The following is a 56,482-nucleotide window of genomic DNA, read 5'->3' as shown; positions in this document are numbered from 1 at the left end:
GACGAGCCGGGCGAAGATCATCGGCAGCATCACGAGCGTGGCCAGCAGGCTGAGACCGAACATCGCGAAGCAGGCGAGCAGCAGGGTCTCGCGGGCCTGACCGGCCGGGAGATGCGGTACGAGTAGGGGGCCGAGCGCCGCGGAGACCATCGGCGCGACGAGGGGGAGCAGCCACACGGGGGTGGCCTGGGACGGGTCCACCCGGTGGCGCACGACCATCAGATACGGGACGGCCACCGCCGCCGCCAGGCCGATCAGGGTGCCCGTGGAGAAGAGCACCACGTCCAGGGCGACCGCCGCTTGTACGCCGATCCAGTCCTGCCCCACCACCAGGGCGCCGCCGCCCACGGCCAGCAGGGCCATGGAGAGGCAGCCGTAGAAGGGGGCCATCGACGGGTCCAGGAGGTGGGCGCGGGCCTGGTCCCTGTGGTGCGTCCAGTGGGCCGCCCGGGCGGCCAGCAGGGCGATGAGCATGGCCAGGGACAGCGCCCAGACCGTCGTGCAGAACGTGCGCAGGCCCGGGAGGCCGAAGGGGAGACCCGCGCCCGCGGTGGCCACGATCGCCGTGCCCATCACCGGGGCGTACCAGTTCGGGCCGAGGTGGCGGAAGGGGGATGACTTTGCCTGTGCCGCCGCGTTTGCCCTTGTGAGGCGGCCGGGGTTGGCATGGCTGGTGTTGTCCGTGGTGGCGGTGAGCGGGTGGGCTGTGGCCATGAGTTCACCGTGCCTCCGTGGGGCACGGCTCACCAGGGAGTACCGGTCTATGAGGGCATAAGGTGGGCTTATGAGTCGGGATGACGGGACGGGTGACCAGGGGGTTCGCGAGACGGCGCCCATACCGGGAGGCGGGCTGTCGCATCGGGTCCCCGATCTGGGTGCGCTGGAGCTGCTGCTCGCCGTGGCGCGGCTCGGGAGCCTTGGGCGGGCCGCCCGCGAGACCGGGATCACGCAGCCGGCCGCCAGCAGCCGGATCCGGTCCATGGAACGGCAGTTGGGGGTCGCCCTGGTGGACCGCTCACCCACAGGGTCGCGGCTCACCGACGCCGGAGCGCTGGTGACGGACTGGGCCCGGCGGGTGGTGGAGGCCGCGGAGGCCTTCGACGCGGGGGCGCAGGCGTTGCGGGACCGGCGGGACTCCCGGCTGCGGGTCGCGGCGAGCATGACGATCGCCGAGTATCTGCTGCCCGGGTGGCTGCTCGCGCTGCGCGCGCAGCGGCCGGACACCGCGGTGTCCCTGATCGCCGGGAACTCGACGGTCGTGGCCGAGCGGGTGCTCTCCGGTGAGGCGGACCTCGGGTTCGTGGAGGGCGTGTCCGTGGCGAGCGGGCTGGACTCCGTGGTGATCGCCCACGACCGGCTGATCGTGGTGACCGCGCCCGGACACGCGTGGGCGCGGAGGCGGCGGGCGCTCGACGCGGGGGAGTTGGCGGGGACGCCGTTGATTCTGCGGGAGGAGGGGTCGGGCACGCGGCAGGTGCTGGACGCGGCGCTCGGCGGGCTGGCCCGCCCTCTGATCGAGCTCTCGTCCACGACGGCGGTGAAGGCGTCCGCGGCTTCGGGGGCGGGGCCGGCGGTTCTCAGCGAGCTGGCGCTCGGGGAGGAGCTGTCCGCGCGTCGGCTCGTCGAGATTCCCGTGGACGGCGTTCGGCTGAGCCGGGATCTGCGGGCCGTGTGGCCTGTGGGGCATCGGCCTACGGGACCGGCGCGCGACTTGTTGACGTTGACACGGTCGTAGGGGCGGGGCGGGGGGCATGTGCGGCCCCGCAGGGTGGGCGCGACCAGCGCCCGCCGCACCCGCGGTGGGAAAAGTGGTGGCGACGGGGCGTGCCGCCGACGGACGATGCGGGGCATGACGATGAGCGCGCCGCCGGCGACAGGCATCCGCACCCCGTGGGGAGCGGTCCCCGAGCCGGTGAGGCAAGCCGTCGCGGACCTGCTCGGCGCCCCCGTCGTGGAAGCGGTCACTCAGACGGGCGGATTCTCGCCGGGACCGGCCGCGCGGGTGAGGACCGCGGACGGCCGACGGGCATTCGTCAAGGCCGTCAGCGCCGAGGCGAACCCGGACAGCCCGGACATGCACCGACGCGAAGCGAGGAACGCCGCCGCCCTGCCGGCCGAGACGCCCGCACCGAGGTTTCTCGGAATGCACGACGACGGGAACTGGGTGGCGCTCGTCTTCGAGGACATCGACGGGCGTCAGCCCCATGTGCCTTGGTACGAGAGGGAGTTGGCGCGTGTTCTCGACGCGGTGGGGGAGCTCAGTCGCACGCTGACGCCGTCCCCCGTGGACGTCCCGCCGGTCGGAGAGGCCCTCGCGAACGCCTTCCGAGGCTGGCAGAGGATGCTGGACGCGGGGCACGGGGCCGGAGCCGGGAGCGAGGGCCTCGACCCCTGGACCGTACGGAACCTTCCCGCGCTCGCCGAACTCGCCGCGCCCTGGGCCGAGTTCGCCTCGGGCGACACCCTCGCCCATGGCGACCTCCGCGCCGACAACATCCTCCTCACGGCCCCGGAGAACGCGCCGGGGCGGGTGCTCTTCGTCGACTGGCCTCACGCCCAGCTGGCCGCCCCCTGGTTCGACCTCCTGGTGATGCTGCCGTGTGTCCGGGCGCAGGGCGGCCCCGATCCCGAAGTGCTGTTCACCGGGCACCCGTTGGGGAGGGCGGCGGATCCGGCCGGAGTGACGGCCACCCTGGCGGCGCTGGCGGGATACTTCGTCGGACAGTCGCGGCGGCCCTCGCCGCCCGGTCTGCCGACACTCCGCGAGTTCCAGCGGGCCCAGGGCGACGCCGCCCTCGAATGGCTCAGGAAGCGGCTCGGACCAGGCCTGCCATGACGCGCGGGTCCTCGCCCATCTCGGGGTGCCACTGCACGCCCAACACCCAGCCGGGGCCGGAGAGTTCGATCGCCTCGACCGTGCCGTCCGCCGCGTGGGCGGAGGGGGCGAGGCCCGTGCCCAGGCGGTCCACCGCCTGGTGGTGGTAGGTCGGTACGGATGTTTCCTCGGGGACCAGGGCGGCGTAGAGGGAGCCCGGGACCGGCTTCACCGTGTGGTGGCCGAAGACTCCTACGGATTCGACGTGGTCGTCGATGTGCTGGACGAGCGTGCCGCCGAGCGCCACGTTCAGGAGCTGCATTCCGCGGCAGATTCCGAGGAGGGGTGTGCCGGAGGCCAACGCGGCCTCGATCAGGGCGAGTTCCCAGGTGTCGCGAGTGCGGGCCTCGGGACCGCATCGTGGGTCGCGGGCGGCGCCGTAGCGCGACGGGTCCACGTCGGGGCCGCCCGCGATCACCAGTCCGTCGAGCCGGGCCACGGTCTCGGCGGCGTGGGCGGGTTCGTCCGGCGGCAGCATCGCTGCCAGGCCGCCCGCCGACCGGACCAGGCGCGGGTAGCCGGCCGGCAGCAGTGCCGCCTCCAGCTCCCAGACACCCCAGCGCGCGGTGTCCAGGTATGTGCTGACTCCGATGAGCGGTCTGCCTGTCATCCCCACGCTCCCTGTTTCTCGTACGCCCCTCGGGAGGAGGCTAATAGACCGACCCCATACCTTTACAGGGGTGACTTGACTGGATCTTGTGGGCGGGCGCCTCGCACACGTCCTTATGCCAGGAAGCCGCGCAGGAGTGCCGCCGTGCCCCCGCAGTGTTCGCGCATCATTTCCCGGGCTCCGTCCGCGTCCCCGTCCAGCACCGCCTCGACCAGCGCCTCGTGCTGGCGCTGCGAGTGCTCCAGGTTCCGGACCAGGAGGGGGATGCAGTCGAGCAGGTCGTTCACGGTGGCGCGTACCGCCGCGTACTGGGCGGTGAGGGTCGGTGAACCGCACAGCTCGGCGAGGGTGAGGTGCAGGAGGGTGTCCAGGCGGCGGTAGTCGCTCAGGGGCGCGTCCTGCGTGCGGGCCAGCGCCTCGCGCAGGCGGGCCGACTGGGCGGGGGACAGGCCGTGGGCGGCGCAGAGGCCCGCCGCGCCCACCTCCAGGACCTCACGGAAGCGCAGGACGTCCTCTATGTCGACCTCGTCGATCCGACGGCGCAGCTCCGCCTCGCCGGGGGCGTCGGTTCGGGGAAGGACGAACGTGCCGCCGTAGCGGCCACGTCTCGACTCGACCAGGCCCTGGTCCTGGAGGACCTTCAGGACCTCGCGCAGCGTCACCCGGCTGATCCCGAGCCGGTCCGCCAACTCCCGTTCGGCGGGCAGCCGTTCGCCCCCGGGGACCAGACCGAGACGGACGACCTGGAGGATCTGCTCCAGGGCCTCCTCGAAGCCGTTGCCCGCGCGCACCGGGCGCAGCACCGGCGTCAGCCGGTCGTTCGGTTCGTGTGGATCCGGTTGCGACATCTGGCCGTGCCCCCTTCCCAAGCAATGGTTCTCGGCAATACCTTATGGCTCTCGGCTGACCGAAGGAGGCATTTTCCGTGGCAGACCGCACACCACCGCTCAGTGTCGAGGAGCTGCACGCCCTCGTCGCGAGCGGGGAGATCGACACGGTCGTCCTGGCCTTCCCGGACATGCAGGGGCGGCTCCAGGGCAAGCGGTTCGCCGCGCGCTTCTTCCTCGACGAGGTCCTGCACCACGGTACGGAGGGCTGCAACTACCTCCTGGCCGTCGACACCGACATGAACACCGTCGACGGGTACGAGATGTCGTCCTGGGAGCGTGGCTACGGGGACTTCGCCATGCATCCGGACCTGAGTACGTTGCGTCGCGTTCCGTGGAACGCGGGTACGGCGATGCTCGTCGCCGACCTCGCCTGGGACAACGGCTCGCCCGTCGTGGCCGCGCCCCGCCAGATCCTCCGGCGCCAGCTGGAGCGGCTCGCCGAGCACGGATTCACCGCGCAGGTGGGGACCGAGCTGGAGTTCATCGTCTTCAAGGACACCTACGAGCAGGCCTGGGACGCGAACTACCGGGGGCTCACGCCCGCCAATCAGTACAACATCGACTACTCGGTGCTCGGGACCGGGCGGATCGAGCCACTCCTGCGGCGTATTCGCAACGAGATGGGCGCCGCCGGGCTGACCGTCGAGTCCGCCAAGGGCGAGTGCAACCCCGGGCAGCACGAGATCGCGTTCAAGTACGACGAGGCCCTGGTCACCTGCGACCAGCACGCCATCTACAAGACCGGGGCCAAGGAGATCGCCTCCCAGGAAGGCGTCTCGCTCACCTTCATGGCCAAGTACAACGAGCGCGAGGGCAACTCCTGCCACATCCACCTCTCGCTCGCCGACGCCGACGGCACCAACGTCATGGCGGGCGACGGGGCGGGCGGGATGTCGCAGGTCATGCGGTACTTCCTCGCCGGACAGCTCGCCGCGCTCCGGGACTTCTCGCTGCTGTACGCGCCCAACATCAACTCGTACAAGCGGTTCCAGCCGGGGTCGTTCGCGCCGACGGCCGTGGCCTGGGGGTACGACAACCGGACCTGCGCACTGCGGGTCGTCGGGCACGGGCGCTCGATGCGGTTCGAGAACCGGCTCCCGGGCGGGGACGTCAATCCGCACCTCGCCGTCGCGGGGCTCGTCGCGGCCGGGCTGTACGGCATCGAGCAGAAGCTGGAGCTGCCGGAGGCGTGCACCGGGAACGCGTACACCTCGGGATACGAGCACGTGCCCACCACACTGCGCGAGGCCGCCGAGATCTGGGAGAACAGCGCCATCGCCAAGGCTGCCTTCGGTGACGAGGTGGTCGCGCACTACCGCAACATGGCGCGCGTCGAACTGGACGCCTTCGACGCCGTGGTGACCGACTGGGAGCTCCGCCGCTCCTTCGAACGTCTGTGAGGCCGAAGGTGTCGCACCTGCACGAACTGGTAGTTCTCAACCCGGCGACGGAGGAGGTCATCTCCACCGTCCCGGGTGCCACCCCCGAGGACGTCGACGCCGCGGTCGTACGGGCGGGAAGAGCGCAGGTCCGATGGGCCGCCCTCGCGCCCGGTGAGCGGGCCCGGCTGTTGCGCCGGTTCGCCGTCGTCGTCGACGAGCATCTGGAAGAGCTCGCCCAGTTGGAGGTTCGCGAGGCCGGGCACGTCGTCGGCAACGCCCGCTGGGAGGCGGGCAACGTACGAGATCTGCTCGACTACGCGGCCGGGGGAGTGGAGCGGCTCACCGGGCACCAGATCCCGGTGCCGGGTGGTCTCGACATCACGATCCTCGAACCGCTGGGTGTGGTCGGGGTCATCGCGCCCTGGAACTTCCCGATGCCCATCGCGGCGTGGGGAGTGGCTCCGGCACTCGCGGCGGGCAACGCGGTCGTTCTCAAGCCCGCCGAGACGACCCCGCTGACGGCTCTGCGGCTGGCCGAACTCGCCCTGGAGGCGGGGCTGCCGGAGCATCTCTTCCAGGTACTCCCGGGAGCGGGCCCGGTCACCGGCAACGCGCTGGTCGAACACCCCGGGGTCGCGAAGATCGTCTTCACGGGGTCAACGGCCGTGGGCAAACAGGTGTTGGCAAAGGGTTCGGCACATCTCAAACGCGTCACCCTCGAACTCGGTGGCAAGAGCCCCAACATCGTCTTCGCCGACGCCGACATCGAGGCCGCCGCGGCGGCCACCCCCATGTCCTTCCTCGACAACTCCGGCCAGGACTGCTGCGCCCGCACCCGCATCCTCGTCCAGCGGTCCGCGTACGACCGCTTCCTCGAACTCCTCGCCCCGGCGATCGAGTCCGTCACCGTCGGCGACCCGGCCGACGAGAAGACGGCCATGGGCCCGCTGATCTCCAGGTCCCAGCTGGCGCGCGTACGGTCGTACGTCACCGAGGCCGCCGACAGCGCGGTCGGCATCCGGGGCACCGCCCCCGAAGGCCCCGGCTTCTGGTTCCCGCCCACCGTCCTGACCGGAATCGAGTCCCACGCGCGCGTGGCCGTCGAAGAGGTCTTCGGACCGGTCGCCGTCGTCCTCCCCTTCGAGGACGAGGCCGACGCGATCCGCCTCGCCAACGCCACCGAGTACGGCCTCGCCGGCTCCATCTGGACCCGGGACGTCGGCCGCGCCCTGCGCGTGTCGAGCGCCGTCCGCGCCGGGAACCTGTCCGTCAACTCCCATTCCAGCGTCCGCTACTGGACCCCCTTCGGCGGCTTCAAGCAGTCGGGCATCGGCCGCGAACTCGGCCCGGACGCCCTGGCCGCCTTCACCGAAACCAAGAACGTCTTCATCAGCACGGAGGGCCCCGCACAGTGAGCGCATCGACCGACGACATCATCTGCCGCCGCCTGGTCGGCCGCACCGCCGTCATCACCGGGGCCGGCAGCGGCATCGGCCTCGCCACCGCCCGCCGGCTCGCCTCCGAGGGCGCCCACGTCGTCTGCGGCGACATCGACGAGACCCGCGGCAAGGCGGCCGCCGAGGAGACCGGCGGCATCTTCGTGAAGGTCGACGTCACCGACCCCGAGCAGGTCGAGGCGCTCTTCAGGACCGCGTTCGACACGTACGGGTCCGTCGACATCGCCTTCAACAACGCGGGCATCTCGCCGCCCGACGACGACTCGATCCTGGAGACGGGCCTGGAGGCCTGGAAGCGCGTCCAGGAGGTCAACCTCACCTCGGTCTACCTGTGCTGCAAGGCCGCGATCCCCTACATGCGGCAGCAGGGCAGGGGGTCGATCATCAACACCGCGTCGTTCGTGGCCCGGATGGGCGCGGCGACCTCGCAGATCTCGTACACGGCCTCCAAGGGCGGAGTTCTCGCCATGTCCCGTGAACTGGGCGTGCAGTTCGCCCGCGAGGGCATCCGCGTGAACGCCCTTTGCCCCGGGCCGGTCAACACACCCCTCCTCCAGGAACTGTTCGCCAAGGACCCGGAGCGGGCCGCGCGCCGCCTCGTACACATCCCGGTCGGGCGGTTCGCGCAGGCCGAGGAGATCGCTGCGGCGGTCGCCTTCCTCGCCAGCGACGACTCCTCGTTCGTGAACGCCACGGACTTCCTGGTGGACGGCGGGATCTCCGGCGCATACGTGACCCCGCTCTAGGCCCCTGCCGGAGGTGGCCGTGTGCCCGTGGCGGGTGGCGCCTAGAGTGCCTGGATGAGCATGACGCCTCCGCCCGGGTGGTACCGGGACCCCTCGGGCCCGCACGTGGAGCGCTGGTGGGACGGGACCACCTGGACCGAACACCGGCGCTCGCCCGAGGCGACGAGTCCCCAACAGCCGTACACGCAGCCGCAGTTCGCGCCCTCCACGCCGACGGTGCCGCTCGGGACCGGCGTCTCCGGCGGTTCCGGCGGCTCCGGCCGCGGGAAGGCGATCGCCCTCACCGCCGCGGCCGTCGTGCTGGTCGCCGCGATCGTCACGGGTGCCGTCGTCCTCAGAGGGGACGACGGCGACCCGCAGACCGCGCCGACGCCCACGTCGTCCGCTCCCACGAGCGCCCAGCCCTCGCCCTCGCCCTCGGAGTCCAGCTCCGAATCGTCCGCCGACGACCCCTCCGTCGTCGTGGACGAACTCAACGGCATCACCCTGCCGCTCCTCGACGGCTGGGCCAGACCCGAGAGCGTCACCGAGACCGACATCATGATGACCACGTCCGGGACGTACGACTGCCCGGGCGACGACGGCCTCTGCCGCCACGGCACGGTCATCTCGCGCACGGTCACCTCGAACGACGAGAAGTCCCCCGAGACCCTCGCCAAGGACGACATATCCGAGGCGGCCGACCGCGCCTACGACCGCAACAAGATCAACCAGCGCCCCTTCCACGGCATCACCTCCCACGAGGTGGCCGAGCAGGGCTCGGTGGCGGTCGCAGGCCGCACCGGGTACTTCGTGCGCTGGCGCGTCAAGACCGAGGCGGGGCCCGGAGGTTACGTCCAGTCGATGGCGTTCCCGTCCAGCGTCGGCTCGGAGTCGATGGTCATGGTGCGGTACGCCTTCGACGCGGGCGAGGAGGGACCGCCCCTCGCCGACATGGACCGGATCACCAAGGGGATCCGGCCGGTCGGCGACGAGAGCACGGGCGGCGGAGTGGGCAGCAGCATCGGCCCCACCCAGTAGTCGGCCCCGGCCTCCCGGACCAAGGCCGACCATGGGCTACCGGCCATCTGCTGTCGGTTGTCGGCTGTCGGCTACAGGAACGTGTGGCCTTCCCCGCGATACGTCGGGACCGTCGCCGTCACCGTGTCGCCCTCCACGAGCCGCAGCACGTCGAACCGCTCGCACAGCTCCCCGGCCTTCGCGTGCCGGAACCACACCTTGTCGCCGATCAGCAGATCGTCCGCGGGCGAGCCGAGCAGCGGCGTCTGCACCTCACCGGCCCCCTCCTGGGCGTCGTACCGCAGTCCCTCGGGCAGATACGGCACGGGCGACCGGTCGGCGCCCGCGGCACCCGACGCCGGGTAGCCGCCGCCGAGGACGGTCACCACCCCCACCCCCGGCCTGCGCACGACGGGCTGCGCGAAGAGCGCGGCCGGACGCCCGCTGAACGACGTGTAGTTGTCGAAGAGCCGCGGCTGGTACAGCCCGGACCCGGCCGCGATCTCGGTCACCGAGTCCTCGGCCGCGGTGTGCTGGACGCTGCCCGTGCCACCACCGTTGACGAACTCCAGGTCCGGCACCACGGCCCGGACCGCCCGCACGACGTCCGCACGGCGCTGCGCCAGCTCCTTGCGGGCCGTGGCCTGCATCAGCCGGATCGCACGCGACCGCAACGGCCGCCCCCGCAGGGAGTCGCCGACCCCCGCGATGTGCCCCTCGTACGCCATGATCCCGACGAGCCGGAAACCGGGCCGGCGAGCGACCGTACGGGCCATCTCGGCGACCTGGGCGGGGGAGTGCAGCGGTGAACGGCGGGCGCCGACGCGGACCCGGCCGCCGAGCATCTTCAGCGCGGTGTCCAACTCCAGGCAGACACGCACCTCTTCGCGCCCGCCGTCCCGGGCGTCGTCGATCAGCTTCAGCTGCGCCGGGTCGTCGACCATGACCGTCACGGCGGCCGCGAGCTTCGGATCTGCGGCGAGTTCCGCGTACGCCTTGCGGTCCGCGGACGGATACGCGAGCAGTACGTCCTCGAAACCGGAGCGCGCCAGCCACAGCGACTCGGCGAGCGTGAACGACATGATCCCGGCGAAACCGTCCCGGGCCAGCACGCGTTCGAGCAGCGCACGGCAGCGTACGGACTTGCTCGCGACGCGCACGGGCTTGCCTGCCGCCCTCCGTACGAGATCCTCCGCGTTGGCGTCGAAGGCCTCCAAGTCCACGATGGCGACGGGAGCGTCTAGGTGAGCGGTGGCCCGGTCGTAACGGGCTCGGTCTGCGGCGCGGGCAGTCATGGACGAAGCCTGCCAGACCTGATTACCGCAGGGTAGGGGGACGTTCCGGGCAGATGCCCCGGGCCTGCCGACTGGTTCCCACTCGCACAGCGTCAACCCGTAGAGTGACGCGCACGCAAGCAGGGAACGGGTCCGGAGGGGATCCTTCGGCGGGCCGGTCGCCGGGGCCGAGGAAACGGGGGGTGCATGAGCACGGAAGCGCGCCGCGCCTCCTTTCCGCCACGCCCCTCGACGCCCCCCGAGCAGCCCTCGGCGGAGAGCGGACGAGAGCAGTCCGAGGGGTCTGGAGACACGGGAGACGCGGGTACGTCGTCCGGTCGGGGCGCCGCTGAGGCGCCCGAGAGCCCGGACCACAGGCCAGGGCATGGCGCCTTCGGACCCGCGAGGCCCGGCCGCGCGTCGCACGAGCCCGGGGCCACGGGGGGTCCGCGGCGACCCGAGGGATCCGACGCCGACGACACGGACCCGCTCCCCGGGCGCGACCTCGGAGACGCCCCCCTGAGGCCCGGCATCGCGGGGACTCGGCCGGGGTCCGGTACCCCGGGCGGCACATCGCACCGGCCGCACGCGTCGGACGGGGCCGGCCCCCGAGGCACGTCCTCGGCCGCGTCGTCCCGCTTCCCGAACCTCCGTCCCGCCGGCGAACGCCGCCACGAACCGGAGGAGACGCCCCCGCCGCCGCCCGCCTCGGCACGCTTCCCGGACACACCGCCGCCCGACACGGGTGCCGTGCCACGCGTGGAACGGCCGGGGAAACCGCCCGTCCCCCCGCGTCCGGCGACCGGCCCACGCACTTCCCCGCCGAGCCCGCAGAACACGGCCCGCCCTCCACGCCCGGCCGACGCCCCCGGGACGACTCCGGGCCGCACCGAACAGACGCCTCCGGGCCGCACCGAGCACCCGGGCGTCCCGCCGCGCCCGCCGCGCGATCCCGGGGCGTCCTCAAGGACCACCGGCCAGGCGGATGCCCTACGGCGTCCGGCGACGGAGTCCGGGACGGGTGCGGGGCGTGCCGAGCGGGCGGGCGTCCCGCCGCGTCCGGCGCGTGATCCGGGGGCGGCTTCAAGGGCCACCGGCCAGGCGGATGTCCCACGGCGTCCGGCGACCGAGTCCGGGGCGACCGCGAGGCCTGCCGGGCGGGCAGGCTTTCCGCCGCGTCCGGTGGGGGAGCCGCGTGCTCCGAGGAGAAACGCCGAGAGGGCGGCCGGGGTCCCGCCGCGTCCCGCGAACGCACCGGGAGAGGCGGGAGCGGCCGGTCGGAGCACTCGGGGAACCGATGGCCCGGCGAGGCCCGCGACCGAGCCCCGGGGCCCGATCACGAACGGCGAGGGCAGGTCCGCCCCGCCCCGTCCCGGCACCGACCCGCGGACGGCCAACGGCACTTCCCGGACGGCCAACGGCACCTCCCAGGGGCGGCCCGGTTCCGGACTGCCCCTGCGTCCCTTCGCCCCGCCGAGGCCGGACACTCCGGCGCCCCGTCCCGGCGCCGCCGAACGCCGTGTCGCGCCGCCGTCCGGGCCGGGTGCCGCGGAACGCCCGGCCAGGCCGCCCGTTCCGCCGCGGCCGAGCACGTTCCACCCCTCCGCACGGCGCACCGGCGCTCCGTGGGAGACCCCGTCGGAGACGACCACCAGGCTCCGGCCCGTCCCGGCCGACCCGCCCGCGGCGGGCGGTGCCCCGCGCCGCCCTGAGATCCGCCTGTCCGGCTCGGCGGAGTCCTTCACGGACCCCACTCCGCACGTCACCGAGTCCCCGGACCCGATCCACCGCCCCTTCGTGTCCCTCGCGGCCCCCGACACGTACGACAACGACACCGTCCAGCCGCACACGGGAGGCCGCCGCCCGCGCCCCCGCCTCGCGGCCGTCGTGACCTGCGTCGTGCTGGGGCTCGGGCTCATCGGCGGCGCGGTGACGGGCAGTTGGCTGAGCGGTGACAGTGAGGGCGGGACCGGCACCCCGGACGCGTTCACGGCGGCCGGGGCCCTGTGGCACAGCATCCCCGTGGACGAACTCTTCCCGCCCACCGTCGACGGCGAGGGCGCCGGCCCGGGCGGCGCCGACCGCACGTGGACCCGTATCGCCGTGGCCCCGGACAGCGGCTGCAAGGACGCCTTCGACCCCCTCCTGCGCAAGGCCCTCACCCCCGCGGGCTGTCTGCGCCTCCTGCGCGCGACCTACACGGACGCCACCCGCAGCCACGTCACCACGGTCGGCCTGCTGTTCACGAAGGCGGACTCCGCGGCCATGAGCACCCTGCGCGCCCGGTTCAACGCACAGGGCCTCGACCGGCGGAGCGACCTCATGCCCCGCCCGTACGCGGCGCAGGGCACCCTCGCCGCCGGGTTCGGCGACGCCCAGCGCGCGTCCTGGACCGTTTCGGTCCTGACCGACGCCCCGGTCGTCGTCTACGCCGTCTCCGGCTTCGCCGACGGCCGTGCCGTCACCGAACCGCAGCCCGCCGCGGACGCGATGAAGGCCGACGCCACCACGCCCGCCGCCCAGGGCGGCCTGGGCCACGACGCCCAAGGCCTCGCCGACCGCGTCGAGCGAAGCCTCCGGAAGACCGTCAACTCGGCCACGGAGAAGCCTTCATGACTCGCAGGGCCCTGCACAGGCTGCACAGGAGGGGATTCGTGGTCGGCCTCCTGGCCGCCACCATCGCCCTCCTGCCCGCCACCGCCGCCCACGCCGACGGCATCCGCGCCAAGCAGTGGGCCCTCGACGCGATGCACGCGCAGGAGGCGTGGCAGACGACGAAGGGCAAGGGCATCACCGTCGCCGTCCTCGACACGGGCGTCGACGACGAACACCCGGACCTCGAGGGCAACGTCCTCACCGGCAAGGACATGGTCGGCTTCGGCGCCGGCCGAGGCGACCGCCCCTGGGCCCGCCACGGCACCGCGATGGCCGGCATCATCGCGGGCCACGGACACGGCGCGGGCGACGCCGACGGAGTCATGGGCATCGCCCCCCAGGCGAAGATCCTCCCCGTCCGCGTGATCCTCGAAGACGGCGACTCCGCCCGCGGCAAGGCCCGCAACACCCGCGGCAACGCCCTCGCCGAAGGCATCCGCTGGGCCGCCGACCACGACGCCGACGTCATCAACCTCTCCCTCGGCGACGACTCCAAGTCCGCCCACCCCGAGGCATCCGAGGACGCCGCCGTCCAGTACGCCCTGAAGAAGGGCGCCGTCGTCGTCGCCTCGGCCGGCAACGGCGGCGAGAAGGGCGACCACATCTCGTACCCGGCGGCCTACCCCGGCGTCATCGCCGCGACGGCCGTCGACCGCTACGGCACCCGCGCCTCCTTCTCCACCCGCCGCTGGTACGCCACGGTCAGCGCGCCCGGCGTCGACGTCGTCATCGCCGATCCGGACCGGAAGTACTACGAGGGCTGGGGCACGAGCGCCGCGTCGGCCTTCGTCTCCGGCGCGGTCGCCCTCATCAAAGCGGCCCACCCGGGCCTGTCCCCGGCCCAGATCAAACAGCTCCTGGAGGACACGGCCCGCGACGCCCCCACCGGCGGCCGCGACGACTCCCGGGGCTTCGGCTTCGTGGACCCCGCGGCGGCCATCAAGGCGGGCGCCGACCTGAAGCCCGAGGGCATGAAAGCGGCGGCCCACGACAACAAGTACTTCGGCAACGGCCCCGACGCCGCCAAGAAGGACAAGTCCACCTCGGCCTGGGTGGGCCCCCTGGCCGGCAGCACCGGCGGCGTCCTCCTGGTAGTGGCCGTCATCCTCTGGCGAGGCAGCAGAAGACCGACCGACCCGTAGGGCGCCCCTTGGGGGCGCGGGGCTGTATCGATGTGCGGCTCCGCCGCGTGGGCGCGACCAACCCACCACGGACCCGCACGTCACCCACCGCACCTCGCGGGAGCGTCAGTCCCCCTCGAAGCAAGCCACGGCCGCCTTCGCAACCGCCTCCACCACCGAAACCCCCTTCTCCTTCGACGAGTTGCCGTCGGACAGCACGGCCACCAGAAACTCGCGACCGCCCACACCCACCCGCCCCACACTGTTGATGTCCCACAGCCCGGTCGCACTCCGCGGCAACCACCCGTTCTTCAGGGCGATTTCAGAGGCCCCCACGCCAGACGCGGCCGCGGACACCCCCCAGTCCTGCCCCACGGCGACCTGCCCCATGAGCCCGGCCAGATACGACCGGGAGCCCTCACCCAACTCCGACTCGGAGACCCCGAACACCTGCCGCAACAAGGCGAGTTGATCGGCTGCCGTGGTCTGCGTCAGCCCCCACAACGCCCCGTCCCCACCCTCCGTGTCCAGCAGCCCGAACCGCTCGTTCGCCGCCCGCAACCCCTCCGCCTGCCCGATCGCCGTCCACAGGGCGGTCGCCGACGCGTTGTCACTGTTCCGGATCATCGCGGCGGCGTACGTCTTCTCCTGCGCGGTGAGCCCTCGGCCCGCGTCCTGCGCCCGCAACAGCAGCGAGGCCAGAATGTCGACCTTCACGATGCTCGCGGTGTCGAACGCCCCGTCCCCGTACACAGCGCTCTCACCGGACGACACATCCAGCACCGCCACCGACACCGCCGCCCCGTCCTCGACGGCCACGGCCTTCACCGCCCCGGCGAGCAGCGCGTCCCGGTCCACCACGGGACTGGGGCTGGGACTGGGACTGGGACGGGGGCTGGGACCGGGGCTGGGCTTGGACCTGGAACTGGCCGCGGACGTGGGCACCGCCGAAGATTCCACCGTCGCCTCCATCGCCTGCGTCTTCACGTACATCGTCCCCGAGGACGTGGCGCCCACGAGCACGACGGAGGCGACCGAGGCGTACACGAGAGACCTGCGCCGGGACGGACGGCCACTGCGCGGACGAACTCCGTGGGAGAGCATGCCGCGATCGTGGGCCCCGGCACTGTGCGCCCGGTTAAACGGATGTTAGAAGCGTGTCAGCGATCCCTGAGAAACCCGTGAACTCCGTGAACGACGGGTTTCCGAGCGGCGCAAACCGCACGATCGGCCCACCGGACGGGCCGTGGTTTCCCACCGGACGGACCGCCACCGCCCACCGGAGGGGCCACCGCTCCGCACCGATAGGGTCGGTGCCCGTGGCGAACAAGAACATCCCCGACCCCGGCTTCTCCGACGACGACGGCTCCGCCGACCCCCGGCTGAGCGCGGCGCTCACGGCCTGGGCCGAGGACCGGTCCGCGCACGGCCCCGTCCTCGCAGCGCTCCAGGGGGCCCGGCTCCTCGTCCCCGTGGTCGCCGTGCTCGGCGAGGTCGAGGAGGACGATCAGGAGGGGCGCGAAGCTCCCAAGAAGGGCGGTGGTGGGAGACGGGAGGGCGGGCTGCGCCGCGAGAAGACGAGCGACATGGCCGTCCCCACCCTCAAGGCAGGCGACCGGACCGCCCTGCCCGCCTTCACGTCCACCGAGTCACTGGCCCGCTGGGACCCCGAGGCCCGCCCCGTCGCCGTACCCCTGCACCAGGCTCTCCAGGCCGCCGCCCACGAGAAGGCCGACACCGTCGTACTCGACCTGGCGGGCCCTGTCCCGTACGAGCTCACGGGCCCGGCCCTGCTGGCGCTCGCCGAAGGACGGACGACGACGGACCCGCTGGCCGATCCGGCCGTGGTCGCCGCGGTACGCGCCGCCGTCGCCGACGAGCCCCTGGTGCTCCGCGCCCACCTCGGCCCCGGCCGGGCCGACGGCACTCTCGCCCTCGTACTGGACCCGTCCGCCGCCCCGGCCGAGACCGCCCAGGCCGTCGCCCGGCGCCTCGCCGCGGACGAGACACTGAGGGCCCGCCTGGTACGCGGCCTCGACCTGGCACTCCTGCCGGCCGAGGCGACGCCACCGGGCGAGCCCCTGTACGTACGCCAGTAAGAGACGTACGCCCGTGAAGAAGAAGGCCGGACGTACGCCGGAAGCGGGTGGTGACGGGCGGGTCAGCCGAAGACCGGGCCCGTGTACTTCTCGCCCGGGCCCTGGCCCGGCTCGTCCGGGACGAGGGACGCCTCGCGGAACGCCAGCTGCAGCGACTTCAGGCCGTCACGCAGCGGGGCCGCGTGGAAGGAGCTGATCTCGGTCGTGCTCGCGTCGAGCAGCCCGGCCAGCGCGTGCACCAGCTTGCGCGCCTCGTCGAGGTCCTTGAACTTGTCGCCCTCCTCGGTCAGACCGAGCTTCACGGCGGCGGCGCTCATCAGGTTGACGGCGACCGTCACGAGGACCTCGACCGCGGGGACCTCCGCGATGTCGCGGGTCATGGCGTCGAAGTCGGGGGTCTGGGGAGGGGTCTCACTCATGCCCACACGATAGGCCCCGGCCCGGCGGCCTCCGTCCGCGGGAGCCCCCGGCCCCGCCTCGTGGGAGGCCCGGGAAACAGTGCGTGCAGGCCGATTCGCACCACCCCGGGGGAGCTGCTAACCTTGTGTAACGACCGGCCGGTCACTCCTGTGCCCGGCCCGCAAGTGGAGGCTCCGATCTCCCACCCGACCATCCTCCGGGACGGCGGGTCACCCGGTCAGGCGGCCACCATCGTTCCGTACGGACGATGGAGTCGCTGGATATGCGCCCCGCGGGCCACCGCGGCGGTGCTCCGGTCATTCTTGGAGCCACCGCCTGTGTCCCGTCCGGGGCATTTTTCATGTGCCGCGGTGGTTGGTTCAGTGAAACAGACGTACGCGAGCTGTCTGCCAGACAGCCGTGTGGTGCTATCCGAGGAGGATCCATCAGCACCGAGCCCCGCATCAACGACCGGATTCGCGTTCCCGAGGTGCGACTTGTCGGTCCCAGCGGCGAGCAGGTCGGGATTGTTCCGCTTGCCAAGGCCCTGGAGCTTGCGCAGGAGTACGACCTCGACCTGGTCGAGGTGGCGGCGAGCGCTCGTCCGCCCGTCTGCAAGCTCATGGACTACGGGAAGTTCAAGTACGAGTCGGCCATGAAGGCCCGTGAGGCGCGCAAGAACCAGGCGCACACGGTCATCAAGGAGATGAAGCTCCGGCCGAAGATCGACCCGCACGACTATGACACCAAGAAGGGTCACGTCGTCCGGTTCCTCAAGCAGGGCGACAAGGTCAAGATCACGATCATGTTCCGTGGTCGCGAGCAGTCCCGGCCTGAGCTTGGCTACCGACTGCTGCAGCGTCTCGCTTCGGACGTCGAGGACCTCGGGTTCGTCGAGTCGAACCCGAAGCAGGACGGCCGAAACATGATCATGGTTCTCGGTCCGCACAAGAAGAAGACCGAGGCGATGGCCGAGGCCCGCGAGGCCCAGGCGGCACGCAAGGCGGAGGCGAAGGCCAACCCGGGCAAGTCGCAGAACCACACGGGCGACGACATTCCCGAGGGGGAGGTCGCCGACACCGACGCCGATGTCGAGACCGCCGAGGCCCAGGCCGAGGCTCCCGCCGAGGCCTGATCCCGGGGCGCGAGTCCCAAGGGGGTTCCCGGATGCGAGTCCGGGGACGTCAACCGATACACATGACGTTCCGTTGTGCCCGGTTTCACGACCGGGCACAGGAGCGCCACTGACGAGGAGAGAACGGCGCTATGCCGAAGAACAAGTCGCACAGCGGTGCCAGCAAGCGCTTCAAGATCACCGGCTCCGGCAAGGTGCTCCGCGAGCGTGCCGGCAAGCGCCACCTGCTCGAGCACAAGTCGTCGCGCGTGACGCGCCGCCTCACCGGCAACGCCGAGATGGCCCCGGGCGACGCCAAGAAGATCAAGAAGCTTCTCGGCAAGTGACGTCCGGGCGCCTCGGCGCCGTACGTCTGGACCGGGACCCAATCGATTTCGGGCCGTGTGACGACCACCACGGCCCCGCTACAAGGAGTTAAAAAGTGGCACGCGTCAAGCGGGCAGTCAACGCCCACAAGAAGCGCCGGGCGATCCTCGAAGCCGCCAGCGGCTACCGCGGTCAGCGTTCGCGCCTGTACCGCAAGGCCAAGGAGCAGGTCACCCACTCCCTGGTCTACAACTACAACGACCGCAAGAAGCGCAAGGGCGACTTCCGTCGGCTGTGGATCCAGCGCATCAACGCCGCTGCCCGCGCCAACGGCATCACCTACAACCGCTTCATCCAGGGTCTGAACGCGGCCAACATCGAGGTCGACCGCAAGATCCTCGCGGAGCTGGCCGTCAACGACGCGAACGCGTTCGCCGCGCTCGTCGAGGTCGCGCAGAAGGCGCTGCCGTCGGACGTCAACGCGCCGAAGGCTGCGTGACGCTCGCGCTGGCCTTGGCCGGAACCGCTGTGGACCCGCTCGCCTCTCGGCTGGCGGGTCCACTTGTGTTTTCCTCCGCCGCGCGTGGGGCCCGCCGGTTCGGCACCGCCGGAATCCACCGTCGTGGCTGAACGCCGCCGCGGCGGAAACAAGTGGCCCGCCCCGGCCCCGTGAACCCGGCGGAACGACGTGCCCCACCCGTGAACCAAAGGTGAACCCATGCCTGTCGGCCCCGAGCTGATCTCCCCCCGTTCCGCGCGCGTTTCCGCCGCTCGGCGGCTTGCCAGGCGGAACTTCCGGGGGAAGGAGCGGCTGTTCCTCGCGGAGGGGCCGCAGGCCGTGCGGGAGGCTGCCGGGCATCGGGGGGACGGCGGCGAGACACTCGTCGAGCTCTTCGTGACGCCGGACGCCGCCGAGCGGTACGCCGACATCGTGGGCGAGGCCCGGGACACCGGCGCCCGGGTGCACCTCGCCGCCGAGGACGTGATCGCGGACATCTCCACGACCGTCACCCCACAGGGACTCGTCGGGGTCTGCCGGTTCCTGGACACGCCGTTCGAGGAGATCCTCAAGGCCGCGCCCAGGCTGGTCGCCGTACTGGCGAACGTCCGGGACCCCGGGAACGCCGGCACCGTCCTGCGCTGCGCCGACGCCGCGGGCGCCGACGCCGTCGTCCTCACCGACGCGTCCGTCGACCTCTACAACCCCAAGTCCGTACGGGCGTCGGTCGGTTCGCTGTTCCATCTGCCCGTCGCGGTCGGCGTACCCGTGGAGCACGCGGTGCAGGGGCTGAAGGACGCCGGGGTGCGGATTCTCGCCGCCGACGGAGCGGGCGAGGACGACCTCGACGACGAGCTCGACAAGGGCACCATGAGCGGGCCCACCGCCTGGGTCTTCGGGAACGAGGCGTGGGGGCTCCCGGAGGAGACGCGCGCGCTGGCGGACGCCGTCGTGCGCGTGCCCATCCACGGCAAGGCCGAGAGCTTGAACCTCGCGACGGCTGCCGCCGTATGTCTCTACGCGTCGGCTCGTGCGCAGCGTGCCCGCCGTGCTGGTTCCTGAGGGGGTCCGTTCGGTCACTCCCAGCTAGTAGGGTGACGGGCTCGGGGGCCCTGCGCCAGACGAGAGGTGGGGTACGGGGATGAGTGTCGGCACGAGCGGTGCGAAGAGCGCACTGCGGGCACATGACGTGCGGAACGCGCCCGCGTCCCGGCACGGCGATCTCGCCGAACTCGGCATCGACCCCGACGAACTACCCGACGGACTCGTGATCGCCGACGAGCGCGGCCGGGTGATCTGCTTCAACGCCGCGGCCGCCCGCATCACCGCCACGCCCGCCGCCGACGCCCTCGGCCGGCATCTCGAACGGGCCCTGCCGTTGGAGGACCTCGAAGGCCGCCGCTGGTGGCAGCTGACCGACCCGTACGGCGGGCTGGCCATCCGGGTCGGACAGCCCGAGCGCAATCTGCTGCTCCCCGGGGGCCGGGAGGTCCTGGTCTCGGCACGGTACGTGCGGGTGCGGCCCACCGGCCCGGTCCGCCGCGTCGTCGTCTCCCTCCGCGACACCGAGGCCCGTCGCCGCACCGAGCGCAGTCACGCCGAGCTGATCGCCACGGTCGCCCACGAGCTGCGCTCGCCGCTCACCTCGGTGAAGGGCTTCACGGCGACGCTGCTCGCCAAGTGGGAGCGGTTCACGGACGACCAGAAGAAGCTGATGCTGGAGACGGTCGACGCGGACGCCAACCGGGTCACCCGCCTCATCGCCGAGCTCCTCGACATCTCACGCATCGACTCCGGGCGCCTCGAACTGCGCCGTCAGCCCGTCGACATAGGTGCCGCCGTCGGCCGGCACATCCAGGCGTACGTCGCCTCCGGCCAGTCGGCCGACCGCTTCCTGCTGCGCATCGGCCAGCCCCTGCCCGATCTGTGGGCCGACCCCGACAAGGTCGACCAGGTGCTCAGCAACCTGCTGGAAAATGCGGTGCGACACGGCGAGGGAACCGTCACCATCGACGTGGAGCCCGCGCCGTCCCTCCGCGAAGGAGAGGACGCCTGCACGTCGGTCACGGTGAGCGACGAAGGCCCCGGCATCCCGGAGGAGTCCATGAACCGCGTCTTCACCCGCTTCTGGCGGGGCAGCAAGCGCGGCGGCACCGGCCTCGGCCTCTACATCGTCAAGGGCATCGTCGAAGCCCACGGCGGCACCATCACGGTCGGCCGCGCCCCCGAGGGCGGCGCACAGTTCCGATTTACGTTGCCCGTGGGCACCCCGGCGTACCTGCAGTAACGCCGAAGCGGCCCCACGGGCGCATTCGCATACCTCACCCCCGTTAGACTCGGCCTTTGGCACCTTTGCGTCCCCTTTTCAGGGACAGGGCGTCTCGTTTTCAGAGACAGGGCGTCCCGCGAGTCGCGACGGGGACCGTTGGCCAACCAATCGGAAGCACGGGAAGAGATGTCGGCACCGAACAAGTCGTACGACCCTGTTGAGGTCGAGGCACTGAAACCGGAAGAGATCGAGCGCATGCGGGACGAGGCGCTCGCCGCCTTCGCCGCCGCCGGTGACCTCGACGCGCTCCAGGAGGCCAAGGTCGCCCACACCGGCGGCGCCTCGCCGCTGGCCCTCGCCAACCGCGAGATCGGCGCCCTGCCCCCGCACGCCAAGGCCGCCGCCGGCAAGCTCGTCGGCCAGGCCCGCGGCGCGGTGAACAAGGCGCTCGCCGGCCGCCAGGCCGAGCTGGAGGCCGAGCGCGACGCACGTGTGCTGGTCGAGGAGGCCGTGGACGTCACGCTGCCCCACGACCGCGTACCGTCCGGCGCCCGGCACCCGCTGACCATCATGATGGAGCGGGTCGCGGACGTCTTCGTGTCCATGGGATACGAGATCGCCGAGGGCCCCGAGGTCGAGGCGGAGTGGTTCAACTTCGACGCCCTGAACTTCGGCCCGGACCACCCGGCCCGGCAGATGCAGGACACCTTCTTCGTACAGGGCCCCAAGGGCGCCAACGGTTCCAATGGCGCCGACAGCGACGGCGAGTCCGGTGTCGTGCTGCGCACCCACACCTCGCCCGTGCAGGCCCGCGCACTGCTCGACCGGGAGCCGCCCGTCTACGTCGTGTGCCCCGGCCGCGTGTACCGCACGGACGAGCTGGACGCCACGCACACCCCGGTCTTCCACCAGATCGAGCTGCTCGCCGTCGACGAGGGCCTGACCATGGCTGACCTCAAGGGCACCCTGGACCACATGGTCCAGTCGCTCTTCGGCGCGGACATGAAGACTCGGCTGCGTCCGAACTACTTCCCCTTCACCGAGCCGTCCGCCGAGATGGACATGCTCTGCTACGTCTGCAAGGGCGAGTCCATCGGCAACCCCGACCGCCCCTGCCGCACCTGCTCCAGCGAGGGCTGGATCGAGCTCGGCGGCTGCGGCATGGTCAACCCGCGTGTGCTGACCGCGTGCGGTGTGGACCCCGAGAAGTACAGCGGATTCGCCTTCGGGTTCGGCATCGAGCGGATGCTGATGTTCCGCCACAACGTCGAAGACATGCGAGACATGGTCGAGGGTGACGTCCGGTTCACCCGGCCGTTCGGGATGGAGATCTGATGCGGGTCCCGCTTTCCTGGCTGCGGGAGTACGTCGACCTCCCCGCCACCGAGACCGGCCGCGACGTGCAGGCCAAGCTCGTCTCCGCCGGCCTTGAGGTCGAGAGGGTCGAGCAGCTCGGCGCCGACCTCAAGGGCCCCCTCGTCGTCGGCAAGGTGCTGACCATCGAGGAGCTGGAGGGCTTCAAGAAGCCCATCCGCTTCTGCACGGTCGACGTAGGTCAGGCCAACGGCACCGGTGAGCCGCAGGAGATCGTCTGCGGCGCCCGCAACTTCGCCGTCGGCGACAAGGTCGTCGTGGTCCTGCCCGGCGCCGTGCTGCCCGGCAACTTCGCGATCGCCGCGCGCAAGACGTACGGCAAGACCTCGCACGGCATGATCTGCTCCGGCGACGAGCTGGGCATGGGCGACGACGGCACCGGCGGGATCATCGTCCTGCCGCCCGAGCACGAGGTCGGTACCGACGCCGTCGAGCTGCTCGAACTCGTCGACGAGGTCCTCGACATCGCCGTCACGCCCGACCGCGGCTACGCGCTGTCGATGCGCGGCGTCGCCCGCGAGGCCGCCACCGCGTACGGCCTGCCGCTGCGCGACCCGGCGCTGCTCGACGTACCGGGCCCGAACGCGTTCGGCCACCCCGTGCAGGTCTCCGACCCGCAGGGCTGCGACCGCTTCACCGCGCGCACCGTCACCGGTCTGTCGCCCGAGGCGCGCTCCCCGATCTGGCTGCGGCGCCGCCTCCAGAAGGCGGGCATGCGCCCGATCTCGCTGGCCGTCGATATCACCAACTACGTGATGCTGGAGCTCGGTCAGCCCCTGCACGCGTACGACCGTTCCCGCGTCCAGGGCACGATCGGTGTGCGCCGGGCCGAGCCGGGCGAGAAGCTCACCACCCTCGACGGCGCCAAGCGCACGCTGGACGCCGAGGACCTGGTGATCACCGACGACCGCGGGCCGATCGGCCTGGCCGGTGTCATGGGCGGTGCCAACACCGAGATCGACGACACCGAGGGCACCACCACCGAGGTCGTCGTCGAGGCCGCGCACTTCGACCCGATCTCCATCGCGCGCACGGCCCGCCGTCACAAGCTGGCCTCCGAGGCGTCCAAGCGCTTCGAGCGGGGCGTCGACCCCCAGGCCACGTCCGCCGCCGCCCAGCGCACGGTCGACCTGCTGGTCCTCCTCGCGGGCGGCACCGCCGACGGGGGCGTCACCGAGGTCATCGCGCCCTCGGCGCCGCGCACCATCAGCATCCCGGCGAACCACCCGGACAAGGTCGCGGGCGTCGACTACGGCCGCGAGACCGTCGTACGCCGTCTTCAGCAGGTCGGCTGCGACGTCTACGGGCAGGACGAGCTGATCGTCACCGTGCCGTCCTGGCGGCCCGACCTGACGGACCCGAACGACCTGGCCGAAGAGGTCATCCGGCTTGAGGGCTACGAGAACCTGCCCTCGACGCTGCCGAAGCCCCCCGCGGGTCTCGGCCTCACCGACCGGCAGCGGCTGCACCGCCGGGTCGGCCGCGCGCTGGCCGGCGCCGGCTATGTCGAGGCGCTGAACTACCCGTTCATCGGCGAGCCCGTCTTCGACCAGCTCGGCCTGGCCGCCGACGACCCGAAGCGCCGGGTCGTCAAGCTGGTCAACCCGCTCTCCGACGAGGAGCCCGCGCTCCGTACGACGCTGCTGCCGGGCCTCCTCCAGGCCCTGCGCCGCAACGACGGGCGGGGCTCGCACGACCTGGCGCTCTTCGAGACGGGCCTGGTCTTCCACCCGCAGGACGAACTGCGCGTCGCGGTGCGGCTGCCCGTCGACCGCCGTCCCACGGACGAGGAGATCGCGTCCCTCACCGACGCGCTCCCCGTCCAGCCCCGGCACGCCGCCGTCGTCCTCGCGGGCGCCCGTGAGCAGGCCGGCTGGTGGGGCAAGGGCCGCCCGGCCGACTGGGCCGACGCCGTCGAGGCCGCGCGCGCCCTCGCCCACGAGGCGGGGACCGAACTCCTCGTGCGCCAGGGCCAGTACGGGCCGTGGCACCCGGGCCGCTGCGCCGAGCTCGCCGTCGTCGTGGACGGCGCCGAGCGGGTCATCGGGTACGCGGGCGAGCTGCACCCCCGTGTCCTCAAGGCCCTGGGGCTGCCCGCGCGAGCCTGTGCGATGGAGCTGAACCTGGACGTGCTGGAGCAGGCGAGTGCGGGACTTCCCAAGGGCCCCCACGTGTCGACCTTCCCGGTGGCCACGCAGGATGTCGCGCTGGTCGTCTCCGGGGACGTCCCGGCGGCCGACGTCGAGGCCGCGCTCCGCGAGGGCGCGGGCGAACTGCTGGAGTCCATCCGGCTGTTCGACGTCTACGAGGGAGAGCAGCTCGGCGAGGGACGGAAGTCGCTGGCGTACGCGTTGCGCTTCCGCGCGGACGATCGCACGTTGACCGTGGACGAGGCCTCCGCGGCGCGTGACGCTGCCGTTGCCCTCGCGGGCGAGCGTGCGGGGGCTGTTCTTCGGAGCTAGCTCTTCGTAGGTGGTGCCGGGGAACTGCGGGTTGATGGCTTGCTGCGGCTGCGGCTGCGTCGTGGCTTGTTGCGCAGTTCCCCGCGCCCCTTTTCAGGGGCCTGCGGCTGGTCGCGCTCTCGCGGCGGAGCCGCAAAATTCACAGCCCCGCGCCCCTTTCGGGGCGCTGTTCGTGTCACCTCACTCATTCGGGTGACAAGTGTGGGCGATCCGGGCCGATCGGGGCAGGCGGTCGACAGAATCGACCCGGCCGAACAGGCCGGTGCCTGCGCTGAACAGGGCCTTAGGGGGGCCATCGGCATGATCCATACCAAGGCTGGGGGTTTCCGTCGGGCCGGTCCCGGGGTGGGCCACCGGACACGATGGCGGAAAACCGTATCCCGGACGCTCGGTCGCACACAGGCCGACAGGCTGCACCGTGCCAGGGCCCGCCGACTGGGCCGCAGCGAGGCCCGTCGGCTCGGCCGGGACCAGCAACGACTGCGGCGGGTACTGGAGATGGGGCTGCCCGCGGTGTGGGGCGCGGCGGCGATCACGTACAAACTGGCCTGTCCGCTCGCCCAGGAGGACGGGCTCGGCGCCCGGATCGTCACCTGCGCCGTCTTCTTCGCCGTCGGCACGGGCCTGATGCTGCACGTCAGACGAGGGCTGCTGCGCGAACTCCGACAGATCCGCAAGGTCGCGGGAGCCGCCCAGGGCGCCCTCCTCCGTCCGCCGCCGCCGCGTGTCGACGGGCTGAACATCGCGGCGGCGCAGTTCTCCGCAGACCGCGGGGCCACCGTCGGGGGAGACCTGTACGAGGTGATCGGCACCGAGCACGGTGTGCGGATCGTGATGGGCGACGTCCGCGGGCACGGACTCGCCGCCCTCGGTACCGTCGCCGCCGTGCTCGGCAGCTTCCGCGAGGCCGTCCACGACGAGGCCGAACTCACGGGCGTACTACGGAGGCTGGAGCGCGCGATGGCCAGGCATCTGCGGGAGCGCGCGAAGGCCGAGCATCCCTCGTCCGGGCTCGACCCCGACAACCCGGTCGCCGAGGAGTTCGTCACCCTGCTGCTCCTGGAGATCGGCCCCGACGGCGAGATGCGCGCCCTCAACTGCGGTCACCCGTGGCCGTATCTGCTGAGCCACCACACGGGACCGGCCGGCGTACGAGGACATGTGGAGCACCTCGCCGTCGGTGGCCCCCTGCCTCCCCTCGGGCTCTTCCCGCTCCCCGCCGAGCTGCCCGTCGTCCGCTGCGGGCCCTTCCTGCCCGGCGAGGCGCTCTTCCTGCACACCGACGGTGTCGAGGACGCCCGCGACGGCGACGGCCGGTTCTTTCCCCTCGCCACCACGCTCACCGAGGCCGCCCGCACCCAACCGGTCTCACCCCAGGCGGTACTCCGCACGGTCCTCACCCAACTCCTGCGGCACGCGGGAGGATTCCCGACGGACGACGTGGCCGTACTGGTCCTGCGCAACGATCGAGCGAAAGTGCCTGCCCAACAGGGCAAACCGGAGGCTCACAACAGCGCCCTATAGGGCGCTGTTACCTCGCACAACCGAGTGGACGACCCGGCGGTGCCGTCCGCCCCGCCACGGAGTGTCGGGCAGGCGGCTGGGCGGACGGCGCGAATCGGGCCGCCGCACTGTACGAGGGGGAGCCGGCGGCCCGGCCGGCCTCTTACGAGGCAATTCAGTCAACCGGGTAGCAACTCTCCGCAACAGCGCGCGTACTGCCCGGATTCGGGCACTCCGTTCACACCCCGTGTGAAGACGGAGGCGCTACGTTAAGCAGCACCGTCTGCACCGAGCCACCGGATGGCCTTCATGCAGCCCAACACTCTGCTCGACGCGATCCTCGACGAGGCCGGGATCTCGCACGCGGGACTCGCCGCCCATGTGAACCAGGCAGGCCGGGCACGTGGCCTCGCACTCCGTTACGAACACACGGCCGTGGCGCGGTGGCTGAAGGGTCAGCGACCGCGCGGCCAGGTGCCCGACCTGATGTGCGAGGTGCTCGCCGGCCGGCTCCAACGGCCCGTCACACTCGACGACATCGGCCTCGGCATGCCCGGCGAACCGGCCACCCCGCACGGCACGACGCTCTCCGGCTTCGTGGAGCGGGCCACCGCGCTGTGGCGCTCCGACGAACAGCAGCGGCCGCACATCCTCGGCGCTCCCGCCGTCACCGGCACGCCCGCCGTGATGCCCGTGTGGGAGTGGGAGAACCCGCCCGAGGACGTGGACGTCTCGCGCGGCGGACGGCATCGCGTGAGCATGTCCGACATCGAGATGCTGCGCGCCGCCCGCGCCCACTACGAGCAGATGTACCGCAAGGCCGGCGGCGTGGCGACCCGTACCCGCATCGTCGGATTCCTCAACTCCGAGACCGCGCCGCTCCTCAGAGGCAGCTACACCGACGCCACCGGCCGCCAGTTGCACCGGGCCACCGGCGGTCTGGTGGCGATCGCGGGCATCTGCGCCTACGACTCCGACGCGCACGGCCTGGCCCAGCGGTACTTCCACCAGGCGCTCAGACTCGCGAAAGCCAGCGGGGACAGGGGACTTGGCGCCTACGTCATCGCGCTCCTCGTCAACCAGGCGCTGTTCATGCGCGAGCACCGGCAGGCGGTCGCCTTCGCGGAGGCCGCGCTGCGCGCCGCGGGCCGGCACATCACTCCGGCGCTCGCCTCCGACCTCTACGCGATGCAGGCCAAGGCGTACGCACACCTCGGCGACGGCAGCAGCGCGCTGTCCTGCATCCGGCGTGCCGAGCAGGCCGCCGAGCGCATCCGGCGCGGCTACGAACCGGACGAGACCGGCTATGTCCAACCCGGGCTGGTCAACGTACAGGTGGCGGAGGCACTGCTGAGCCTCGGCGACCTGTCCGCCGCGCGGGAGCACGCCGCGGCGGCCGTGGACAATCCGGCGCACGACCGGGGCAGGGTGCACCGGCTCGCCATGCTCAGCCAGATCGAACTGCGCCAGGGCAACGCCGACAAGGCGGTGGTCACCGCGGTCGAGATGGCGGAGCGGGCGCGGGGGATGGAGTCCCAGCGGCTGCGCGACAGACTGCGGGCGGTACGCGAACACCTGGTGGCCAACGGGTGCGCGGGCACCTCCGAAGCCGCTGAACTCATCGACGGAGCACTGCGCGTACCGCTCTAGACGTTCCGGCCACCGCGGGGAGCCCCCGAGCCTCCCCGCGGTGGGCAACTCTGTGCCTGCCGCTGCGCTGTGAAGACGCTCCTGCTGCCATATTGCCATCTACTCGGCGGAAGGTGGCAGAACCGTGCAGTGGACGAAACTGAACGAACAAACTGTGTACGCAAACCGCTGGTTCAGCGTCAATCTCGCAGATGTCGAGTTGCCGGACGGTCGGCACCTCGATCACTTCTTAATACGGCTGCGGCCCGTCGCCGTGGCCACCGTGGTGAATGAGGCGAACGAGGTGCTGCTTCTGTGGCGGCACCGCTTCATCACCGACAGCTGGGGATGGGAGCTTCCCGCGGGTGTCGTCGAGGACGGCGAGGACATCGCCGTCGCGGCGGCCCGCGAACTGGAGGAGGAGACCGGGTGGCGACCGGGACCTCTGCGCCATCTGATGAGCGTCGAGCCGTCCAACGGGCTCACCGACGCACGGCACCACATCTACTGGGCCGACGAAGGCGCGTACATCGGGCATCCCGTGGACGACTTCGAGTCGGACCGTCGGGAGTGGGTTCCCCTCAAGCTCGTCCCCGACATGGTCGCCCGCGGCGAGGTCCCGGCCGCCAACATGGCAGCCGCGCTGCTCCTCCTGCACCATCTGAGGCTCGGGCAGGACGCATTGCCCTGATCCCCCGACCGCGTCCTGGGGCCTAGCGGCCCAGAGCCTGATAGACCGCCACGGCGAGCGCGCCCACGGCCGTGACGACCGCTACCGCGCGCAGCGGCCAGCGGGTGTGTTCCAGTGTGACGATCCGTGCGCTCAGGTCGTCCACTTCCTTGGCGGTCTGTTCGGCGCGATGGCTGAGCAGAGCCAGGCCGCCCTCGACGCGGGCATGAGCCACATCGAGTCGGCGGCGTAACTCTGCGAGTTCTCCATGGACCACGGGATGCTCCGGGTCGGCGGTCACGGGTCCGCTCCTTTCCGTAGTCGTCACATCCGCTTCATGCGCACGGAAAGTCAACTCGCCTGGTGGACACGTGGGGAGAGTGTGCGAGGGGCATATGCGAGCCCGCCGCGCACACGGTGTGTGAATGCCGCGGGCCCGGCTCCCCAAAGGGAGCCGGGCCCGCGTCGGCCTGAGGTTATACGGACGGTAGCAAGCCGCAACGAACCCGCAGGCAACGGACAACCCGCGGGAGCGCTCGGCTGGTTACGCAGAAATCAGGCGTAAGTGTAGAAACCGGAGCCGGACTTGCGTCCGAGCCGCCCCGCGTCGACCATCCGCTGAAGCAGCGGCGGAGCCGCGTACAGCGGTTCCTTGTACTCCTCGTACATCGAGTACGCGACGGACGACACCGTGTCGAGACCGATCAGGTCGGACAGCTTGAGCGGCCCCATCGGATGGGCGCACCCCAGCTCCATGCCGTTGTCGATGTCCTCGCGGCTCGCCATGCCGGACTCGAACATCCGGATCGCGGAGAGCAGATACGGGATCAGCAGCGCGTTGACCACGAAGCCCGAGCGGTCCTGCGCACGGATCGCGTGCTTGCCGAGGGTCTTCTCGACCAGCAACTGGGCCCGGCTGATGGTGCCCTCGGACGTGGTGAGCGCCGGGATCAGCTCGACGAGCTTCTGCACCGGGGCCGGGTTGAAGAAGTGGATGCCGATGACCTGGTCGGGACGCGACGTGGCGACGGCGAGCTTCACCAGCGGGATCGAGGAGGTGTTGGAGGCGAGGATCGCGTCCTGCCGGGTCACCACCTGGTCCAGCACCTGGAAGATCTCGGTCTTCACCTGCTCGTTCTCGACGACCGCCTCGATCACCAGATCGCGGTCGGAGAACTCGCCGAGGTCGGTGGTGAAGGAGAGCCGCGCCTGGGTGGCGTCGCGCTCCTCCCCGGAGATCTTGCCGCGCTCGGCTGCCTTGGAGAGCGAGTTGTGGAGCCGGGTCCGGCCGATCTCCAACGCCTCACCGGTGGTCTCGGCGACCTTCACGTCCAGTCCGGCGCGGGCGCACACCTCGGCGATGCCCGCCCCCATCTGGCCGCAGCCCACCACTCCGACGCGTGCAATGTCTCCCGCCGGGATGTCCGTCACATCGTCCCTTTCGCTCTCACTCGTCACCTGGCCCGACAGGTCCCCGTCGTCCGGCGCCTGTCACCGCCACGCACGTTACTCCGGAACCGCACACGATCGTCCGGCCGGGTCGGGCATGCTGTGCGGTGGAAACGGTCCGTGACCAGGCGGACCCGGAGTGTTGGGGAGCGTGCGGCATGAGGCGTATGTCACGTCGGGGATTCGCGGCGGCCGCGGCGGTCGGGCTGACGGGACTCGTGACGGCGGGACTGGCGGTGGCGGCGGAGGTCTCCGGGGGCGACGGACGAGATGGCGACTCGGGGGGCGACGACTCCCGGCCCCGCAGGCGCCGTGCTCCGGCCGGTGAACTGCGTGGCATGTGGCTGGCGACCGTCGCCAACCGTGACTGGCCCTCGAAGCCCGGGCTGACCGCGGCCCGGCAGCGCGCCGAACTGCTCGCCCACCTCGACCAGGCGGTGGAGCGCCGGCTGAACGCGGTGATCTTCCAGGTGCGGCCCACGGCCGACGCGCTGTGGCCCTCGCCGTACGAGCCCTGGGCGCAGTGCCTCACCGGCGTCCAGGGCAAGGCCCCCGGCTGGGACCCGCTCGGCACCGCCGTGAAGGAGGCCCACGCGCGCGGTCTGGAACTGCACGCCTGGTTCAACCCGTACCGGATCGCCAACCACACCGACCCGACGAAACTCGTCGCCTCGCACCCCGCGCGCAAGCACCCCGACTGGGTAGTGCCCTACGGCGGGAAGCTATACTACAACCCGGGGCTGCCCGAGGTCCGCGCGTTCGTCCAGGACGCGATGCTCGACGCGGTGAAGAAGTACGCCGTGGACGCCGTGCACTGGGACGACTACTTCTACCCGTATCCGGTCGCGGGCCAGGTCTTCGACGACGACGACGCGTATGCCGCGTACGGCGGCGACTTCGCCGACCGGGCGGCCTGGCGGAGGAACAACATCGACCGGCTGGTGCTGGAGACGGCCACCCGGATCAAGAAGGTCCGGCCGGGCACGAAGTTCGGGGTCAGCCCCTTCGGGGTATGGCGCAACGCCACGACCGACTCGCGGGGCTCGGACACCCGGGCCGGGGTGCAGACGTACGACGATCTGCACGCCGACACCAGGAAATGGGTCCGGCAGGGCTGGATCGACTACATCGTCCCGCAGCTCTACTGGAACATCGGCTTCGCCGCCGCCGACTACGCGAAGCTGGTCCCCTGGTGGGCCGAGGCAGCGCGCGGCAGCAGCACGAAGCTGTACGTGGGTGAGGCGCTCTACAAGGCGGGTGACCCCGCGCAGCCCGCGGCCTGGCAGGACGTGGCCGAGCTGTCCCGCCACCTCACCTTCGCGCGGGACCACCCGGAGGTACGCGGGCACATCTTCTTCTCCGCCAGGGAAGTGGCGGCCGACAGCATCGGGGCCATGGCACGCGTGGTCGCCGACCACTACAAGCAGCCGGCGAAGCCCGCGCGCAAGGCCTAGCGGGTTTCCTCGTGGTGCTGGACCACGCAGTCGGGGCCGGGTGACATCAGGGTCTCGTGGCCGTCCTCGAAGCGGACCCGGTAAGGGGGACTGCCCTTCTGCCCGAGTACCTCGATGACTTCCGCGACCTTGTCGTGCTGCCCGACGATCCTGCCGTGCACCAGCAGATGGTCGCCTACGGTTGCTTGCATCTGTAGGGCCTCCTCGTTCCGCACGGGAGTAGCGGTTGGTGGCCGTAAGTCTACGGCGGGTGACACCGGTTGGAACCGGCTCGTACGGGCCGGTCAGCCCCGGGCCCGTTGGGTGACGGCGATGCAGACGAGCACGGCCGCGGCCGTCAGTGGTGCGGCCGGTGTCAGGTGCTCGCCCAGGAGGAGCACCGACCACACCAGTGTGAGCAGCGGCTGGGCCAACTGCAACTGGCTGGCCTTCGGGATGCCGATCGCCGCCATGCCGCGGTACCAGACGACCAGACCGACGAACTGGGAGCCGGCCGCGACCCACAGCAGCCCGGTCACGCTGTGCGCGGTCAGCTGTACGGGCTCCTGCGACAGCGCGATCGCGGCCACGGGAACCGTCACCGGCAGGCACAGGACCAGCGCCCAGCCGATGACCTGCCAGCCCGGCATCACGCGGGCCAGCCGGCCGCCCTCCGTGTATCCGGCGGCGCAGATCAGCAGGGCCCCGAAGAGGTAGGCGTCCGCGGTGGTCAGTGCGCCGCCGCTCTGCTGCACGGTGAACGCGATCACCACGGCCGCGCCCGCGGACGCCGCGATCCAGAAGGTGCGGGAGGGGCGGGTGCCGACGCGCAGCGCCGAGAACAGGGCTGTCGTGAGAGGGAGCAGCCCGACGACGACCGCGGCGTGCGCGGTGGTCGACGTCTGCAGGGCGAGGGTCGTCAGCAGCGGGAAGCCGAGCACGACTCCGGCGGCGACGACGGCCAGGCCCGCCCAGTGACGGCGGTCGGGGAGCGGCACCCGCAGGGCGAGCAGGCAGCCGCCCGCGATGACGGCCGCCAGGACGGTCCGTACGGCGACGAGGGACCAGGGGCCGAACCCCTCAAGACCCCAGGCGGTGGCCGGGAAGGTGAGAGAGAACGCGGTGACGCCGAGGGCGGCCTGGAGGGTGCCGGCCCTCGCGGCGGAGCGCCGGCCCGTGGTGGGCCGACCGGATCCAGGGGCGACGGGCACCGCTATCGCGGTCTGCGCAGTAGCGCTATCCTTTGCTCTCATGCAAGAGCGTAGCAGTGTCGGTTATCTGGCTAGTCGGCTCAAGAGTGAGCTGAACCGCTACTCTCCAGGTGGAAAGCTGCCGTCCAGTCGGGCCCTCGTCGAGCGGTTCCGGGTGAGTCCCGTGACCGTGTCCCGGGCGCTGGCCCAACTGGCCGCCGAGGGGTTGGTGGTCACCCGGCCCGGAGCGGGGGCGTTCCGGGCCGCGCCGCGCGAGGCCGGGCCGGCCGTCGGGGATACCTCCTGGCAGGAGGTCACGCTGAGCGCGGACGCCGCCGCCGAACTCGTACCGCGCACGGTCGATGCCACCGCGGTGCTCGTCACGCTCGCCGCCCCGCCGCCGGGAGTCGTCGAGTTCAGCGGCGGCTATCTGCACCCCTCGCTCCAGCCGGAGCGGGCGATGGCCGCCGCCCTGTCCCGGGCCGGCCGCCGCCCCGGCGCCTGGGGGCGTCCGCCCGTGGACGGGCTGCCGGAGCTGCGCGAGTGGTTCGCGCGGGGGATCGGCGGTGCCGTCACCGCCGCCGAGGTGCTCATCACGGCGGGCGGCCAGTCCGGGCTGACCACCGCGCTGCGCGCGCTCGCCCCTCCCGGCGCTCCGGTGCTCGTCGAGTCGCCCACCTACCCCGGCATGCTGGCGATCGCCCGCGCCGCCGGCCTCAGACCCGTGCCGGTGCCCGTGGACCGGGACGGTGTGAAACCGGCGCTGCTCGCCGACGCCCTGAAGGCCACCGGCGCCCGCGTCTTCGTCTGCCAGCCGCTCTTCCAGAACCCCACCGGCGCGGTGCTCGCCCCCGAGCGACGCGGCGAGGTGCTGCGGATCGCCCGCGAGGCGGGCGCGTTCGTGATCGAGGACGACTTCGTACGCCGACTCGTGCACGAGGACGCGGGACCGCTGCCGCGTCCGCTGGCCTCGGACGACCCCGACGGAGTCGTCGTGCACGTCTGCTCCCTCACCAAGGCGACCTCGCCGAGCTTCCGGGTGAGCGCGCTGGCCGCCCGCGGGCCCGTACTGGAACGGCTGCGGGCGATCCAGGTCGTCGACACCTTCTTCGTGCCGCGCCCGCTCCAGGAGGCGGCCCTGGAACTCGTCGGCTCGCCCGCCTGGCCGCGGCATCTGCGTGCCGTCGCGACCGAGCTGAGGAACCGCCGCGACACGATGACCGCCGCGCTCCGGCTGAACCTTCCCGAACTCGCCCTGCCCCACATCCCGTCCGGCGGCTACCACCTGTGGCTGCGCCTCCCCGACGGCACGGACGAGCAGGCCCTGTTCACCGCCGCGCTCCGCTCGGGCGTCGCCGTCACCCCCGGCCGCCCCTACTTCAGCGCCGAACCCCCGGCCGCACACCTGCGGTTGAGCTTCGCGGCGGTCGCGGGGACGGCGGAGATCACGGAGGGCGTACGGAGACTGCGGGTGGCGTGTGACGAGGTGCTCCAGGTCTGAGCCGGACGCGACGAACAGCCTGAGCCGGCATGCCGAACAGTCCGAGCTGGGCGCGACGAACGCTCTGAGCCGGGCGCGACGAACAGACGTCACCGAATGTTCGGTGATCCGATGGCACCGGGTCTCGGTCGATCCACCGTCCGTGAGCATTCCGTGCGTGCTGCCGATCACCTCTTGACCTGCGGAGTCCCGGCCTCCACCATCGCCGCATGCATGTTCGGGTCACGCTGATCGCCGCCGCCCGCAGCTCCTCGCTGCTCGCCGAGCGCTTCGACGACGACCGGCCGCTGGACCAGGCGGGCTGGGGCGAGGTGCAGCGCGTCGCGCACATGCTGGTGCCGTTGGCGGCGGCCGAGCTGCGGTACTGCTCGCCCACTCCGCGCAGCCGGGCCACCGGTGACGCACTGGGCCTCGCGCCGCTGGCCCAGCCGGCCCTGCGCGACTGCGACATGGGGCGCTGGCGCGGGCTGACGCTCGGCGAGGCGATGGCCCGCGAACCCGAGACCGTGGACGCCTGGCTCGCCGACCCGTACTCGGCGGCGCACGGCGGGGAGTCGCTGGTGGAGTTCATCCGGCGGGTGGGCGGCTGGCTCGACACCCGCCCGGCCGACGACGGGGGCCGCATCGTCGCCGTGGCCGAGCCCGCCGTCGTACGGGGTGCGCTCGTCTACGCACTCAGGGCACACCCGTCGGCGTACTGGAACCTCGACGTCCGCCCCTTGTCGACGGCCACGCTCACCGGCCGGGCCGGGCGCTGGAACCTCCGCTTCGAGGCCCAGTCCGAGCGTCTCTAGTCCTGCCCGGTGTCCCGCGTGTAGTCCGTCGTGAGGAGCAGGTCCTTGGCGGGGCCGCCCACACGCCACACCGTCCGCCAGTGGTCCGCGTCGCGCACGGTGAACTCGCCCCGGTAGAGGTCCGCCGCGCACGGATGGTCGGTGACGTGGTGTCCGGAGGTCAGGTCCAGGTCGTGGAATGGGCGGCCGTCCGCGAACCGCACGTCGGCGCGGCCTGCTCCGTCGTCGTCCGCCAGGAACCGCAGGGTGCGCTCGGCGGGGCGGGCCACGTCCTGCCACACGAAGGTGCCGGACTCGTGGTGGAGCAGCCCGGCCCCGTCGTCGAGCGGCTCGAACACCGTCGCCCCGCTGAACGAACCCCGGGCTCCGCTCGCGAGATCCCGCACCGAACGCTCCACGCGCCAGCCGCCCGCCAGATACGCCAACACGTCGGTCACCGGCCAGTATTCGGACATCCCTTCCGCCTCTCCGGCCTCTCCTGTGCAACCCATTGACGTGTTCCTGCCCTCTACCTATCTTGCCGTTCGAAGTATTGATCAGTGTCCGATATATCGAACAATCTGATCTCACTTGCTGAACCCCCTCTAGAGCCGCGGAGGATCCATGTCACCCACCCGCACCCGTTGGAGACTCTCCCTCACGGCCACCGCACTGCTGGCCGCGTCCTTCCTCGTCCCGGCCCCGGTGAACGCCGCCGCCGAGGATGTCACCGCCGAGGACACCACCGACTATGCGATCACCGTCGACCCGAAGACCGCGGGCGCGAAGATCGACGACACGATGTACGGCGTCTTCTTCGAGGACATCAACCGGGCCGCGGACGGCGGCCTGTACGCGGAGCTCGTGCAGAACCGGTCCTTCGAGTACTCCAAGGCCGACAACGGCTCGTACACGTCGCTCACCTCCTGGGCGGCCACCGGCGCCGCGAAGACCGCGGACGACGACGGCCGCCTGAGCCCCCGCAACCGCACGTACCTCGCCCTGGACGGCGGTTCGTCCGTCACCAACTCCGGCTACAACACCGGTATTTCGGTCGAGAAGGGCAAGGTCTACGACTTCTCGGTGTGGGCCCGCGCGCAGGGGAGATCGGCGCTCACGGTCACCCTCCAGGACGCCGACGGCGAGCTCGCCGAGGCCAGGCGCGTGACGGCCCGCGGCGGCTGGGCCAAGTACACGGCACGCTTCATCGCGACCCGTACCAGCGCCACCGGCCGACTCGGCGTGGCCGCCGGCAGCCCCGTCGCGCTCGACATGATCTCCCTCATTCCGCGTGACACGTACAAGGGGCACGGTCTGCGCAAGGACCTCGCCGAGAAGATCGCCGCCCTCGATCCCGCCTTCGTCCGCTTCCCGGGCGGCTGTCTGGTCAACACGGGTTCCATGCAGGACTACAGCGAGGCCTCCAACTGGGAGCGCAAGCGCTCGTACCAGTGGAAGGACACCGTCGGACCCGTCGAGCAGCGCGCGACGAACGCCAACTTCTGGGGCTACAACCAGAGTTACGGGCTCGGCTACCACGAGTACTTCCAGTTCTCCGAGGACATCGGCGCGATGCCGCTGCCCGTGGTGCCCGCCCTCGTCACCGGCTGCGGCCAGAACAGGGCCGTCGACGACGACGCGCTCCTCAAGCGGCACATCCAGGACACCCTGGACCTCATCGAGTACGCCAACGGTCCCGTGACCAGCGAGTGGGGCAGGAAGCGCGCCAAGGCGGGCCATCCGAAGCCCTTCCACCTCACCCACCTCGCGGTGGGCAACGAGGAGAACCTCCCGAACGAGTACTTCGAACGCTTCAAGAAGTTCCGCGCGGCCATCGAGGCGAAGTACCCGAACGTCAGCGTCATCTCCAACTCGGGCCCGGACGACAGCGGTTCGACGTTCGACACGGCCTGGAAGCTCAACCGGGAAGCGAACGTCGACATGGTCGACGAGCACTACTACAACAGCCCGCAGTGGTTCCTCCAGAACAACGACCGCTACGACTCGTACGACAGGAAGGGGCCGAAGGTCTTCCTCGGCGAGTACGCCTCGCAGGGCAACACCTTCAAGAACGCCCTTTCCGAAGCCGCGTTCATGACCGGCCTCGAACGCAACGCGGACATCGTGAAGCTCGCCTCGTACGCCCCGCTGCTCGCCAACGAGGACTACGTGCAGTGGCGGCCCGACCTGATCTGGTTCAACAACCACGCGTCCTGGAACTCGGCCAACTACGAGGTCCAGAAGCTCTTCATGCGCAACGTCGGCGACCGGGTCGTGCCGTCGGCCGCGACCGGCACACCTTCGCTGAACGGGCCCATCACGGGAGCGGTCGGCCTGTCGACGTGGGGGACGACCGCCGCGTACGACGATGTGAAGGTGACCGGCGCGGACGGCACCGCGCTGCTCAGCGACGACTTCTCCGGTGACGCCTCCAAGTGGACCCACACGGGCGGCGGCAGCTGGAGCGTCCAGGACGGGCAGTACGTGCAGAACGACGTGGCGGCCGAGAACACCATGGTCTCCGCGGGCGACCCGGCCTGGCACGACTACGACGTGCATGTGAAGGCCACCAAGAAGTCCGGGAAGGAGGGCTTCCTCGTCGCCTTCGGCGTCAAGGACACCGGCAACTACTACTGGTGGAACCTGGGCGGCTGGAACAACACCCAGTCCGCGATCGAACAGGCCGTGGACGGCGGCAAGTCGACGCTCGTCACCAAGGCCGGGTCCATCGAGACGGGCCGGGCCTACGACATCGACATCAAGGTGCGCGGCCGACAGGTGACCCTCTACCTCGACGGCAAGGAGTGGGGCAGCTTCACCGACGACAAGCCGGCCGAGCCGTTCCGCCAGGTGGTCACCAAGGACAAGAAGACCGGTGACCTGATCGTCAAGGTGGTCAACGCCCAGGCGGCGGACGCCCGTACGGCGATCGACCTCGGCGGCGCGAAGGTCCGCTCGAAGGCCCGGGTGACCACGCTGGCCGCCGCGCCCGACGCCGTGAACACCGAGACGGCCACGGCCGTCGCACCGGTCACGTCCACGTTCTCGGGGGTGGCCGACAGATTTACGTACACCTTCCCGGCGAACTCGGTCACCTTCCTGCGGATCAAGAAGGGATGACCGGGCGGGCGGCCCGGGCTCCGAAACGGGACCGGGCCGCCCGTACGTCCTGTGCGTTCCGGCCGTTGTGTTCCGGCCGTGACCGTGGGCACCCCGAAGCGGCCGTGCGACTTGAGAGGGATCACTCCGAGGCGCGCACACCGGGCGCTTCCCTCGGCGGGAGGCGCTCAGTTCCCGGCGTCTTGCGGCCCGGGAACCAAGGACCGCAGGGCGTGAAGGTGGCCGTTGAGAGTGCCGACGTAGATCACGCCGTCCACAACCGTCGGCGAGCCCACCCGGCGACCGGCCGGGAACTTTCCGCGCAGCGCGCCCGTGGCCGCGTCCACGGTGTACAGGTGGTGGTCCCAGGAGCCGAAGTGGACCAGCCCGTCGGCCACAGCCGTCGAGGACGCCACCGCCCCGTCGGCGGCGAACCGCCATCGCGGCTCGCCGGTGGCGGTGTCCACCGCGTAGTGATGGCTGTCCCAACTGCCGCAGTGCACAAGGCCGTCGGCGACCGCGGGGGAGGCGGTCACATAGTGGCCGGTGCGGCACTCCCAGCGCCGCCGCCCGTCGTGGGCGTCCACCGCGTACAGGCTGCTTCCGCTGCTCAGGAAGACCGTCCCCTCGGACACCGCCGGCGCCGACCCCTCGTTCCACTCGTGGCCGGTGCTGAACCGCCAGCGCCTCTCCCCGGTGGCCGCGTCCACGGCATGGAGACCCCTGTTGTCGCGCTCCCCGCCGACGTGCGCGTACACCACGCCGTCGGCCACGGTCGGGCATCCGAGCACCTCGCCGCCGGTCAGCTCCCATCGCTGCTCCCCGGTGGTGGCGTCGAGGGCCCGCAGGCCGTTCCCGTTGCCGATGTACACCACCCCGTCGGCCACGGTGGCCCGCGAGGTCACGGGCGCACCGGTACTGACCTTCCAGAGCTGCCGCCCGGTGAGCGCGTCCAGCGCGTACGTGTGGCCCGTCGCGTCGTCGCTGCCGAAGTGGACCACCGAGTCGGCCACCACCGGCGTCCGTGGGCTGATCCGGTCATAACCGGTGACGAAGCTCCACAGCTGCTGCCCGGTGGCCGCGTCCAGGGCATACAGCTCCGGCCCGCTGCTGACGTGCACGACACCGTCCGCCACGGCCGGCCTCGACATACCCCCGTGGCCCGACGAGAAGTGCCACCGCTCCCTCGACTCCAGCGACACCATCCGCCGTACCCCCGTTTCCGCCCCGTGGGCCCGATCTCGCCCACGGGCATGATCCCTCACTGGCGGCGGCTGGAGAAGAAGACGTTCATGACCGACACCCGCCCGGCCGGCCCGACCCACCCGGGGTCACCGCGCACGAGCGGACAGGGCTCACGTGTCGGGGTGTCGCTGAGCGTCCGGGTCAGGACCGGGCGAGGACGCAGAACTCGTGGCCCTCCGGGTCGGCCAGGCATGTCCACGGGACGTCGCCCTGGCCGAGGTCGAGGTCGGTGGCGCCGAGGGCCCGCAGCCGGGCCACCTCCGCCGCCTTGTCGTCACCGGGGTACGGCAGCAGGTCGAGGTGGACGCGGTCCGGCACGGTCTTCACGTCGGGCGAGCGGAGGAACTCCAGATACGGGCCACCACTCCTGGTGGAGCGCAACGACGCGTGATCGTCGGTCACCTCGTGCAGCGTCCAGTCCATCGCCTCGCCCCAGAACCGGGCCATGGCCCGCGGATCCACGCAGTCGACCACCACCGCGGCGATCGGCCCGGTGTCCCGGTAGACCTCCCGGGGCTCCAGCACGCAGAACTCGTTGCCCTCGGGGTCGGCGAGGACCGTCCACGGCACGTCTCCCTGACCCACGTCGACAGGCGTCGCACCGAGAGCCTTCAGACGCGCGACCAGCTCCGTCTGCTGGGTCGCCGAGCTGGTGGCGAGATCGAGGTGCGTACGATTTTTCGTCGCCGTCTTGGGTTCCGGGACGGGAACGACATCGATGCAGACCGCGACCGGGTGCGGCCAGACGAGGTCGCCGTCCGGCCCGACGTAGGTGGTCACGCCAGGGCTGAACACACTCCAGCCGAGCGCCTCCGCCCAGAACCGGCCGACCGCCGAGCCGTCGACAGCCTTGATGTTCACCTGAACAGGTCGCAGCGCCATGCCGGCGATCCTATGCACCTGCTCCGCCACGAGACCGGCAGGTACCGGACCTGTGACTGAGCACTTCAGTTGGCGGATGAGCGCTTGAATTGGCGGAACCATGTTCAGGGCGCCGCAGGACTGAGCCCGGTTCGCTTGACGCGCAGGTTGCTGACGGATCGACGTCCGGGTCGGCCACGGTGCGGGCATGTGCTGCTGCGCTGCTATGACTACCCGTACCGCCGCTTTGCGGCGGTATCCGAGGTTGCCGTAACTACGGCCCCTTGCTGATGTACCGCCGGATCAGTGTTCTGCCGGCAGTCACACACTTGTTTCTGTGCTGCCGGGCCATCCTGCCTGATCAGGGGAGACATGTCTCACTCGCAGCGTTTCGATTCACGGTACGAAAACCCATTCCCGTTCCCATGCCTGCACGGAGCCGGATCCGTTGTCACGCAGGACCCGGGTGTCGCCACCCTGCTCCTGATGGTCGGGCTCCCCGGAGCCGGGAAGACCACCAGTGCCAATGAGCTCGCCGTAACGCATCTGGCGCTGCGGCTGACCCCGGATCACTGGATGGTCCCGCTCTTCGGCGATTCGATGGCCGACGGCAAGCGCTTTGTGCTCGAAGGGCGGCTCATCTCGGTCGTCCTGCAGGCGCTGCGGCTGGGGACCGGTGTCGTGCTCGACTACGGGCTCTGGGACCGCGATGAACGGTCGGCACTGCGCTGGCTGGCACGCTCGGTCGGAGCAGCATGCCAGGTGGTCTACCTGCCCGTGGACAAGGACGTCCAGCTCGCCCGCATCGCGCACCGCCAGGCGACGGCACCGCATCAGACGTTCCCGATGAGTGAGGCCGACGTAGACCGATGGCGGGAGAAGTTCCAGGTGCCTGACGCCGCCGAACTTGACGGCGGCGAGATTCCGACGCCGCCGGCGGGCTGGCCGGGCTGGCCGGAGTGGGCGGTAGACCACTGGCCCTCGTGCACCGATAGCTAACCGGGCTGTCCCGCCTGAGAGCGTCTTGACGGCGTTCGTGCTGGCCTGCGGTGCCGCTGTCATGTTGCCCCAGGCCAGCACACTGTCAGCGGCCAGTTCGGAATCCCCACGTACGGCCAGTTGTGATGTCACTCCTGGTTACGGCCCGGGCTCGACGTCTGACCCGATCGGTCACATGCGGATGAACGCGACCGGTTGTCGGGCCACGTCAGTGCCAGGCACAGGCGATCAGCTGTCCGCGGAGTGGGCGTCGGCAAGGGCCTCGCCGAAGAGCCGTCCGGCGAGTTCCACGCAGCGCATCCGGGCAGGAGAGAAGTCGTAAGGCATCTTGGTGATCGCTGTGGCGGCACTCATCTCTGTGCCCTCCTCCCCTTTCAGGTCGGCGTCGTAGATCTCGAAGATCTTCTCCTCGGCCGCGTCGAGACCAGCTGCCTCGATGGCCTGATTCAGGGCCATTTGGTGAGCGCATCGCTGTACGGCGAGCTCTTCGACGCGCGGGTCGTCGGGTTCGACGCCGTCGTCGAGGGCGGCCTCGGCCGCCTCAAGACGGTCCTCCTCGGCCCGCAGGTCGGGGTGGGTGGCCAGCACGATGAACGTGCCGGCCTGGATGGCGGCGCCCAGCGGACCGAAGATCCGTTCCGTGACCAGCAGGGCGTCCAGATCGGAGGGGCGCAACGCGCCCGGGGGCAGGTGGCTGAGCCGGTCCGTGACCAGTTCGGAGAGCAGCCCCAGCGGGCTGCCCACCGCCTGCAGGCGCTGGACAGCCGCGCGCCGACGTTTGATGGCGGCCTCCTGCGCCGCCAAGGTTTCCTCCAGCCTGCTCAGGACCGACTCGATATCCGGGGCTTGGTCCAGGGCTTCGTCTCCAGCTTCGTCCCGGGCTTCGCCGAAGGCGGCCCGCATGTCGTCCAGGCTGATACCGGCATCAGCCATCTTGCGGATCCACAGCAGGCGGGTCATGTCGTCATGGCCGTAGCGGCGGCGGCCGTCCCCGCCGCGCTCGGGTTCCGGCAGCAGACCGATCTCGTGGTAGTGGCGGATGGCGCGTGGGGTGATCCCGGCGAACGCAGCGGCATCACCGATCTTGACCTGCCGGGGAGGCGTGAGGGAGGGGTACATCGCAGACGGAGCCTTTCGTGCTGTGGTGCCCCGACCCCACCACATGCCGCTACGGCATGTGCAACAACCCCATCCAGGTGCCACCGGAGCCAGGCCCTAGCTGCCGCCGGGACCGATCAAGAACGACGAACCATCCGGGAACGCAGAGTGACCACCGGCGGCCAAATAGCTCCCGCCAAGTGGCCGCCGCTGGGGAATTCCCACTGACCGCCGACAGCACACGCGTCTCTACGGGCGGCTGGCGTAGCTCAACTCGCCAACTCAACCACTCGCTCGCTCGCTCGCTCGCCAACTGAAGCGCTCAGTCACAGGACCCTGCCCCGCGCCACGCTCCCGAGATTGCATAAACGTGCAGCGAAACGTATAGTCATGCCATCCAAGAGGAGGGTTCCATGGCGGTACGTGCGGCAGTGGCCGGAGCGAGTGGGTACGCGGGCGGGGAACTGCTGCGTCTGCTCCTGGCGCACCCCGAGATCGAGATCGGCGCTCTGACCGGAAACTCCAACGCGGGACAGCGGCTCGGTGCGCTGCAGCCGCATCTGCTGCCACTGGCCGACCGCGTGCTTCAGGAGACCACACCCGAGGTCCTCGCGGGACACGATGTCGTCTTTCTCGCGTTGCCGCACGGCCAGTCCGCCACCGTCGCCGAGCGACTCGGGCCCGATGTGCTGGTCGTCGACATGGGGGCCGACTTCCGGCTGAAGGACGCGGCCGACTGGGAGCGGTTCTACGGCTCGGCGCACGCCGGGACCTGGCCCTACGGCCTCCCCGAACTGCCGGGCGCCCGCGCTGCGCTGGAGGGGTCCAAGCGCATCGCGGTGCCCGGTTGCTATCCGACGGCCGCCTCGCTGGCGCTCTTCCCGGCGTACGGTGCCTCTCTCGCCGAGCCCGAGGCCGTGATCGTCGCCGCCTCCGGGACCTCCGGAGCGGGCAAGGCGCCCAAGGCGCATCTGCTGGGCAGCGAGGTCATGGGGTCCATGTCCCCGTACGGCGTCGGCGGCGTCCACCGGCACACCCCCGAGATGATCCAGAACCTCGGCGCGGCCGCCGGTGAGCCCGTCACCGTCTCCTTCACCCCGACCCTCGCCCCGATGCCCCGCGGCATCCTCGCCACGTGCACGGCGAAGGCCCGCGAGGGCGTCACCGCCGAGTCCGTACGGGCCGCGTACGAGAAGGCCTACGCCGACGAACCGTTCGTGCATCTGCTGCCCGAGGGCCAGTGGCCCGCGACCGCGTCCGTCTACGGTTCCAACGCCGTTCAGGTGCAGGTCGCGTTCGACGCTGCCGCACACCGCATCATCGCGATCAGCGCCATCGACAACCTCACCAAGGGCACCGCGGGCGGTGCCGTCCAGAGCATGAACATCGCCCTCGGGCTCGACGAGGCCACCGGCCTTTCCACGATCGGAGTCGCACCGTGAGTGTCACCGCCGCCAAGGGGTTCACCGCCTCCGGCATCGCCGCCGGAATCAAGGAGAACGGCAACCCGGACCTCGCCCTCGTGGTCAACAACGGGCCCAAACTGGCCGCGGCGGGCGTCTTCACCTCCAACCGTGTTAAGGCCGCGCCGGTGCTCTGGTCCGAGCAGGTGCTGAAGGGTGGTCTGGTCTCCGCCGTGATTCTCAACTCCGGTGGCGCCAACGCCTGTACGGGTCCCAAGGGCTTCCAGGACACACACGCGACGGCCGAGAAGGTGGCCGAGGTCCTTGAGCAGAACGCCGGCGAGGTGGCCGTCGCGTCGACCGGTCTCATCGGCCTGCTGCTCCCGATGGACAAGCTCCTGCCGGGAGTTGAGCAGGCCGCCGCCCAACTCTCCGAGCACGGCGGCGAGAAGGCCGCCATCGCCATCAAGACCACCGACAGCGTCCACAAGACCTCCGTGGTCACCGGCACCGGCTGGACCGTCGGAGGTATGGCCAAGGGTGCGGGCATGCTCGCCCCCGGCCTGGCCACGATGCTGGTCGTCCTCACCACGGACGCCGACGTCGAGGGCGACGCACTGGACAAGGCCCTGCGCGCCGCCACCCGTACGACCTTCGACCGGGTCGACTCCGACGGCTGTATGTCGACCAACGACACCGTGCTGCTGCTCGCCTCCGGAGCGTCCCAAGTCGTCCCGGGCGAAGCGGAGTTCGCCGAGGCCGTGCGGAAGGTCTGTGACGACCTGGGTCAGCAGCTCATCCGGGACGCCGAGGGCGCCAGCAAGGACATCAAGGTCGAGGTGGTCAACGCGGCGAGCGAGGACGACGCCGTCGAGGTGGGCCGCTCCATCGCCCGCAACAACCTCCTCAAGTGCGCGATCCACGGCGAGGACCCCAACTGGGGCCGCGTGCTCTCCGCCATCGGCACGACCCGAGCCGCTTTCGAGCCCGACCAGTTGAACGTCGCCATCAACGGCGTCTGGGTCTGCAAGAACGGCGGTGTCGGCGAGGACCGCGACAAGGTCGACATGCGCTACCGCGAGGTCCACATCGTCGCCGACCTCGCCGCGGGCGCGCAGACCGCCACGATCTGGACCAACGACCTCACCGCCGACTACGTCCACGAGAACAGCGCGTACTCGTCATGAGCACTACCCGCAAGCACACCGCACTGCCCAAGGCGCAGATCCTCATCGAGGCGCTGCCCTGGCTGACGCGGCACAACGGCAAGATCGTCGTCATCAAGTTCGGCGGCAACGCCATGATCGACGAGGACCTGAAGGCCGCGTTCGCCCAGGACGTCGTGTTCCTGCGCCAGGCCGGGCTCAAGCCCGTGGTCGTGCACGGCGGCGGCCCGCAGATCAGCGCGGCCCTGGACCGGCACGGCATCGTCAGCGAGTTCAAGGCGGGCCTCAGGGTCACCACCGAGGACGCCATGGACGTCGTACGCATGGTGCTCGCCGGACAGGTCCAGCGTGAGCTCGTCGGGCTGCTCAACCAACACGGGCCGCTCGCCGTCGGGTTGACCGGCGAGGACGCGCACACCATCACCGCCATCAAGCACCAGCCCGAGATCGACGGGGAGTTGGTCGACATCGGGCGGGTGGGCGAGATCACCGCGATCGACACGGGCGCGATCGAGGCACTGCTCGCCGACGGCCGGATCCCGGTCGTCTCGTCGATCGCCCGTAGCCAGGACGACGGACATGTCTACAACGTCAATGCTGATACGGCGGCTGCGGCACTCGCTGCGGCGCTGGGCGCCGAAACACTGATGGTCCTCACGGACGTCGAGGGACTCTACGAGGACTGGCCGAACTCCGACGAGGTCATCAGCCGGCTCACCGCGAGAGAGCTGGAGAAGTTGCTGCCCGAACTGGCCAGCGGCATGGTGCCGAAGATGGAGGGCTGTCTGCACGCCGTCCGCAACGGCGTGAACACCGCCCGGGTCATCGACGGCCGGGTCCAGCACTCGATCCTGCTGGAGATCTTCACCGACGAGGGCATCGGCACGATGGTCGTGCCGGACGCGCAAGAGCCGCACGGGCATGAGCCGAGCAGCCATGAGCCGAACAGGCATGAGCCGAACAGGCATGAGCCGAACAGGCATGAGGGGGAAGCCGTATGACCGCCAACGAACAGCTCACCCAGCGATGGCAGGGCGCGCTGATGGACAACTACGGCACCCCGCGGCTGCCCCTCGTCCGTGGCGCCGGCACAAAACTGTGGGACGCCGACGGCAAGGAGTACCTGGACTTCGTCGGCGGCATCGCGGTCAACGCGCTCGGCCACGCCCACCCGGCGATCGTCGAGGCCGTCAGCCGGCAGATCGCCTCCCTCGGCCATGTCTCCAACCTCTTCGTCGCCGAGCCGCCCGTCGCGCTCGCCGAACGCCTGCTCCAGCTCTTCGGACGGGACGGCCGGGTCTACTTCTGCAACTCGGGGGCCGAGGCCAACGAGGGCGCCTTCAAGATCGGCCGGCTCACGGGCCGCGGGCACATGGTCGCCACCGACGGCGGCTTCCACGGCCGGACCATGGGCGCGCTCGCGCTCACCGGCCAGCCGGGCAAGCGTGAGCCGTTCCTGCCGCTGCCGGGCGATGTCACGCATGTGCCGTACGGGGACCCGCAGGCGCTCGCCGCCGCCGTCACCGAGGACACCGCGCTGGTCGTCATCGAGCCGGTCCAGGGCGAGAACGGCGTGGTCGTGCCGCCGCCCGGTTACCTCAAGGCGGCTCGTGCCATCACCGCCGCCACCGGCACGCTCCTCGTCCTCGACGAGGTGCAGACGGGTGTCGGCCGGACGGGGCACTGGTTCGAGTACCAGGCCCACGAGGGTGTCCTGCCGGACGTCGTCACGCTCGCCAAGGGGCTCGGCGGCGGGCTTCCGCTCGGCGCGACCGTCGCCTTCGGCCGGGCCGCGCAGCTGCTGAAGCCCGGCCACCACGGCACGACGTTCGGCGGCAACCCGGTCGCCTGCGCCGCCGGACTCGCCGTCCTCGACACGATCGAGGCGGAGGGGCTGCTGGAGAACGTGAAGCGGACGAGCGAGAAGCTGCGGGACGGAATCGAGTCTCTCGGCCACCCGCTGATCGGCCATGTCCGGGGAGCGGGCCTCCTGCTGGGTATCGTGCTCACCGAGCCGCTCGCGCCCCGTGTGCAACAGACGGCTCAGGACGCCGGTCTCCTGGTGAACGCGCCCGCCCCCGATGTCGTACGGCTGATGCCGCCGCTGAACGTGAGCGACGACGAGGTGGACGTGTTCCTGCGGGCCCTGCCCGGCGTCCTCGACCAGGCCCGAGACGCCGACGGGGACGGAGCATCCTGAGGAATGGGACGACGACGATGAGTCAGGCGCAGGACCACGAGCACGCGGGGCCCGCCGTCCCGCAGACCCGAACCGCACGCCACCGCCGGATCGTGGACATCCTCAACCGGCAACCGGTGCGCTCCCAGAGCCAGTTGGCCAAGCTTCTCGCCGACGACGGGCTGAACGTCACTCAGGCGACGCTCTCCCGGGACCTGGACGAGCTGAACGCGGTGAAGATCCGCAACAACGACGGCGACCTGATCTACGCGGTGCCGAGCGAAGGGGGGTTCCGTACCCCGCGCGCGCCGCTGGGGGAGTCGGCGAAGGAGGAGCGGATGCGGAGGCTGTCCTCGGAGCTGTTGATCTCCGCGGAGGCCTCGGCGAACCTCGTGGTGCTGCGGACCCCTCCGGGGGCTGCGCAGTTCCTCGCCTCGGCGATCGACCAGGCCGAGCTGCACGACATCCTCGGGACCATCGCCGGGGACGACACGCTGTTGCTGATCAGCCGCAACCCCACGGGTGGGCAGGCGCTGGCGGATCACTTGCTGCGGTTGGCCACGAACCACCATTGAGGGTTGTGAGTCGGGTGCGGGTGCGCTGTGGTTGTCGCGCAGTTCCCCGCGCCCCTAAAAGCTGCTTCGGCTCAGGCTGATCAGCCGGCCCGTCCGCGCCCCTGAAAGCACGCCTCAGCCCAGGCCGCTTGGCAGGATGCCCGCGCCTCTGAAATCCCCGCCGCTCGCGCGTGCCTGAAGGTGACTCCCCCTCAGCCCAGCCTGTTGGCCAGGCCCCCCGTGCATCTGACCTCGTCGCCCGCCGTGATCAGCAGGGCCTCGACGTCCGGCAGGGACTCCAGCCAGGTCAGGGCCTCGCGGGAGCCCATCGCGAAGGCGGCAGTCGCCCAGGCGTCGGCCCAGGTGATGCGGGGGCCGACGACAGTCACGGCGACCAGGTCGGTGACCGCGGAGCGGCCGGTGCGCGGGTCCACGATGTGGGTGCCGCGCTCGGCGGAGCCGGAGGTGGCCACGGCCAGCTCGTCGACACCGGCCGCGGAGACCACGGCGGCCAGACCGCCGGGCCGCAGCGGGTCGGAGACGCCGACCCGCCAGGGCCGGTGCGGCCCCGGCACGCCGTACATCTGCACGTCGCCGCCGCCGTTCACGCTGACGCCGCTCGCCCCGGCCGCGACGAGATGCCGGGCCACGCGCTCGACGGCCCAGCCCTTCACCATGCCGGTCGGGTCGATGAGACCCGCGTATCTCGTACTGAACCAGCCGTCGCTCAACCGCTCGGCCTCGGCGCACAGTTCGAGCACCTCGGCGACCTCCGGGTCGCAGCCGTCGACGGTCAGTTCGCCGCGCGCCAACCGGGAGATCTGGCTGTCCTCGCGGTAGGTGCTGAACACCTCGTCCACCGCGTGGAGTTGGGCCACCGCCTCCGCCAACGCGGCCTGTACGGCCCCGGGTTCGCCGCCCCGTACGTCGAAGGAGAAGACCGTGCCCATCACCTCCTCCGCGTGACGCACCGCGAGGGGCGCCTCGGCGGGTTCGGATTCGGTGGGTTCGGCCAGGTCGGCCGGCTCGGTCGGTTCAGCCACCGGCCTGGTCCAGGGCCGACTGCAGGGACTCCTTGTAGCCGCCACTCGTGTACGTGGCACCGGACACGGCGTCGATGTCGGCGCTGCCCGCCGCGACCGCGGACTGGTTGAGCTTGGGCACCGCGTCACCGCTGATCTGGGTGCTGCGGCCGCCACTGGGCGACTGCACCGCCTCGGACTTGGTGATCTTGCCGCCCGCGACGGTGATCCGCACCTGCACGGGGCCGTACTCGGTCTGGACGGCCGTGCCGGTGAGGGTCTTCGCCTGGGCGGCACCTCCTCCGGTGGAACCGCCGGTGGACCCACCCGTGGATCCACCCGTGGACCCGCTCGCGTCGGCCGAGCCGCTTCCGGCGCCCGCGCCGCCGCCGGTCGCCGAGGACGAGCCGGCCTTGTCGAGTGCCGACTGCAGGGACTTCTTGTAGCCGCCGCTCGTGTAGGTGGCACCCGAGATCGCGTCGATCTCGGCGCTGCCCGTCTGGATCGCCGCCTGGTTGAGCTTGGGCACCGCGTCGGTGCTAACCACGGTGCTGCGCCCGCCGCTGGGTGCCTCGATGGCGGCGGCCGAGGTGATCTTGCCGCCGCTCATCGTGACCCGGACCTGGACATTTCCGTACTCGGTCTTGACGACGTCACCGGTGAGGGTCTGGTCCCCTCCGTTGCCGGCCTGTACGCCTCCGGAGCCCTGGGGCGCTACCGACTGCTGTCCCTGTGGCGCGCCATCGGCCGACGCGGCCGCCGGGTCCGAGGAGGGCTTCAGCGTCAGCAGCAGCACGATCCCGGACACCGTGGCGGCACCGGCCAGCACGATTCGTCGCAGGGGGTGGCTCTTCTTCATCGGTGCGGACTCCCGTTCGTCACAGCTCGAAGGACTCGTGGTGGATGCGGCGGGCCGGCACGCCCGCGCCGCGCAGTGCGGTGTACGCGCCCTCGGCGAAGCCGGGAGGCCCGCACAGGAACACGTCGTGCTCGTCGATGTCGGGCAGCTTCCGGCGCAGCGTCTCCGGGTTGATGTCCGGGCGCTCTCCGTCGGGGCTGTTCACCGCGTACATCAGGCGGGCGCCGCGCTCGTCGGCGATCGCCGACAGCTCGTCCCACAGCGCCAGGTCCTGCGTGCTGTTGGCCCGGTACAGCAGGGTGAGGTCGCCACGCTCGGCGGGCAGCGTCTCGAACAGCGCCCGCATCGGGGTGATTCCCACTCCACCGGCCATCAGCAGCACCTTGCCGCGGCTGCGCCGGGACGCGGTCATCGCGCCGTACGGGCCCTCGGCCCACACCCGCGTGCCCCGCTTCAGCCCCTTCAGCGCGGTGCTGTGGTCGCCGAGCGCCTTGACCGTGATCCTGAGCAGACCGGGCCTGGGCGCCGCCGACAGCGAGTACGGGTGCGAACTGAGCCGCATGCCCGGGGCCAGGAACCGCCAGCGGAAGAACTGCCCGGGCTCGGCACCGATGCGGTGCAGCCGCTTCCCGCTGATCAGCACGGAGACGATGCCGGGCGCCTCCTCGACGACCTCCTCGACCCGCATCCGGTGCCGCAGGTTCAGCCGGATCGGCGTGATCACCCGGTACCAGAGCACCAGCGCGGTCACGGTCCCGTACAGCGCGTACCAGGCAGTCGTGGCGGCCGGCTCGACCGCGAAGTCGTTGCCGGTGGACAGCTGGTGCCAGAACGACAGGTACACGGCCACGTACGTGAGCAGGTGGATGTGGTACCAGGTGTCGTACGGGATCCGCTTGCGCAGTCCGCCGACGGAGATGAGGCCGATGAACAGCAGCACACCCGTGCCGATGGCCGCCTTGCCCATGTCGGGCAGGGTCTTGACCGACTCGATGGTCTGGTCGACGACCCCCGTGTTCGCCTGCAGTGCGTAGCCGTACATCGTCAGACCGATGTGGGCGAGCGTGAGGCAGAGCATGTAGCGGCCGCTCATGGCGTGCCAGCGGGCGACCCGGTCGGAGCCGACACTGCGTTCCAGCGCCGGTACCCGGGCCATCTGCAGGACCACGAGAGCCATCAGATACCCGGCCAGCAGACCGGTGATCCGGCCCGCGTTCAGGATCCGGCCCTTGTCGTCCGCGATGGACGGGGTGTTGCTCCACCACAGCCAGATCACGCCCGCCGCACCCGCCCACACGGCGATCAGCAACGGGATGGCGGGGGAGCGACGTGGGCGAATGCGGCGCATCGTCTGGCGCCGCGCCGCGCGGCCGCCGGCGATCGTGCTCACGGTTCCTCCGTGGGGGACGCTGGGAAGGGGAGTGGCCCCTTGGCCCAGTGGTACGTCCCGGGACGACGGAGTGTTCAACGGCCCGCGGAGCAAGCCGTGAACTGGTGCGACTCGCGGTAACCCGAGGTCGCGGGGGTCCCCTCGGCGGACGGCCGCGCGACGCCGGAGGCAGCGGTCAGTCGCGGTCAGTAATGGTCAGTAGCGGACGATCGCGGTCGGCCCGCCGTCCGTCCCGATGGCGATGTGCGGCCTGCGCGCCGGATCGGCCCAGGTCAGGATGCGCCGCATCGCGTCGTGGGACACGGAGACACAACCGGCCGTCGCGCCACGTCCGTTGACGTGCAGGAAGATCCCCGCGCCACGCCCTCGCACCGGCCGCTCGTAGTTGAAGCCGACGACGAGCGCGTACGCGTACTGCACCGGGTACGAGATCAGGTGCTCGGACTCGGCGGCACGGCAGTCGGCCGGGCGCGGCTCGGTCCAGCGGTTGTAGGAGCGGGAGGCGTTGTCCTCGCACCACCAGGAGTTCTGCCTCACCGGGCGGTACTTCGCCCTCGTCCCCTCGGGCGCCGGCTCGATGCCGAAGGCGTACGGCAGGTCGTACAGGCCGGTGGGGGTGGTGTTCGTGCCCTGCTCGCGGGAGCCGCCCTCGACGAGCCCCTTCGCACCGAAGCGCGCGGGCACGGAACCGGCCTTCACCCAGCGCCCGTCCCGCCGGTTCCACCAGGTGACCGTGCCGGTCGTCGAGGAGGTCCGGGAGGCCTGCGCGGTGATGAGCTGGCTGCCGCCGCCCGTGTCCGCCATCCGCTCGGGCAGCGGCGCCCGACCGGCGGCGTCACCGGTCGCACCGGGGGCACTTGGGGCCAGTACGAAGAGGGACACGGACGCGAGAAGGGCGGCTCCTGGGCGCATGCGTCAGACGCTACTGGGAGGCAGGGGCAGCGGCAGCCCGGGTAGGCCATCCAGGCTGGTCCCCACATGCTCCTTCTTCTCGAAGTACGCGTTCAGCGAGACGTCGTCCTCCCGCGCGAAGCGCTTGGCGTGCAGGTCGCGGTCCTCGTCGTACGACATGTTGGGCACCGCGTAGCCGCAGGTGTCCCGGACGAGTTCGGCCGTCACCACGATGACCGCGCGCAGGCCGTGCCGCGTCGGGTCGATGCCGGGGAAGTGCGTGAGGAGTTCCTCGAAGCGCGGGTCGTCGCGGAAGACCGGCTCGCCCCGGCCGTGTACGCGGACGATGTTCGGCGGGCCCTGGAAGGCGCACCACATCAGGGTGATCCGGCCGTTCTCCCGGAGGTGGGCGATCGTCTCGGCGTTGCTGCCCGCGAAGTCCAGGTAGGCGACGGTGAGTTCGTCGAGGACCGTGAACGAACCGGTGAGGCCCTTGGGCGAGAGGTTGACCGTGCCGTCGCCCGACAGGGGCGCGGTCGCGGTGAAGAAGAGGGGCTGCGCCTCGATGAACGTACGCAGGCGGCCGTCTATGCGCTCATAAGTCTTTCCCATGGCTAACGATTATGGGCGCAGGTCTTTCGCTTGTCTAAGGAATTGCGCCGCCCGCGTGTGGGGGTGCGGGGAGGTGCGCGGGTGTGCGGGCCGCATGGCCTCCGGCCGGCGCCCGGAGATCCCCGGGGACCGCGGGCCTGGTGGCCCGCGGTCCCCGGGTTCGCCCCGGCCGGCGTGCGGGGCGCCCGTGGGGGGACGTCGGTGATCCGGTGACTACTTGTTCAGGGTGCAGGTGGCGAGGGAGTCGAGGCCCTGGGGCTTGGCGGCGGTGCGGCCGATCGCGGTGGCGATGCGGTTGATGGTCGCGACGCGCTTGTCCTTGAGCGGGCCGACGATGGCGTTCTGGGCGAAGTTGGCGCCGCCCTGGCCGACGGTGTCGACGAGGCGCTTGTTGGCTTCGGCGATCTGGGTGTCGAGGAGGGCGAGGTTGCGGTCGACCTCGGCCTTGGCGGAGGCGGGGATCGCGGGCAGGCTCGGCGCGACGGCGGGGCAGTTCACCGTGCCGGCCGCGTTCGTGTTGCCGGTGTTCCCCGCATTGCCCGCGTTTCCGGCGTTCCCGCCTGCCGGCTGGGTGGGCGCCGCGCTCGGCGAGGCAGCCGCACCGCCGCCGGCCGCCGCGCCCGCGTTCAGGGTGCAGGTGGCGAGGGAGTCGAGGCCCTGGGGCTTGGCGGCGGTGCGGCCGATCGCGGTGGCGATGCGGTTGATGGTCGCGACGCGCTTGTCCTTGAGCGGGCCGACGATCGCGTTCTGGGCGAAGTTGGCGCCGCCCTGGCCGACGGTGTCGACGAGGCGCTTGTTGGCTTCGGCGATCTGGGTGTCGAGGAGGGCGAGGTTGCGGTCGACCTCGGCCTTGGCGGAGGCGGGGATCGCGGGCAGGCTCGGCGCGACGGCGGGGCAGTTCACCGTGCCGGGGGCGGCCTTGGTTCTGGCGGCCTGGCTGTTGGTGCTCTTGGACGTTTCCCCGGCCAAGGCCGATCCGGCGATGACCGCTCCGGACAACGCGACCGCGGCCACGCCACCGATGATCGCCACGCGGCGCTTGTTGTACTTCTGGAGAGCCCTGGACATGGGAGTGCCTCACTTGGGTCAGGAGTGGGTTTACAAACACGGCGCCGGTGTTCGGGGTGGAGTACGCGAAAGCGGTTTCCCGCGTTCAAACGACTCTTGAATTACTTTTCGGCACACCCTGGATTGACGAATCATGCAGAGCGCTGCATACTCATGCATGTCAGTGAGTGCATTGTGAGGAGAAGCCCGTGACCGAGCGCGTCGTACTCGCCTACTCAGGCGGTCTGGACACCTCCGTCGCCATCGGCTGGATCGCCGAGGAGACGGGCGCCGAGGTCATCGCCGTAGCGGTCGACGTCGGCCAGGGCGGCGAGGACCTGGACGCCATCCGCAAGCGCGCCCTCGCGTGCGGCGCCGTCGAGGCCGAGGTCGCGGACGCGAAGGACGAGTTCGCCGAGGAGTACTGCCTCCCGGCGATCAAGGCCAACGCCCTCTACATGGACCGCTACCCGCTGGTCTCCGCCCTCTCCCGGCCGACGATCGTCAAGCACCTCGTCGCCGCCGCCCACAAGCACGGCGCGGGCGTCGTCGCCCACGGCTGCACCGGCAAGGGCAACGACCAGGTGCGGTTCGAGGCCGGCATCCAGGCCCTCGGCCCGGACCTCAAGTGCATCGCCCCGGTCCGCGACTACGCGATGACCAGGGACAAGGCGATCGCCTTCTGCGAGGAGAAGGGCCTGCCGATCGCCACCACCAAGAAGTCGCCGTACTCCATCGACCAGAACGTCTTCGGACGCGCCGTCGAGACAGGCTTCCTGGAGGACATCTGGAACGCCCCGATCGAGGACGTCTACGAGTACACGCAGAACCCGGCGCTGCCGCGTGAGCCCGACGAGGTCGTCGTCACCTTCAAGGCGGGCGTCCCGGTCGCCCTCGACGGCAGGCCCGTCAGCGTCCTCCAGGCGATCCAGCAGCTCAACGCCCGCGCGGGCGCCCAGGGCATCGGCCGGATCGACATGGTCGAGGACCGGCTCGTGGGCATCAAGTCCCGCGAGGTGTACGAGGCTCCCGGCGCGATCGCGCTGATCACCGCCCACCAGGAGCTGGAGAACGTCACCGTCGAGCGTGAACTCGCCCGCTACAAGCGGCAGGTCGAGCAGCGCTGGGGCGAGCTGGTCTACGACGGCCTGTGGTTCTCCCCGCTCAAGCGCGCCCTGGACGGCTTCATCGACGAGGCCAACCAGCATGTCTCCGGGGACGTCCGCATGACCCTGCACGGTGGCCGCGCCGTCGTCACCGGCCGGAAGTCCGAGGAGTCGCTGTACGACTTCAACCTCGCGACCTACGACTCGGGCGATACGTTCGACCAGTCCAAGGCGCAGGGGTTCATCGATATCTTCGCGCTGTCTTCGAAGATCGCGGCGAAGCGGGACCTCGCGTAGGCGTTTCGCGGAGTCCGGTGCGTAACCACGTGCGGGTTGTGGTGGGCTGGTCGCACCCGCGGCGCAGCCGCGTGTCGGCACTGTCCCGCGCGCCTGAGGTACGCGGCCCGTACTAGCCTGACGCCGCCCCGATGGAAGAGCGGGGCGGTGGTCGTACATCAACAGTCTTGAGGAGCACAGCGAGTGAGCAGCAACAGCGGTGATGTACGGCTCTGGGGTGGGCGGTTCGCCGACGGGCCCGCCGAGGCCCTGGCCAAGCTGTCCGCGTCCGTCCACTTCGACTGGCGGCTGGCGCCGTACGACATCGCCGGATCACGTGCCCACGCGCGCGTGCTGCACAAGGCGAGCCTCCTGACCGACGACGAGCTGGAGCGCATGCTCGCGGGGCTCGACCGGCTGGAGACCGTCGTCGCGGACGGCACCTTCGTCGGCACCATCGCCGACGAGGACGTCCACACCGCCCTGGAGCGCGGTCTCCTGGAGCAGCTCGGCCCGGACCTCGGCGGCAAGCTGCGCGCGGGCCGTTCGCGCAACGACCAGGTCGCCACGCTCTTCCGGATGTACCTGCGCGACCACGCCCGGATCATCGGCGGGCTGATCGCCGACCTCCAGGACGCGCTGGTCGGGCTGGCCGAGGCGCACCCGGACGTCGCGATGCCGGGCCGTACGCATCTGCAGCACGCCCAGCCCGTGCTGTTCGCCCACCATGTGCTGGCCCACGCCCAGTCCCTGTCCCGGGACGCCGAGCGCCTGCGGCAGTGGGACGAGCGGACGGCCGTGTCGCCGTACGGCTCGGGCGCCCTGGCCGGTTCCTCCCTCGGCCTCGACCCGGAGTCGGTCGCCAAGGACCTCGGCTTCGAGCACGGCAGTGTCGGCAACTCCATCGACGGCACGGCCTCGCGCGACTTCGTCGCAGAGTTCGCCTTCATCACCGCGATGATCGGGGTGAACCTCTCCCGGATCGCCGAGGAGATCATCATCTGGAACACGAAGGAGTTCTCCTTCGTCACCCTCCACGACGCCTTCTCCACCGGCTCGTCGATCATGCCGCAGAAGAAGAACCCGGACATCGCGGAGCTGGCGCGCGGCAAGAGCGGCCGGCTCATCGGCAACCTCACCGGTCTGATGGCGACGCTCAAGGCCCTGCCCCTCGCGTACAACCGCGACCTCCAGGAGGACAAGGAGCCGGTCTTCGACTCCTGCGACCAGCTGGAGGTCCTGCTGCCCGCCTTCACCGGCATGATGGCCACCCTCACCGTCCACCGCGAGCGCATGGAGGAGCTGGCCCCGGCCGGCTTCTCGCTCGCCACCGACATCGCCGAGTGGCTGGTCAAGCAGGGCGTGCCGTTCCGCGTCGCGCACGAGGTCGCGGGGGAGTGCGTGAAGGCCGCGGAGGCCGACGGCATCGAGCTCGACGGCCTCACCGACGAGCAGTTCGCGAAGATCTCCGCCCACCTCACGCCCGAGGTCCGCTCGGTCCTGAACGTGCCGGGCGCCCTGGCCTCCCGCAACGCCCGCGGAGGCACGGCCCCGAGCGCGGTCGCGATCCAGCTGGCAGAGGTGAAGGCGAACGTGGCGGCCCAGCACGAGTGGGCCACGGCGAAGGGCAAGCGGTAGGGGAAACACGCCCTGCTTTTAGGGGCGCGGGGCTGTGACACTTGCGGCTCCGCCGCGGGGCGCGAGCAACCACGATGCGCCCGCACCCGCCAGGGCGCCGAACGAATCGAGCTCTCAGGCGCCCTGTCCTCACCGAAGGTCATCGCGGGTTACGTTGGTCGAAGCCGCACTGCAGCCGACCCAACGGAGCCCGCGATGCCCTTCGCCCGACTGGCAACAGCAACGACCCCCACCTGCCACATCGGCCTCGGCCTCGCCGCGATCGGCCGCCCCGGCTACATCAACCTCGGCCGGGACCAGGACCTCGGAGCGGACCGCGGCGTCGAGACGCTGCGCA

51 protein-coding genes and 1 pseudogene (2 of these 52 only partly in view) are annotated in these 56,482 nt (G+C 71.1%); 32 read left to right on the top strand and 20 right to left on the bottom strand.

All coding sequences use genetic code 11. The features are described 5' to 3' along the window. Positions 1 to 573: the 5' portion of a TDT family transporter gene (locus tag ACH4YP_RS24665; RefSeq protein ID WP_398492615.1), read on the bottom strand. The gene continues 489 nt to the left of window position 1, outside the view; 573 of the gene's 1,062 nt are visible here — the first part of the coding sequence; the start codon lies at positions 571 to 573; its stop codon lies beyond the left edge, outside the window. Positions 574 to 784: 211 nt separating this feature from the next. On the opposite strand from ACH4YP_RS24665, the gene ACH4YP_RS24660 reads away from it, so the two are divergent. Together ACH4YP_RS24660 and ACH4YP_RS24655 are read left to right on the top strand one after the other, a co-directional pair. After that, positions 785 to 1,735 carry a LysR family transcriptional regulator gene (locus ACH4YP_RS24660; RefSeq protein ID WP_398492492.1) on the top strand — a complete coding sequence of 317 codons (951 nt, stop codon included), beginning with the start codon at positions 785 to 787 and terminating at the stop codon, positions 1,733 to 1,735. Positions 1,736 to 1,849: 114 nt separating this feature from the next. Beyond that, a complete protein-coding gene (locus tag ACH4YP_RS24655) occupies positions 1,850 to 2,836 on the top strand; it encodes an aminoglycoside phosphotransferase family protein (protein ID WP_361067102.1) in 987 nt (328 codons plus the stop codon). Here the strand turns inward: ACH4YP_RS24655 and ACH4YP_RS24650 are convergent. Then, entirely contained in the window at positions 2,805 to 3,485 is a 681-nt protein-coding gene (locus ACH4YP_RS24650) for a gamma-glutamyl-gamma-aminobutyrate hydrolase family protein (protein WP_361067105.1), read from the bottom strand. The two genes, ACH4YP_RS24655 and ACH4YP_RS24650, sit on opposite strands and share 32 nt — an antisense overlap. Positions 3,486 to 3,598: 113 nt before the next feature. After that, positions 3,599 to 4,333 carry an FCD domain-containing protein gene (locus ACH4YP_RS24645; protein WP_361067108.1) on the bottom strand — a complete coding sequence of 245 codons (735 nt, stop codon included), beginning with the start codon at positions 4,331 to 4,333 and terminating at the stop codon, positions 3,599 to 3,601. A gap of 77 nt (positions 4,334 to 4,410) precedes the next feature. On the opposite strand from ACH4YP_RS24645, the gene ACH4YP_RS24640 reads away from it, so the two are divergent. Genes ACH4YP_RS24640 through ACH4YP_RS24625 form a run of 4 tightly spaced genes read left to right on the top strand, consistent with a single transcriptional unit; the run spans position 4,411 to position 8,980 of the window. Continuing rightward, a complete protein-coding gene (locus ACH4YP_RS24640; protein ID WP_361067110.1) occupies positions 4,411 to 5,775 on the top strand; it encodes a glutamine synthetase family protein in 1,365 nt (454 codons plus the stop codon). Positions 5,776 to 5,783: 8 nt separating this feature from the next. Continuing rightward, complete coding sequence (locus tag ACH4YP_RS24635) at positions 5,784 to 7,172, top strand: aldehyde dehydrogenase family protein (RefSeq protein ID WP_398492489.1); 1,389 nt, start codon at positions 5,784 to 5,786, stop codon at positions 7,170 to 7,172. Then, complete coding sequence (locus ACH4YP_RS24630; RefSeq protein ID WP_398492487.1) at positions 7,169 to 7,960, top strand: 3-oxoacyl-ACP reductase; 792 nt, start codon at positions 7,169 to 7,171, stop codon at positions 7,958 to 7,960. Before ACH4YP_RS24635 ends, ACH4YP_RS24630 begins: the two co-directional genes overlap by 4 nt. Positions 7,961 to 8,020: 60 nt before the next feature. Beyond that, positions 8,021 to 8,980, top strand: coding sequence for a DUF2510 domain-containing protein (locus ACH4YP_RS24625; protein ID WP_398492613.1), 960 nt, complete (start codon positions 8,021 to 8,023; stop codon positions 8,978 to 8,980). A gap of 71 nt (positions 8,981 to 9,051) precedes the next feature. Here the strand turns inward: ACH4YP_RS24625 and ACH4YP_RS24620 are convergent, their stop codons facing one another. Continuing rightward, the gene (locus tag ACH4YP_RS24620) at positions 9,052 to 10,254 is read right to left on the bottom strand and encodes an amino acid deaminase/aldolase (RefSeq protein ID WP_398492485.1); all 1,203 of its coding nucleotides are present in this window, start codon (positions 10,252 to 10,254) and stop codon (positions 9,052 to 9,054) included. Between the two features lie 1,776 nt (positions 10,255 to 12,030). Between ACH4YP_RS24620 and ACH4YP_RS24615 the strand changes: the two genes are divergently transcribed. Further along, entirely contained in the window at positions 12,031 to 12,849 is an 819-nt protein-coding gene (locus ACH4YP_RS24615) for a hypothetical protein (RefSeq protein WP_361067121.1), read from the top strand. Next, positions 12,846 to 14,030, top strand: coding sequence for a type VII secretion-associated serine protease mycosin (mycP, locus tag ACH4YP_RS24610; RefSeq protein ID WP_398492483.1), 1,185 nt, complete (start codon positions 12,846 to 12,848; stop codon positions 14,028 to 14,030). The genes ACH4YP_RS24615 and mycP overlap by 4 nt, the downstream gene beginning before the upstream one ends. Before the next feature lie 105 nt (positions 14,031 to 14,135). Here mycP and ACH4YP_RS24605 read toward each other — a convergent pair whose 3' ends face one another. Beyond that, positions 14,136 to 15,113 carry a hypothetical protein gene (locus tag ACH4YP_RS24605; RefSeq protein ID WP_398492482.1) on the bottom strand — a complete coding sequence of 326 codons (978 nt, stop codon included), beginning with the start codon at positions 15,111 to 15,113 and terminating at the stop codon, positions 14,136 to 14,138. A gap of 215 nt (positions 15,114 to 15,328) precedes the next feature. Between ACH4YP_RS24605 and ACH4YP_RS24600 the strand changes: the two genes are divergently transcribed. Continuing rightward, a complete protein-coding gene (locus tag ACH4YP_RS24600) occupies positions 15,329 to 16,108 on the top strand; it encodes an SseB family protein (protein WP_361067127.1) in 780 nt (259 codons plus the stop codon). Positions 16,109 to 16,170: 62 nt separating this feature from the next. On the opposite strand, the gene ACH4YP_RS24595 is transcribed toward ACH4YP_RS24600, so the two are convergent. Continuing rightward, the gene (locus ACH4YP_RS24595; protein ID WP_361067130.1) at positions 16,171 to 16,527 is read right to left on the bottom strand and encodes a DUF1844 domain-containing protein; all 357 of its coding nucleotides are present in this window, start codon (positions 16,525 to 16,527) and stop codon (positions 16,171 to 16,173) included. 400 nt (positions 16,528 to 16,927) lie between these two features. Here ACH4YP_RS24595 and infC point away from each other — a divergent pair. From infC to ACH4YP_RS24545, 10 genes and pseudogenes are all read left to right on the top strand, one after another. Then, positions 16,928 to 17,642: pseudogene (gene infC, locus ACH4YP_RS24590) on the top strand (translation initiation factor IF-3). Positions 17,643 to 17,773: 131 nt separating this feature from the next. Continuing rightward, positions 17,774 to 17,968: a 50S ribosomal protein L35 gene (gene rpmI, locus ACH4YP_RS24585; protein WP_019065473.1), complete on the top strand. Its 195-nt coding sequence runs from the start codon at positions 17,774 to 17,776 to the stop codon at positions 17,966 to 17,968. Between the two features lie 95 nt (positions 17,969 to 18,063). Then, positions 18,064 to 18,447: a 50S ribosomal protein L20 gene (gene rplT, locus ACH4YP_RS24580; protein WP_266504458.1), complete on the top strand. Its 384-nt coding sequence runs from the start codon at positions 18,064 to 18,066 to the stop codon at positions 18,445 to 18,447. Positions 18,448 to 18,666: 219 nt separating this feature from the next. After that, entirely contained in the window at positions 18,667 to 19,509 is an 843-nt protein-coding gene (locus tag ACH4YP_RS24575) for a TrmH family RNA methyltransferase (RefSeq protein WP_398492479.1), read from the top strand. Positions 19,510 to 19,588: 79 nt separating this feature from the next. After that, entirely contained in the window at positions 19,589 to 20,734 is a 1,146-nt protein-coding gene (locus ACH4YP_RS24570) for an ATP-binding protein (RefSeq protein ID WP_361067138.1), read from the top strand. Positions 20,735 to 20,902: 168 nt separating this feature from the next. Then, complete coding sequence (pheS, locus tag ACH4YP_RS24565; protein ID WP_398492477.1) at positions 20,903 to 22,051, top strand: phenylalanine--tRNA ligase subunit alpha; 1,149 nt, start codon at positions 20,903 to 20,905, stop codon at positions 22,049 to 22,051. After that, entirely contained in the window at positions 22,051 to 24,552 is a 2,502-nt protein-coding gene (gene pheT, locus ACH4YP_RS24560; RefSeq protein ID WP_398492475.1) for a phenylalanine--tRNA ligase subunit beta, read from the top strand. Before pheS ends, pheT begins: the two co-directional genes overlap by 1 nt. Before the next feature lie 498 nt (positions 24,553 to 25,050). Beyond that, entirely contained in the window at positions 25,051 to 26,076 is a 1,026-nt protein-coding gene (locus ACH4YP_RS24555; protein WP_398492611.1) for a PP2C family protein-serine/threonine phosphatase, read from the top strand. Between the two features lie 288 nt (positions 26,077 to 26,364). Next, positions 26,365 to 27,705: a transcriptional regulator gene (locus ACH4YP_RS24550; protein ID WP_398492473.1), complete on the top strand. Its 1,341-nt coding sequence runs from the start codon at positions 26,365 to 26,367 to the stop codon at positions 27,703 to 27,705. A gap of 124 nt (positions 27,706 to 27,829) precedes the next feature. Continuing rightward, complete coding sequence (locus ACH4YP_RS24545; RefSeq protein WP_055613886.1) at positions 27,830 to 28,375, top strand: NUDIX hydrolase; 546 nt, start codon at positions 27,830 to 27,832, stop codon at positions 28,373 to 28,375. Between the two features lie 22 nt (positions 28,376 to 28,397). On the opposite strand, the gene ACH4YP_RS24540 is transcribed toward ACH4YP_RS24545, so the two are convergent. Together ACH4YP_RS24540 and ACH4YP_RS24535 are read right to left on the bottom strand one after the other, a co-directional pair. Further along, a complete protein-coding gene (locus ACH4YP_RS24540) occupies positions 28,398 to 28,655 on the bottom strand; it encodes a hypothetical protein (RefSeq protein WP_361067149.1) in 258 nt (85 codons plus the stop codon). A 254-nt stretch (positions 28,656 to 28,909) separates the two neighbouring features. Then, the gene (locus tag ACH4YP_RS24535; protein ID WP_398492470.1) at positions 28,910 to 29,785 is read right to left on the bottom strand and encodes a 3-hydroxybutyryl-CoA dehydrogenase; all 876 of its coding nucleotides are present in this window, start codon (positions 29,783 to 29,785) and stop codon (positions 28,910 to 28,912) included. Positions 29,786 to 29,961: 176 nt separating this feature from the next. Here ACH4YP_RS24535 and ACH4YP_RS24530 point away from each other — a divergent pair, with 176 nt between their 5' ends. Continuing rightward, a complete protein-coding gene (locus tag ACH4YP_RS24530; RefSeq protein ID WP_398492468.1) occupies positions 29,962 to 31,257 on the top strand; it encodes a glycoside hydrolase family 10 protein in 1,296 nt (431 codons plus the stop codon). Here the strand turns inward: ACH4YP_RS24530 and ACH4YP_RS24525 are convergent. Further along, positions 31,254 to 31,448: a DUF1918 domain-containing protein gene (locus ACH4YP_RS24525; RefSeq protein WP_361063791.1), complete on the bottom strand. Its 195-nt coding sequence runs from the start codon at positions 31,446 to 31,448 to the stop codon at positions 31,254 to 31,256. The genes ACH4YP_RS24530 and ACH4YP_RS24525 overlap by 4 nt on opposite strands. A gap of 93 nt (positions 31,449 to 31,541) precedes the next feature. Next, a complete protein-coding gene (locus tag ACH4YP_RS24520; protein ID WP_361063794.1) occupies positions 31,542 to 32,489 on the bottom strand; it encodes a DMT family transporter in 948 nt (315 codons plus the stop codon). Here ACH4YP_RS24520 and ACH4YP_RS24515 point away from each other — a divergent pair. Continuing rightward, positions 32,488 to 33,927: a PLP-dependent aminotransferase family protein gene (locus tag ACH4YP_RS24515; RefSeq protein WP_361063797.1), complete on the top strand. Its 1,440-nt coding sequence runs from the start codon at positions 32,488 to 32,490 to the stop codon at positions 33,925 to 33,927. The two genes, ACH4YP_RS24520 and ACH4YP_RS24515, sit on opposite strands and share 2 nt — an antisense overlap. Before the next feature lie 209 nt (positions 33,928 to 34,136). Continuing rightward, entirely contained in the window at positions 34,137 to 34,721 is a 585-nt protein-coding gene (locus tag ACH4YP_RS24510; RefSeq protein WP_361063800.1) for a histidine phosphatase family protein, read from the top strand. On the opposite strand, the gene ACH4YP_RS24505 is transcribed toward ACH4YP_RS24510, so the two are convergent. Continuing rightward, on the bottom strand, positions 34,718 to 35,176 hold the full coding sequence (locus ACH4YP_RS24505) for a DUF6314 family protein (RefSeq protein ID WP_361063803.1): 459 nt from the start codon (positions 35,174 to 35,176) through the stop codon (positions 34,718 to 34,720). The genes ACH4YP_RS24510 and ACH4YP_RS24505 overlap by 4 nt on opposite strands. Positions 35,177 to 35,324: 148 nt before the next feature. Here ACH4YP_RS24505 and ACH4YP_RS24500 point away from each other — a divergent pair, with 148 nt between their 5' ends. Beyond that, a complete protein-coding gene (locus tag ACH4YP_RS24500; RefSeq protein WP_398492464.1) occupies positions 35,325 to 37,820 on the top strand; it encodes an alpha-L-arabinofuranosidase C-terminal domain-containing protein in 2,496 nt (831 codons plus the stop codon). A 167-nt stretch (positions 37,821 to 37,987) separates the two neighbouring features. On the opposite strand, the gene ACH4YP_RS24495 is transcribed toward ACH4YP_RS24500, so the two are convergent. Together ACH4YP_RS24495 and ACH4YP_RS24490 are read right to left on the bottom strand one after the other, a co-directional pair. Further along, positions 37,988 to 39,004 (bottom strand): PQQ-binding-like beta-propeller repeat protein, encoded by a 1,017-nt coding sequence (locus ACH4YP_RS24495; protein ID WP_398492462.1) that lies wholly within the window; start codon positions 39,002 to 39,004, stop codon positions 37,988 to 37,990. Positions 39,005 to 39,185: 181 nt separating this feature from the next. Then, positions 39,186 to 39,926 carry a VOC family protein gene (locus ACH4YP_RS24490; RefSeq protein ID WP_398492460.1) on the bottom strand — a complete coding sequence of 247 codons (741 nt, stop codon included), beginning with the start codon at positions 39,924 to 39,926 and terminating at the stop codon, positions 39,186 to 39,188. A 465-nt stretch (positions 39,927 to 40,391) separates the two neighbouring features. Here ACH4YP_RS24490 and ACH4YP_RS24485 point away from each other — a divergent pair, with 465 nt between their 5' ends. Further along, positions 40,392 to 40,904, top strand: a complete 513-nt coding sequence (locus tag ACH4YP_RS24485; RefSeq protein WP_398492458.1) for an AAA family ATPase — start codon at positions 40,392 to 40,394, stop codon at positions 40,902 to 40,904. A 228-nt stretch (positions 40,905 to 41,132) separates the two neighbouring features. On the opposite strand, the gene ACH4YP_RS24480 is transcribed toward ACH4YP_RS24485, so the two are convergent. Beyond that, on the bottom strand, positions 41,133 to 42,023 hold the full coding sequence (locus tag ACH4YP_RS24480; RefSeq protein ID WP_361063818.1) for a MerR family transcriptional regulator: 891 nt from the start codon (positions 42,021 to 42,023) through the stop codon (positions 41,133 to 41,135). A 392-nt stretch (positions 42,024 to 42,415) separates the two neighbouring features. Here ACH4YP_RS24480 and argC point away from each other — a divergent pair, with 392 nt between their 5' ends. From argC to ACH4YP_RS24455, 5 genes are read left to right on the top strand one after another with little or no spacing between them, the layout of a single operon-like run. After that, on the top strand, positions 42,416 to 43,444 hold the full coding sequence (argC, locus tag ACH4YP_RS24475) for an N-acetyl-gamma-glutamyl-phosphate reductase (protein WP_398492456.1): 1,029 nt from the start codon (positions 42,416 to 42,418) through the stop codon (positions 43,442 to 43,444). Further along, on the top strand, positions 43,441 to 44,592 hold the full coding sequence (gene argJ, locus ACH4YP_RS24470) for a bifunctional glutamate N-acetyltransferase/amino-acid acetyltransferase ArgJ (RefSeq protein ID WP_398492454.1): 1,152 nt from the start codon (positions 43,441 to 43,443) through the stop codon (positions 44,590 to 44,592). Before argC ends, argJ begins: the two co-directional genes overlap by 4 nt. After that, on the top strand, positions 44,589 to 45,572 hold the full coding sequence (argB, locus tag ACH4YP_RS24465; RefSeq protein WP_398492452.1) for an acetylglutamate kinase: 984 nt from the start codon (positions 44,589 to 44,591) through the stop codon (positions 45,570 to 45,572). The genes argJ and argB overlap by 4 nt, the downstream gene beginning before the upstream one ends. After that, positions 45,569 to 46,771: an acetylornithine transaminase gene (locus ACH4YP_RS24460; protein WP_398492450.1), complete on the top strand. Its 1,203-nt coding sequence runs from the start codon at positions 45,569 to 45,571 to the stop codon at positions 46,769 to 46,771. The genes argB and ACH4YP_RS24460 overlap by 4 nt, the downstream gene beginning before the upstream one ends. Positions 46,772 to 46,788: 17 nt before the next feature. After that, positions 46,789 to 47,325 (top strand): arginine repressor, encoded by a 537-nt coding sequence (locus ACH4YP_RS24455; RefSeq protein ID WP_361063831.1) that lies wholly within the window; start codon positions 46,789 to 46,791, stop codon positions 47,323 to 47,325. Positions 47,326 to 47,516: 191 nt separating this feature from the next. Here ACH4YP_RS24455 and ACH4YP_RS24450 read toward each other — a convergent pair whose 3' ends face one another. The 6 genes from ACH4YP_RS24450 to ACH4YP_RS24425 form a co-directional block, all read right to left on the bottom strand. Further along, positions 47,517 to 48,254 (bottom strand): FAD:protein FMN transferase, encoded by a 738-nt coding sequence (locus ACH4YP_RS24450; protein WP_361063901.1) that lies wholly within the window; start codon positions 48,252 to 48,254, stop codon positions 47,517 to 47,519. Between the two features lie 85 nt (positions 48,255 to 48,339). Next, positions 48,340 to 49,185: an FMN-binding protein gene (locus tag ACH4YP_RS24445; RefSeq protein ID WP_398492447.1), complete on the bottom strand. Its 846-nt coding sequence runs from the start codon at positions 49,183 to 49,185 to the stop codon at positions 48,340 to 48,342. Positions 49,186 to 49,204: 19 nt separating this feature from the next. Next, entirely contained in the window at positions 49,205 to 50,533 is a 1,329-nt protein-coding gene (locus ACH4YP_RS24440; protein WP_361063903.1) for a ferredoxin reductase family protein, read from the bottom strand. Positions 50,534 to 50,770: 237 nt separating this feature from the next. After that, positions 50,771 to 51,487, bottom strand: coding sequence for a L,D-transpeptidase family protein (locus ACH4YP_RS24435; RefSeq protein WP_361063836.1), 717 nt, complete (start codon positions 51,485 to 51,487; stop codon positions 50,771 to 50,773). A gap of 3 nt (positions 51,488 to 51,490) precedes the next feature. After that, positions 51,491 to 52,078 (bottom strand): pyridoxamine 5'-phosphate oxidase family protein, encoded by a 588-nt coding sequence (locus tag ACH4YP_RS24430; RefSeq protein WP_398492445.1) that lies wholly within the window; start codon positions 52,076 to 52,078, stop codon positions 51,491 to 51,493. Between the two features lie 213 nt (positions 52,079 to 52,291). Next, positions 52,292 to 53,146, bottom strand: a complete 855-nt coding sequence (locus tag ACH4YP_RS24425; protein ID WP_398492443.1) for a hypothetical protein — start codon at positions 53,144 to 53,146, stop codon at positions 52,292 to 52,294. 188 nt (positions 53,147 to 53,334) lie between these two features. Between ACH4YP_RS24425 and ACH4YP_RS24420 the strand changes: the two genes are divergently transcribed. From ACH4YP_RS24420 to ACH4YP_RS24410, 3 genes are all read left to right on the top strand, one after another. After that, positions 53,335 to 54,528, top strand: coding sequence for an argininosuccinate synthase (locus ACH4YP_RS24420; protein ID WP_398492441.1), 1,194 nt, complete (start codon positions 53,335 to 53,337; stop codon positions 54,526 to 54,528). A gap of 183 nt (positions 54,529 to 54,711) precedes the next feature. Next, positions 54,712 to 56,145 carry an argininosuccinate lyase gene (argH, locus tag ACH4YP_RS24415; RefSeq protein WP_398492439.1) on the top strand — a complete coding sequence of 478 codons (1,434 nt, stop codon included), beginning with the start codon at positions 54,712 to 54,714 and terminating at the stop codon, positions 56,143 to 56,145. Between the two features lie 195 nt (positions 56,146 to 56,340). Further along, positions 56,341 to 56,482, top strand: the start of a protein-coding gene (locus ACH4YP_RS24410; protein ID WP_361063848.1) for an aldo/keto reductase. It continues 830 nt past the right edge of the window; the window shows 142 of its 972 coding nt (coding positions 1–142); its start codon is at positions 56,341 to 56,343; its stop codon lies off the right edge, out of view.

This window comes from Streptomyces sp. NPDC020747 (assembly GCF_044334695.1).
Classification (GTDB): Bacteria; Actinomycetota; Actinomycetes; order Streptomycetales; family Streptomycetaceae; genus Streptomyces.
The sequence above is the reverse complement of the archived record's forward strand: the minus strand, read 5'-3'. Positions and strand labels throughout refer to the sequence as shown.

Excerpts from the sequence above, each read along its gene's own strand:
- ACH4YP_RS24430 (WP_398492445.1), bottom strand. The coding sequence starts at position 52,078 with ATGGGAAAGACTTATGAGCGCATAGACGGCCGCCTGCGTACGTTCATC.
- pheT (WP_398492475.1), top strand. The coding sequence starts at position 22,051 with ATGCGGGTCCCGCTTTCCTGGCTGCGGGAGTACGTCGACCTCCCCGCC.
- ACH4YP_RS24450 (WP_361063901.1), bottom strand. The coding sequence starts at position 48,254 with ATGGGCACGGTCTTCTCCTTCGACGTACGGGGCGGCGAACCCGGGGCC.
- ACH4YP_RS24550 (WP_398492473.1), top strand. The coding sequence starts at position 26,365 with ATGCAGCCCAACACTCTGCTCGACGCGATCCTCGACGAGGCCGGGATC.
- ACH4YP_RS24660 (WP_398492492.1), top strand. The coding sequence starts at position 785 with ATGAGTCGGGATGACGGGACGGGTGACCAGGGGGTTCGCGAGACGGCG.
- ACH4YP_RS24530 (WP_398492468.1), top strand. The coding sequence starts at position 29,962 with ATGAGGCGTATGTCACGTCGGGGATTCGCGGCGGCCGCGGCGGTCGGG.
- ACH4YP_RS24555 (WP_398492611.1), top strand. The coding sequence starts at position 25,051 with ATGGGGCTGCCCGCGGTGTGGGGCGCGGCGGCGATCACGTACAAACTG.
- ACH4YP_RS24595 (WP_361067130.1), bottom strand. The coding sequence starts at position 16,527 with ATGAGTGAGACCCCTCCCCAGACCCCCGACTTCGACGCCATGACCCGC.
- ACH4YP_RS24520 (WP_361063794.1), bottom strand. The coding sequence starts at position 32,489 with ATGAGAGCAAAGGATAGCGCTACTGCGCAGACCGCGATAGCGGTGCCC.
- ACH4YP_RS24625 (WP_398492613.1), top strand. The coding sequence starts at position 8,021 with ATGACGCCTCCGCCCGGGTGGTACCGGGACCCCTCGGGCCCGCACGTG.
- ACH4YP_RS24655 (WP_361067102.1), top strand. The coding sequence starts at position 1,850 with ATGACGATGAGCGCGCCGCCGGCGACAGGCATCCGCACCCCGTGGGGA.
- ACH4YP_RS24490 (WP_398492460.1), bottom strand. The coding sequence starts at position 39,926 with ATGGCGCTGCGACCTGTTCAGGTGAACATCAAGGCTGTCGACGGCTCG.
- ACH4YP_RS24505 (WP_361063803.1), bottom strand. The coding sequence starts at position 35,176 with ATGTCCGAATACTGGCCGGTGACCGACGTGTTGGCGTATCTGGCGGGC.
- ACH4YP_RS24605 (WP_398492482.1), bottom strand. The coding sequence starts at position 15,113 with ATGCTCTCCCACGGAGTTCGTCCGCGCAGTGGCCGTCCGTCCCGGCGC.
- ACH4YP_RS24425 (WP_398492443.1), bottom strand. The coding sequence starts at position 53,146 with ATGTCCAGGGCTCTCCAGAAGTACAACAAGCGCCGCGTGGCGATCATC.
- ACH4YP_RS24480 (WP_361063818.1), bottom strand. The coding sequence starts at position 42,023 with ATGTACCCCTCCCTCACGCCTCCCCGGCAGGTCAAGATCGGTGATGCC.
- ACH4YP_RS24445 (WP_398492447.1), bottom strand. The coding sequence starts at position 49,185 with ATGAAGAAGAGCCACCCCCTGCGACGAATCGTGCTGGCCGGTGCCGCC.
- ACH4YP_RS24645 (WP_361067108.1), bottom strand. The coding sequence starts at position 4,333 with ATGTCGCAACCGGATCCACACGAACCGAACGACCGGCTGACGCCGGTG.
- ACH4YP_RS24515 (WP_361063797.1), top strand. The coding sequence starts at position 32,488 with ATGCAAGAGCGTAGCAGTGTCGGTTATCTGGCTAGTCGGCTCAAGAGT.
- ACH4YP_RS24495 (WP_398492462.1), bottom strand. The coding sequence starts at position 39,004 with ATGGTGTCGCTGGAGTCGAGGGAGCGGTGGCACTTCTCGTCGGGCCAC.
- ACH4YP_RS24460 (WP_398492450.1), top strand. The coding sequence starts at position 45,569 with ATGACCGCCAACGAACAGCTCACCCAGCGATGGCAGGGCGCGCTGATG.
- mycP (WP_398492483.1), top strand. The coding sequence starts at position 12,846 with ATGACTCGCAGGGCCCTGCACAGGCTGCACAGGAGGGGATTCGTGGTC.
- ACH4YP_RS24620 (WP_398492485.1), bottom strand. The coding sequence starts at position 10,254 with ATGACTGCCCGCGCCGCAGACCGAGCCCGTTACGACCGGGCCACCGCT.
- ACH4YP_RS24440 (WP_361063903.1), bottom strand. The coding sequence starts at position 50,533 with ATGCGCCGCATTCGCCCACGTCGCTCCCCCGCCATCCCGTTGCTGATC.
- rpmI (WP_019065473.1), top strand. The coding sequence starts at position 17,774 with ATGCCGAAGAACAAGTCGCACAGCGGTGCCAGCAAGCGCTTCAAGATC.
- ACH4YP_RS24575 (WP_398492479.1), top strand. The coding sequence starts at position 18,667 with ATGCCTGTCGGCCCCGAGCTGATCTCCCCCCGTTCCGCGCGCGTTTCC.
- ACH4YP_RS24485 (WP_398492458.1), top strand. The coding sequence starts at position 40,392 with ATGGTCGGGCTCCCCGGAGCCGGGAAGACCACCAGTGCCAATGAGCTC.
- argC (WP_398492456.1), top strand. The coding sequence starts at position 42,416 with ATGGCGGTACGTGCGGCAGTGGCCGGAGCGAGTGGGTACGCGGGCGGG.
- ACH4YP_RS24510 (WP_361063800.1), top strand. The coding sequence starts at position 34,137 with ATGCATGTTCGGGTCACGCTGATCGCCGCCGCCCGCAGCTCCTCGCTG.
- ACH4YP_RS24435 (WP_361063836.1), bottom strand. The coding sequence starts at position 51,487 with ATGCGCCCAGGAGCCGCCCTTCTCGCGTCCGTGTCCCTCTTCGTACTG.
- ACH4YP_RS24570 (WP_361067138.1), top strand. The coding sequence starts at position 19,589 with ATGAGTGTCGGCACGAGCGGTGCGAAGAGCGCACTGCGGGCACATGAC.
- ACH4YP_RS24455 (WP_361063831.1), top strand. The coding sequence starts at position 46,789 with ATGAGTCAGGCGCAGGACCACGAGCACGCGGGGCCCGCCGTCCCGCAG.
- argB (WP_398492452.1), top strand. The coding sequence starts at position 44,589 with ATGAGCACTACCCGCAAGCACACCGCACTGCCCAAGGCGCAGATCCTC.
- ACH4YP_RS24500 (WP_398492464.1), top strand. The coding sequence starts at position 35,325 with ATGTCACCCACCCGCACCCGTTGGAGACTCTCCCTCACGGCCACCGCA.
- ACH4YP_RS24525 (WP_361063791.1), bottom strand. The coding sequence starts at position 31,448 with ATGCAAGCAACCGTAGGCGACCATCTGCTGGTGCACGGCAGGATCGTC.
- pheS (WP_398492477.1), top strand. The coding sequence starts at position 20,903 with ATGTCGGCACCGAACAAGTCGTACGACCCTGTTGAGGTCGAGGCACTG.
- ACH4YP_RS24650 (WP_361067105.1), bottom strand. The coding sequence starts at position 3,485 with ATGACAGGCAGACCGCTCATCGGAGTCAGCACATACCTGGACACCGCG.